A 57671-nucleotide genomic window follows, 5' to 3' on the forward strand; every position below is an offset into this window, starting at 1 on the left:
CCGCATGATCTCGTGGAACGGGATCGCCACTTACGGGGCCATCGCCGCCGGTGCTCCGCTCGGCGTGCTGGTGGCGGACAGGGGCGGCACCGCCATTCTCGCCGCGATCCCGTTGCTCATCGGGCTGGTCGGCTACGCGCTCGCAGTCGTGCAGCCAACCGTGCACACGCCCGCGGTGCTTCGCCTGCCCATGCGCAGCGTCTTCACGCGCGTCCTCCCCTTCGGTGCGGCGTTGGCCCTGGCGACTGTCGGCTTCGGCGTCGTGACGACCTACGTCACCCTCTTCTTCCAGGCGGCGGGCTGGCGCGACGGCTGGATGGCCTTCACCGCGTTCGGCTGCGCCTTTGTCGCGTCGCGCATGATCTTCGCCTCCAGCATCACCAGCGAGACGGGGCTGCGGCTCGCGATGCGCTTCCTCGCGATCGAGGTCGCGGGCCTGCTGGTGATCTTCCTGTCGGGGAGTCCCGCCGTCACCATCGGCGGCGCTGCCGTGGCGGGCTTCGGCTTCGCGTTGATCTTCCCGGCCCTCGGCGTCGGCGTCATCGATCGCGTGCCCCCGCAAAGCCGCGGCGCGGCGATCGGCACCTTCGCCGTGTTCGTCGACGTGGCGCTCGGCCTGGCGGGACCGCTCGCAGGCGGACTGGCCGAGCGCTCGACCCATGCGGCTCCTTTCGCTGCGGCGGCGGGATGCGCGCTCATTGCCCTTTGTCTCGTCGCCTATCTGCGACACACTGCGCACCGCCCGCGCTCCGTTTCAGAGGGCGCGCCCACCTCCTCGAGGAGAGTTTCCCCATGATGCTGGTTTCCCTCCTCCTCCTTCTCGCCGCCCCGCCCCAGGCGGCAAGCGTCGCCCCGGCGCGCGTGGAGCATGTCGCGATCCAGGCGGCCGACATCGATCGCAGCGCCGCCTTCTACCGCGAAGCCTTTGGCCTGAAGCTCGTGCCCACCCCGCTCAAGAACCGCCGCTGGCTGGACCTCGGCAATGGCGTGCTCCTTCACATCCTCGACGGACGCGTGGGGCCAAAGCCCTCCAACCGGATGGAGCACCTCGCCCTCCACGTGGAGCATCTGGAGACGCTGACCGCATGGCTCGACCGCCACGGAATGCCGTGGACGAACCTCGCCGGGGAACCGGGCACCATGCAGACCCGGTTTGACGGCGTGCGCCAGATCTATGTGCAGGACCCCGACGGCAACTGGCTGGAGGTCAGCGACAACGGCGGAAAGGTCGCGCCGTAAAGGCGCCGCCCCACGGCGTGACGATCAGCGCGGCAGCGTCAGCTTCGGCGAATAATCGGTCATGGTCATGAAGACGCTGTCGACCTTTGCCACGAGCTTGCCGTCCGCTTCCGACCTGGCCGCCACCGCACGCCATTCGGGATCGTCGACGAACGCCTTCCAGCTCGCCTCGCGCGCCGCCCTGCTCGGATAGGCCAGCACATAGATAATCCGCCCGTCCGGGTGTTCCTGGGTCGGCTGCTCGTTCCAATAGGCGACGTTGCGCATCCCGTGCTTGGCGAAAAGCTTCAGCGTGTGCTCCCGGAACCGCGCGTTGAGCGCGGCGAGCTTGCCCGGCGCCGCATAATAGGTGCGCAGCTCGTAGACGGCGGTGCGCGGGTCGAGATTGGCGTGCTGGGCGGACGCCGGGGTGACGATCGCCGCAAGGGCGAGGCAGGCGGACATGGCGATGTGCATGCGGGTTCCTAGAACTGCTTAAGCCGGATTGCGACGGGCGCGATGCTCATGCGCCGACCTGCACGCGCCTTCCCTCGCGCGCGGAGCGGTAAATCGCCTCGATCACGCGCAGGTCTGCCAGTCCTTCCTCACCCGGCACCAATGGCTGGGTGTCGTTGATGATGCATTCGGCGAAGTGATCGAGCTGTCCGGCGTGCTGCTTCTTGCCTGCCGGAACCGACTGCTGCTCGGTGCGACCGTCCCGGTGCACGAACATCTTGTGCCCGTCATAGCCGGTTGCCGGCTCCAGCCCGATCCATCCCTTGGTCCCGATGACCCGATAGGCATTGTGGTTGGAGCTGTAGCTCGAGACGCAGGTCGACTCGATGCCCGAGGGAAAGCGCATCAGGAACGAAATGCGATCCTCGACCGTGCCAAAGCGCGGGTCGGAACGGTCGGTCGATTCCATCGCGCTGACCTCGACCGGCTCCTCGCCCGTCAGATACCGCACCGCGTTCAGGCTGTAGATGCCGATATCCATCAGCGACCCGCCGCCCGCCAGCGCCCGGTCGAGCCGCCATTGATTGGGTTGCGCATTGAAACCGTGCTCGGACGTGATGATCCGCGTCGGCCCCACGAACCCGTTTCGCGCCATCTCGATCGCCAGCCGGTTGTGCGGCTCGAACCGCGAGCGATAACCGATCATCAGCTTGCGACCCGCCGCACGACAGGCGTCGATCATCGTCTGGCATTCCGCGGTGGAGACCGCCATCGGCTTCTCGCACATCACATGCTTGCCCGCCCGCGCCGCGCGCACCGTATATTCGGCATGCATGGAATTGGGCAGGATGACATAGACGACATCCACGTCCGGATTGTCGCGGATGCTGTCGAAGTTCGCGTAGCTGTAGCGGTGCGACGCCGGGATCTTGTACTGCGTGCCGAAGCGTTCCAGCTTTGCCGGCGTACCGCTGACGAGCGCCGTCAGCCGCGCATTGTCGCACTCGGCGAACTTCGACATGATCAGTTCGGCATATCCGCCGAGCCCGACGACTGCATAGCCGATCTTGCGATCCCGTGGCGCCGCGCAGGCGCCGTTCGCCGCAGCGGCGACCAGTCCTGCTCCAATACCGGCGATGATCGTCCGACGGTCTGTCTCGGCCATGCATCCTCCCAAAGTCATTGTCCGCACTTCGGTGCTGTCTTTCGGGAGGGTAACATCCTTGATCCTGCGGCGCCATCACGCGGGTTATTGGTCGAGGAGGCGAAGAAATCCATTTCGCCGGTTCGTCACCTCCCGCTCAACTGGCGGCCCCGCAACCGCTGAGCCGCGGGGTAAAGCCCGCGTGAGTCAGGTAAGCACACCGCCGTCCACGTTCAGGATGGCACCCGTGATCTGCCGGGCCGCTGGCGTCGCGAGGAAGGCGACGGCCGCCGCGACATCCTCTGGTGCGCCATAGCGTCCGAGCGGGGTGAGGCTGCGCTGATAGTCCGCGAATTCGCCGTCCTCCGGGTTCATCTCGGTATTGGTGGAACCCGGCTGCACGAGATTGGCGGTAATATCCCGGGGGCCGAGTTCGCGCGCGAGCCCACGCGTGAACGACTGAAGCGCGGACTTCGTCATGAAATAGACCGTGCCCGTGGTCCCGACGATGCGGTCCGCACCCGCCGAGCCGATCGTGATGATACGGCCCCCTTCCTTCAGATGCGGGATCGCAGCCTTCGCAGTAAGGACCGGGCCGCGCACGTTGACGGCGAGCAGCGCGTCGAGGTCCTCGACCGTGAAATCCGCGATGTTGTTGTAGCGGACGATGCCCGCATTGTTCACCAGGATGTTGAGACCGCCGAGGGCATGGACCGCCTCGTCGACAGCGCGCTGGATCGAGTCCGGGTCGCCGCTGTCGGCCTGGATCGCCACGGCCTTGCGGCCCTTGCCTTCCACTGCCGCCACCACCTCGGCGGCCCGCTCGGCAGACCGCTCATAGGTGATCGCGACGTCGGCCCCCTTGTCCGCAAGCGCGATCGCGATCGCCGCGCCAATGCCGCGCGAAGCGCCTGTCACCAGCGCGCGCTTGCCAGCCAGTTCCTGCATCGTCCGTTCCTTTCTGTGATGTTCGTTACAGAATAGCTGGCGTCGTTGCGTTCGGCTGTCAATGGATTATATAACGATCGATGCAGAAAGTGGCTGAACAGGGTGGCGCATGTGCGCAGGGCGAGCGGGTCCGGGGACGGCCCCGCGCGTTCGATCGCGATGCGGCGCTGACCGCGGCGATGCGGCTCTTCTGGAAGAAGGGGTTCTCGGCGACGTCGATCAGCGACCTGACGCGCGCCATGGGGATTGGCTCACCCAGCCTCTATGCCGCCTTCGGATCGAAGGAAGCGCTCTATGCCGAGGCGCTGGGCCAGTATCAGTCGACCCACGAAGGGATTGTCTGGGGGCGCTTCTTCGCGGCCGACACGGCGCGGGCTGCCGTCGCGGCATTCCTGCAGGATTCGGCGGCGGGCCTCAGCCAGACGCCCGACGGCTGCATGGTGACGCTCTCCGCCGTTGGCGCCGAAGGGCATGCGGACCTCGGGGCCCTCGTCGCCGCCGCGCGCAACCTCACCCTGAACCGGATCAAGACCCGGCTGCAGGAGGGTGTCGCCGCGGGCGAAATTGCCGAGACCGTCGACGTCCACGCCCTCGCCCGCTTCGTCCAGACTGTCCAGAACGGCATGTCCCTGCTCGCCCGCGATGGAGCGAGCCGCGCGGAGCTCGAAGCGGTAGCCGAAACGGCGATGCTGGGCTGGGACGCCCGCGTGAACCAGCCGCAAAGCTGAGGCTGCCGGCCTCCAGGTCACGGCCACCCCATGCTTTCGCGCGGGGAGAGCGACCTCCCCCCGCGCGAACAGCAGCCCCCTGGGTCTCGCCGATCGTGGCCGATCAGAACGAGAAGCGGACCCCGGCCCGGTAGATCCGGCCGACGATGTCATAGAGCGCCGGATTGGCGTTCACGGGCGAGTCCGCCGGGTCATGGTCGAACACGTTATCGACCTTGGCATAGGCGGTGATCTGCTTGGTCAGGTTATAGGTCGCGCCCAGGTCGAGATAGAAGGCGCCCGGCATGGAGTTGTTGTCGATGGTCGGCGCAATAGCCGTGGAGACGGGGCACGTACCCGGCGCGCAGACCACATATTGGTTCCCATAGCTCCCGTCGCTGAACCAACGCTCCTGCACCGTAAAGCTGAAGCGATCGTTGGAGTAGGTCTGCACGCCCAGCAGCTTCCAGTGCGGCGTCGAGCCCGTGTTGACGCCGGCGCTGTCGACCGGAGCGGTACCGGGCAGGCCGGTGTCGGTCACGAACTTGCGGATGTGCGTGGCCAGGCCGCGCAGCGTCAGGGTGCCGTCCAGCCCGAACGGGTTCGACCAGCGGTAGCTCGCTTCGATGTCGAAGCCGTCGGTCTTGATCGACGCCAGGTTGAACGCCTGCACGTTGATGAAGTTGGGGCCGTTCGGGTTGTTGAGGTTATAGGCGCTGCACGTCTCGGGCCGGATATTGCGGAAGCACAGGTCGACGATCTGGTTCGCGCCCAGGCTCGAGATGACGTCCGCCACCTTGATCTTGTAATAGTCCACCGACACGCTGAAGCCGGGCAGCCACGACGGGTTGGCATAGACCGCGCCGATCTCGGTATTCCGCGCGACTTCCGGCGTCAGGTTGGTGTTGCCGATCGCGTTCTGGATGGCGACGACGTTGACGTTGCGGGCCGGATCGAAAAAGTTCGGAAGCGTCGTGGTGACGGGTGCTGCGAACAACTCCGACAGGTTGGGCGCGCGCACGTCGCGGGACGTGACGCCACGCAGGCGCAATCCGTCGAGCGGCGTGTCCCAGGTTCCACCGACCTTCCACGTCCAGATCGTGCCGGAGGTGCTGTAGTCGGTCACGCGCGCCGCGCCGTTGATGTTGGCGCGGCCCATGGCATCCGACTTGAACAGCGGCAGGTCGACCTCGGCAAAGGCCTCCTTCACGCTATAGGCGCCCGTGCCGTTCTTGTAGTTGCCGGCGTACCAGTTGTTTCCGCCCGGAGAGAGCGTCGGATCCGCCGGGAACTCGGGGGTGTTGGGACTGAGCGGCGACACGCCGGCGCCATAGGCATCGGCACGCACGCGGTAATATTCGTGGCGATACTCGCCGCCGAACGCGACCGCGAGCGGCCCTGCCCAAAGCTCGAAGGGCGTGCCGGAAAAGCTGATGCTCGCGGCGTCCTGCGTCAGCCGCATCCGCTGGAACGGCCCGTTCTCTGGCTGGACATAGCGGCGCGCCGATTCCGACGGCGTCGCGCCGCCGATGATGTTGAGCGGCACGCAGCCGTTCGCCCGCGCCACCGGATCGGCGCACACGATCGCGCCGTTCAGCGCAATTGCCTGGATCGCCTGGTTGAAGTGCGGCGACAGGACGATGTTGTCGACGTCGATCGCCGTCCGGTTCATCCCATGCTCGTAATAGGCGTCATAGGTCCAGGGCGAACCCAGCAGGTCGAACTTGCCCTTCAGCCCGCCGACGAACCGCGCCTGGCGGCGATCGGTACGGACCTTGGTGTTGGGCAGGATCGCGACGCTGGTGCCGAACTGGAAACTGGTGATCCCTGCATTGGCGCACGCCGTCTGGACAGAGGCGGGCACGAACGGGTTCGCGCACTGGATCAGGAGGCCGGGGCGGTTGGCGCCATTGGTCGGCTGGTTATGGGTCTTCACCTGACCCACGTTGACGCTGAAATAGACCTCGTTCTCGGGCGCGAAGTCGAACCCGACGCGGGTATAGCCGACCAGGCGCTGGATGCCGGACTGGAGCGTGCGGCCGGTATCGATATTGCCGGACAGGTCACCCCCGACGCAAAAGCCCGGGAAGCAGCCGTCGACTCGTCCCGTGTTGTTGCGCGTGGGCGTCCCGTTCGACCCATATTGGAAGGGGAACGGGCTGCCGCTCTGGTCGAAGGCGATGCCCTGCAGTGGGCCCGCAGTAATCAGGCCGTATTTGGTGAAGTTGTACGGCTGCGCATAGTTGCGCATGACATATTGCGGCGATCCGTCATTCGTGACGTTGCGGTTGATCATGGTCGTCTGGCGAAACCAGTCGCGACGCCCCGCCAGGTCGAGGCCGAAGTCGCCCGGCCCGACGCCGGCTTCCTTTGCGAACTCGACGCTGGTCACGACGTGGAGCTGATCGTTCAGGTAGCTCTTGCCGCCGGCCAGCTGGATCAGGCCCTGCTCATTGTCGCCATAGGTGGTGATGCCGCCCTGGACGTTGCCCTTGAAGCCTTCGAAGCGCGTGTCGGTGATGAAGTTGACGACGCCGCCGACCGCGTCCGAGCCATAGGATGCAGAGGCACCGCCGTTGACCACGTCGACGCGGGAGATCAGCAGCTGCGGGAACAGGCTGACGTCGGTCACGCCGGTATAATAGGCGCCGACCACGCGCTGCCCGTCGATCAGCGTGAGCGTGCGGATCGTGCCGAGGCCGCGCAGCGAGAAAGAGCTCAGCCCCTGCTGGCCGCTCGACGTGCTGAAGGTGTTGGTGGCCGAGCCGCTCGACCCCTGCAGCGACGGCAGCTGCGCGATGGTCGTAAAGATGTTGGGCTGCGCGTTGTTCTGGATATCGGCCTGGCTGATCACCGTCGTCGGCGTCGGCGCGGTATAGCCGCTTGCCTGGATGCGCGATCCGGTAACGACGATGTCCTGCGGAGAGGTGGTGGTGGTGCTTTCTGGAGCCTGCGCCGGCTCTGGGTCGGCAGGCGGTGCCGGGGCATCGGCGGGGGCCGCTGTCGTCTGGGCCGCGGCGGGTGCCGCCGACAAGGCGATGAGAATTGCCGCAACACTGGTCGACCCGCAAATCGCGGCCACGCGCCCTGACTTCATTGAACCCTCCCCCATGTTCAGCGGCACCATTGATCTGGTGACGCCCAGTTGACCGAGCCGAAGCTTTTTGCTCCTGACTGGTAACGTTATCATCAAGGATGCATGTAGACGGGGTAGGTGTCAATACTCCGACTCTGCAAGAATCCGATCCACCAAGTCTTCCCTCATGTACGCTCGTCAAGAACGCCAAAGTAGTCTGACAACCTGATCGTCGCCGAGCCCAAGTCCTCGCAACATCAATGTTGACGTTACCATTCCGAACCGTGCTACGAAGCTGCACGCCGGGGGAGCACCAATCGTGGCCGATCGAGCCACATCGCCGCGCGAAAACAGGGAGAGAGATGTGATGAAACCGGTCGCTGCGGCGCTTGTCCTGTTCTCTATGCAAACCGCGACGGCGGTATCGGCCATCGCCGGGCCGGCACCCGTCGTTGTCCGAGTCGACGCCAACCGCCCGTCCGCGCCGGTGACGCCCTACGAATACGGGATGTTCATCGAGCCGATCGGCGATCTCGTCGGACGCACCTTGTGGGCAGAACTGCTCGCCGACCGGAAATTCTACTACCCCGTGGGGCCCGCCTCTGCCGACGTACCCCCGCCCCTGAATGCCGAGGGGCGTCCGGGCGTCACCTACCGCAAATGGCGGCCGATCGGCGGCGACGACGCCGTCACGATGGACCAGCGCATGCCCTATGTCGGGACGCAGTCGGCCAGCGTTGCCGTGGCCGGGAACCAGCCGCGCGGACTGGGACAGACCGGTTTCACGGTCGTTCGCGGCAAGCGCTACGTCGGGAACATCTGGCTGAACGGTGATCCCGGCGCGGCAGTATCGATCGCGCTCGTCTGGGGCGACCGCCCGCAGGATCGCCAGGTCATCGCCCTTCCGTCCCCCGCCGCCGATTGGCGCAATGCCAGCTTCGCGTTCACGCCAACGAGGGATTCGTCGGACGCGCGGCTGGAAATCACCGGCACCGGTTCCGGGCTGTTCCGGGTCGGCACCGTCTCGCTCATGCCATCAGGCAACATCAACGGCTGGCGCGCGGATACGACCGCGGTCGCGCGATCGCTGAACTCCGGGTTCTGGCGGTTGCCCGGCGGCAATTTCCTCTCCGGATGGGACTGGCACGAGGCGATCGGCCCACGCGACAAGCGCCCGCCGATGTTCGACCATGCCTGGAGCGCGATGCAGCCCAACGACATCGGCATGGACGAGTGGATGGAATTGACCCGCATCCTGGGGGTGGAGCCCTATGTTTCGGTCAATGCGGGTCTCGGCGACGCCAATTCGGCTGCCGAGGAGGTCGAGTATCTGAACGGCGCGGCGACCACCGAATGGGGCGCCAAGCGCGCGGCCAACGGCCACCCCGAACCCTATGGCGTCAAATGGTGGAACATCGGCAACGAGCCGTTCGGCTGGTGGCAGCTCGGCAAGACCTCGCTCGAATTCTACACCATCAAACACAATGATTTCGCCCGCGCGATGCGGGCGCGCGACCCGTCGATCACGCTGATTGCTTCCGGCGCCATGCCCGACCAGCTGCATCCCAAGGGCGTGAAGCAGAACTCGACGCTGGAAAGCATCCAGCCCAAGTTCGGCACCGAGGAGGATTGGACCGGCGGCCTGCTCGCCCGCTCCTGGGGCACGTTCGACGGCATTACCGAACATTGGTACGACCGTGCCGAGGAGCGCCCGCACGCGCCGCCCGCCGACGAACTGATGGAATATGTCCGCTCGCCCTCCAACCATGTCCGCATGGAAGCGGAGGAGTGGGCGATCTACGAAAAGCGGTTCCCGAAGATCCGGGAGGCAAAGACGTTCCTGTCGATCGACGAGTACGCCTATATGGCCGGACCACCGACGCTGAAGTCGTCGCTCGCCTATGCGATGGTGTTCCAGGAGATGCTTCGTCACAGCAACTTCCTGAAGATGTCGGGCTTCACGACCGGCGTCTCGACGATGGACATCACCCCGACCGCCGCAACCCTGAACGCGACCGGCACCGTCTTCAAGCTGTACGGCGAGCACTTCGGGGCGGGAACGACGCCGCTCCACGTCGACGGCGACGCGCCGCAGCCCGAACCGAAATATCCGGTCGGGCACGCGCATCCCAAGGTGCGCGCCGGCAGCCCGACCTATCCGCTCGACGTCGTCGCGGGGCTTTCCCCTGACGGCAAGAGCCTGCGCGTGGCGGTAGTCAACGCCACCTTCCAGCCGCAGCGGCTGGCGCTGGCCGTCGACGGTCTCAAGCTGCGCAGCGGCGGAACCCGGTGGCTGCTCGCCGGCAAGACGCTCGACGCCGCCAACACGGTCGCGAAGCCCGACGGCGTCACCATCCGGCAAAGCAAGGTCGGCGGCGATCCCCGGTCGCTGATGGTGCCGGCAACGTCGGCGGCAATCTACGAACTGCCGATCGCGTCCCGCTGAGCGCCAGGCACCGGCCTCCAGGGTGGAGGCCGGTGCCGGACCTTGCGCTGGGGATCAGTCCCGAAACAGCAGCGGCGCAAACTCCTTCAGGCTGCGGCGCCAGGTCTGGAACTCATGCGCGGTGTCGGGCGACACGTAGAAGACGCTGTTGATCCCGGCGGCCTTCAACCCCGCGGCGTTGGCGCGCGGGTCGACCTTCGGCCCGCCCGGGGGACCCGTGCGCCCGCCCTCCAGCTCGCGGCTGCCGAAGCTCACGAAGGTGAGCTTCACCTTGTCGCGATAGCCCGGCGTGTTGTTCACGTCGTCGACCGAAACGGTGCCCCCGCTGAACAGGCCGATGTAGCCGAATTTGTCGAGGTTCTTGGGCGCGATCAGCTTGGTCTCGAAACCGCCCATCGACAGCCCCGCCATGGCCCGGTGCTTCTGGTCGGTCAGCGTGCGGAAGTTGCCGTCGATGTACGGGATCAGCTCGTTGAGGAGCACCGTCTGGAACGGCTTGATATCAAAGCTCGCAAGCCCGCCCGGGGCACCCGGCTTCACATCGTTGGTCATGCCATAGGTCATGACGATGATGAACGGCCGCGTGGCACCGGCCGCGATCAGATTGTCCATGATCAGATTGGCACGGCCCTGGTTGGCCCATGCGGTCTCGTCCTCGCCCCAGCCGTGCTGCAGATACAGCACCGGATAGCGCTCGCGCTGGTTCCGGTCATAGCCCGGCGGCGTGTAGACAAAGGCGCGGCGCTGCGTTCCCGTGCTCGGCGACGGGAACAGGACCTGCGCGACATTGCCGTGCGGCACGTTCTTGAGCGCATAGAAGTCCGCGTCGTGCGCAGGGATCTCGACGCCGCTTTCCCAGCGCGTCGAGCCATAGAAGTTGAGTGCGCCGGGGTCGTTGAACGTGCCGCCGTCGATCGTCAGGTGATAATAATGAAAGCCCTCGTCGAGCGGCCCTTCTGACGTGCCGACCCAGCTGCCGTCCGCCGCCTTGGTCAGCACGGTGCCGCCACGTCCGCCTAGGCCGAGGCTGACCTTCACCGCCTTCGCGTCGGGCGCGACAATCCGAAACCGGGCATACCCTTGCGAGTTGACCTGCGGGAATTCCTGCCCGGGCTGGTTCAGGGACGACGGCTTGAAATCCTCGAGCACGGTCGCGGCAGTTGTCTGTGCCGGCGCCGCCGCCTGTGCGAATGCCGAGGCCGGCATCGCGACAGCCGCCAGCAACATTGCAATACGCATCTTCATAGTTTTTATCCCCTCCCAATTTCCAAAATGGAATTACGCTAATTTTCTTGTTGTTTCGGCAAAGCATCGCAGGAGTTCGACTTCGCAGCAAGTCGCAGGATCATACCTGTACTGGCCGTCTCCTGCCGGAGATCGGGGGCGCGGCCTGCCGCGTACGCCGAGGTTCGGCTTTGCAAAGCGCGCCACTTCGGCCATGTCATAAGGCGGTCCAACGATAGAGATCGAGTGAGAGGATTTCCTTGAGCAACAATGCGTGCTGCACCGGCCATTCGCGCCGTAGTTTCCTTGCCGGTGCCGCGGGCAGCGGCCTTGCCGTCGGCGCCGTCACCACGCTGACGCCGCCCGCCCTGGCAGCCACCGCCGCGGACCAGGTGTCGCCCGCGGTCGCTGCAAAGCTGCAGCCATTCGACATGGCGGACGTGACACTGGGCGAAGGGCCGTTCCTGCATGCGCAGCGCATGACCGAGAAATATCTGCTCTCGCTCAAGCCCGACCGCATGCTCCACAATTTCCGGGTGAACGCCGGGCTGAAGCCGAAGGCGCCGGTCTATGGCGGCTGGGAATCGGTCGCGACCTGGGACGAGATCAACTGCCACGGCCACACCCTGGGCCATTACCTCTCGGGTTGCGCGCTCGCCTACCGCTCCGGCGGGGACAAGCGGTTCAAGCAGCGCATCGACTATGTCGCGAACGAGCTTTCCGCCTGCCAGAAAGCCGCCGACACGGGGTTGGTCTGCGCGTTTCCTAAGGGCGCCTCGCTCGTCGCCGCGCACATTCGCGGGGAAAAGATCACCGGCGTCCCTTGGTACACGCTGCACAAGGTCTATGCGGGCCTGCGCGACGGGGCGCTGCTGGCGGACAGCGAGCCTGCGCGCGCCGCGCTGCTACGCCTCGCCGACTGGGGCGTGGTCGCCACGCGGCCGCTGTCGGACACCGAGTTCGAAACGATGCTCGACACCGAGCATGGCGGCATGAACGAGATCTACGCCGACCTCTATTTCATGACCGGCAAGGACGACTACCGCGTCCTGTCCGAGCGCTTCTCGCACAAGGCGCTGCTGGAGCCGCTGGCAAAGGGCCGCGACAACCTCGACGGGATGCACGCCAATACGCAGGTGCCCAAGGTTGTCGGCTTCCAGCGTGTCTATGAGGCGACCGGCGACGCCAAATACCAGGATGCGGCCGAGTTCTTCTGGCGGACGGTCGCGCTGACCCGTTCCTTCGCGACCGGCGGCCATGGCGACAATGAGCATTTCTTCCCGATGGCGGAGTTCGAGAAGCACGTCTTTTCGGCAAAGGGCTCCGAAACCTGCTGCCAGCACAACATGATGAAGCTGGCGCGCGCGCTGTTCCTGCACGATCCGCGCGCCGAATATGCCGATTACTATGAGCGGACGCTCTACAACGGCATCCTCGCGTCGCAGGATCCGGACAGCGGCATGACCACCTATTTCCAGGGTGCGCGGCCGGGGTACATGAAGCTGTACCACACGCCGGAGGACAGCTTCTGGTGCTGTACCGGCACGGGCATGGAAAACCACGTGAAATACCGGGATTCCATCTACTTCCATGACACCTCGGCGCTCTACGTGAACCTGTTCCTGCCCTCTTCCGTCCGCTGGAAGGACAAGGGCGCGGTGCTCACCCAGACGACCAGCTTCCCCGACGCCGCATCGACCATGCTGACGTGGAAGCTGCAGTCGCCGGCCGACATCACGCTGAAGCTGCGCCACCCGCGCTGGAGCCGCGCGGCGACGGTGCTGGTCAACGGCCAGGAGACGGCACGCTCGACAAACCCGGGCAGCTACATCGATGTGGCGCGTAACTGGCGCAGCGGCGACCGGGTCGAACTGCGTCTCCAGATGGAAGTCGCGGCCGAACGCGCGCCCGCGGCGCCGGACATCGTCGCCTTCACCTATGGCCCGCTGGTGCTCGCCGGCGCCTTTGGTCGCGAGGGGCTGGCACCCGGCGCCGACATCATCGTCAACGAGCGGGAGATCGGCAAGTACAACGACGCGCCGTTCACGCCGCCGTCGCTGGCCGGGGACCCCGCCACGATCGCGGAGACCGTCCGCCGGGGAAGCCAGCCGCTGGAATTCACGATCCAGTCGGCCGAGCAGACCCCCGTGCGGCTGATCCCCTATCACCGCATCGCGCACGAGCGCTATGCGACCTATTGGAAGGTGAGCCCGGCCTCAGCCTGAAGCCGCGCCACCTCGATCCCCCCGGACCCGGTCCGGGGGGATCGGATTGCCGTCCTCAGCGTACCCCCAGCGCCAGTGCGTCGGGGCGGCGGGTATCCGCAGCGCCCAGGAAGCGTTCGCCCTCGATCACGATCGACTGGGTGCTCCCCATGGTGTTCGAAGGCCGCACCTTGTGCCCCCGGGCCTCCAGCAGCGGCACGATGTCGGGCGAGAACCCTTCCTCCAGCTCCAGCGGCGCGTCCCCGCCCCCCTGGTTCAGCCGCGGTCGCTCCGCTGCCTCGGCGATGTTGAGGTCGAAATCGATCATGTTCACCAGCAGCTGCGCCATGGTGGCGATGATGTAGCCGCCCCCCGGGGTGCCGGTGACCAGCCAGGGCTTGTCGTCCCGGAACACGATCAGCGGCGTGATCGTCGAGCCGGCGCGCTTGCCCGGCCCCGGCCAGGTCGCCTCCCGCTTCGGGTCCTTGTTCCCCCAGGCGAAGTTGCCGAGCGAGTTGTTGAGCAGGAAGCCGGTGCCCGGCGCCACGACATGCGCGCCATAGGATGCGGAAAGCGTATAGGTGTTGCTCACCGCGTTGCCGAACTTGTCCGCCACCGAAAAGTGCGTCGTGTCCGCGCTTTCATAGGGGTACGGGTTGCCGTCCGGCAGGGTGGCTGCCCCCAGCGCCCTGGTCATGGAGATGAGCTTGGCGCGCTCCTGCGCATAGGCCTTGCTGGCGAGGCCGGTTGCGGGGGTCCGCCACTGCGGGCCGCCGCCCACCAGACGCCGGTCGGACGAAGCGATCTTCATCGCCTCCGCCACCAGGTGCAGGCTGTTCACGCTTCCCCAGCGATATTGGCGCAAGGGAAACTGCTCCAGGATGTTCATCGCCTGGGCCAGCGTCACGCCCGAGGCCGTCGGCGGCATATAGGCGATGCGCAACCCGCGATAGCTTCCCCACAGGGGCTGGGACACCTCAGCCTGATAGCTCGACAGATCCTCCGCATCCATGACGCCGCCGCCGGCACGCACACCCGCCACCAGCCGCCGCGCAATCTCCCCCTTGTAGAAGGCATCGCGCCCGCCGCGCGCGACCGCGCGCAGGCTCCAGGCGAGATCCGGCTGCCGGAACAGCTCGCCCGGGCGGTAGGCGGAACCGTCCGCCTTCAGGAAAGCGGCACGGGCACCCGGGTCCTTTTCCAGCATCGCCTTGCGGCCGGCCGTCGCCTCCGCCTCGCCGTCGGTCAGCCGGACGCCGCGCTCGGCCAGGCGTATCGCCGGCTCGACCAGCTTGCGCCACGACATGCTCCCATAGCGGCGGTGCGCTTCCCACATGCCGGCGACCGTCCCCGGCACGGTAATGCCCTTGAACGACATCGACGCGGCAGGATCATGCTTGCCGTCCGGGCCGACCAGCAGATCGGGCGTCGTCGCGCGCGGCGAGGTGCCATAATAGTTGATCGCCAGGTCGCTGGCCGGCTTGCCGTCCTTCGCCGCCATATGGATGACCATATAGCCGCCGCCGCCCAGGTTGCCGGCGCGCGGCAGCGTCACCGCTTCGGCAAAGGCGGTCGCGATCGCGGCATCGACCGCATTGCCGCCGGCCCGCAGGATCGCCACTCCGACTTCGGTGGCGGCATTGCTCTGGCTCACGACCATGCCATCGCGGCCGATCGTCGGCGCGTGGATCTGGCTATAGGCGACGATGTCGCCGCCGGATCCGCGCCGCGACGCCGCCTCTTCCTCCTGCGCGCGGGCTGCGCCGGGCACGAGGAGCAGCGCCGCCACCACGGTCCATGCCGGCGCGCGCAGGCCGTGGCGGATGGACGGACGTTCAGGATTCCGCATCTCAGTAGAACCGGACATTGTCGACCTGCAGCCACATGCGCTCGCCCGCGGGCCGCGATCCGCCGACCTCGACCTGGACGATGCCGTCGCCCGTGAACGCCGGCGCCGTCGCCGCGCCGCTGCGCTGGCGCACCGGCTTCAGGCTGGTGAAGGGCACTTCGACCACGGCCCAGCGCGACGCGCCGGTGACGGGTGCCTCCCAGCTGCCGTCCAGTCCGTTCAGCCGCACCACATAGGCGCCCTCGCCCTTCAGCTCGAAGCGCACGCCCTTGTAGTTGGACAGGCGAACCGGAGTGACGGAGCCACGCGTCAGCGGGATCGCGACCCCGGCATAGGGGTCCTTCTTCATCGCCATCCGCGCGGACAGCATCAGCGCCCGGCCGCCCTCGTCCCGCGGCACGATCTGGGTGATCTGCGCGCTCCGGTCGATGCCGCCGTCCGGCGTCTCCAGGCGCAGCGTATCGAGCGACGAACGCCGCCCCGCACGCTCGAAGTCGTCGACCAACGGCGCGACCGTTACCGAGGGGAGGCGATCCGTGCGGTTGGCTGCGGGCAGCGGCGGCGCGCCGGCGCCGCTCACCAGCCTGCCGTCGATATAGACCTGCGCGATCTTGCGGACGTCGCGGATGTCGCGCCAGGGGGTGCCCTCGATCACGACGAGATCGGCGCGCTTCCCCACCGCGATCGTCCCGCGGTCGGCATCCAGCCGAAGGATCCTGGCACTGGTCTGGGTAGCCGCGACCAGCGCCTGCGCCGGGGTCAGCCCGGCTTTCACCAGCAATTCCATCTCGCGCAGGGTCGAGCTTCCGTGCGGGGTCCCCGTCATCCCGGCGTCGGTGCCCAGCGCGATCGGCACGCCCGCGTCGAACAGCGCCTTCACATTGCCCAGCGCATAGCCGAACTTACGGACCGACTGCTGGTACCGCGCATCGTTGCGATCGGCGGGAGCGCCCGATTTCTCGGGATCATAGACCGCCAGCGTCGGCGCCATGCCCATCCCCGACTTCTTGATCTCGGCGACTTCCTTGGCGGTGATGGGCCGGTCCTGGAGACCATGGGCGAGCGAATCCACGCCGGCCCGCGCGGCGACTTCGCCACGCTCGACCGTCACCGTATGCGTCAGCACCGGCCAGTTCAGACGATGCGCCTCCTGCACCACCGCCTTCAGCGTCCACGCGTCCATGCTGGTGTTGTCGGGTGCGGTGCCATAGCGCCAGCCGTCGCTGAACACCTTCACCAGATCGGGCTTGTAGGGCGCCAGGCTGCGGATCGCCGCCTGCCCCGCCTCGGGCGTGTTGACCCACAAGGTCGTGGCCTGGTCGGCCCAGTCGGCGCCGTGGCCGCCCGGCGTGCTGACCCGGGCTGCAAAGCTGACGTGCGGCGCGGCAAGCGTCTTCAGCCATTGCCGGCGCGGCGCATAGCTTTCCGGCTGCTGGTGGAAGTCGGCGACGGTGGTGACGCCGGCGCGGACATATTGGGTGGCGATCTGCGGCGTCGTGGCGGGGGCGCCGGCCGGGGTCCAATGGGTATGCACGTCGAAGAAACCGGGCAGCAATGCCTTGCCCCTGGCATCGACGATCTTGGCACCCCTGGGCACCCGCACGTCGGCACCGACGGCGACGATGCGGCCGCCGCGGACCAGGACGGTCGCGGTCCGGGGCGCGGCCCCGGTTCCGTCGAACACGGTCGCCCCGACCAGCGCCAGCGTCTCCTCGGCAGCCTGTGCCGGGAACGGCACTGCGGAATGCACGAGCGCACCGGCCATGAGGATGGGAAGAACCCGCTTGTGCATTGCTGCCCCCTGAAATCGCTTCAACGAAATGGCTCCTGGCTGAAAAGTCCCGGCCCCTCGCAGAACCAGCAGTCGGTATCGCTGCCGATCGGCGCACCCGGCGGGATCGGCGGCGGCGGCGCGATCGGCTCGATCAGGCGCGCGCGATCCTCTGGCGAGGCGGCAATCACGGTTGCGAGCAAGGCGCAATGCTCCTGCTCCGCCCGATCACCCCGGCATTTTCCGACACGCGAACCGAACCGCCGCAAACTCGCCTGCACGCTCGCCAGCGCAGAGGGCGACAGCGCCTTTCCTTCCGAGAGGGACAAGAGGCGCGCGAGATAGCGTGCCCGCACCTGCCGGACGATTTCGGCTGCGCGAGGGCCGCCCGTGGCCGGGGCGAACAGCGTGGCTTCCAGCGCGTCGAACAGCGCCGAGGCAGACAGCTGGCCGGGGTCGGCGGCACCTTGCAGCACCAGCCGGTTGATCCGCTCGGGCGCGAGCAGCGCCGCCAGGCTGACGTCCGCAGCGACCTCGGCCGCCTGCGCCCAGTCAAATGCCGCGGCGGTGCGGCCTGGCAGCAGCTCGATGTCGAACTGGCGATCGGGCGTTCCCGACTGTTTCGAGGACAGCAGCGGGATCAGCGCGTCCGGCAAGTCGAGCACTTCCGGCCGCAGCGTGCCGAGCACAGCATCCAGCGCCGCGCGCTGGCGCCCGGCCGGGATCGGCGTCGCGGCTTCTCCTCCATCGCCGATCACCGCGTAGCGATAGTCGAGGCCGGCGATCAGCTTGGATGCCGCGACCACCTGATAGCGGTGGAACAGGTACAGCGGCACGAGCAGTCGCTGCAGGTCCGCCGCCGGCGCTCCGGGCCGCAGCGTCTCGATGCCGAACCGGTCGAGCGCGATGCGACGGACGCGCAGCGTCTCCGCCAGCGACGCGACCGCATCGGGCCCGTCGTCCCACATGTTCCCCCAGGGCTGGGCATCACCCTCCCCCCGGGTGTCGCCATCGGCCACGAAGCGATAGCCTTGCGACTGGGCTTCCCGCACGCGCGCGTCGAGCTGCGCGCGTTCGTCCGTGCCCACCGGAAACTCCCGATACAGCCAGTCGATCGCGAACCGATCCCAGGCGCCGACGCCGGTCGCATAGGCATCCGTGAAATCGAGTTCTTCTCCGCGAGCCCGGATGCGGGGTGCGGGATAGTCCATCACCGACGCGCGGTCTGCAAAGGTGCTGCCCGCAAAATTGTGCGACATCCCCAGGGCATGTCCGACTTCGTGCACGGCCAGCTGCCGCAGCCGCGCGCGCACCAGCACCAGCGGGTCGTCCGCGCGGCCGGTGCCTTCGCCGCTCGTGCCCGCCAGCGCCTGGAAAATCAGCTTGTCGTGCCATGCCCGAAGGGAGCCGAGCTGCACCACGCCGCGCACGATCTCGCCGGTGCGCGGATCGACGATGGTGGTGCCCGTTGACCAGCCACGGGTTTCGCTGTGGACCCAGGCGATGACATTGTAGCGCGCGTCCATCGGATTGACGCCCTCGGGCAGCACCTCGACCCGGAATGCGTCGGCAAAACCAGCGTCGTGGAATGCCGCCGACCACCATTGCGCCCCTTCCATGAGGGCGGTCCGGATCATCTCGGGGGCCGCGCGATCGACATGGAAAATGATCGGCTTCTTCACCGGCGACCTGGCAGCGGCAGGGTCGCGCTTTTCCAGCCGGAAGCGCCGCGCCAGCCGCGTGACCATCGGCTGGTCGAGCGGCGCCGCGAAGTCATAGCGGATCACCTGCACCGACGTACCCGCGCGCGGATCATGCGCGCGCGTGCGAAAACCGGCGCCGGGCAGGCGGATGAAACTGTGGTGCACCCGCACCGTCAGGGCGTGCCCGTCCGGCAGGACCCGGTCCATTACGCGGGCGGGCTCATCGCTGGTGAACGTCAGCGCCGCCTCGAACTCGACATTGTCGGGAAACGCCAGCGTCTGTTCGGGGTCGAGGTAGCTGAGCGCGGTCGAGAGCTTGAAACTGCCCGCCTTCGCCCGCTTCAACCGTCCCGCCACGTCGAGCGCGTCGCGCATCAACAGTCCGCTTAGGTCGACGACGACGCCGCGTGCGTCCTCTTGCAGGATCTCCCCCGACCAGATCGGCGAATTGGAGAAGGAACGGCGCACCGCCTCGCGCTCGCCAGGGCCCGCATCCATGGCCTGGAAGCGGGTATTCTCGAACTCGGCGATCACCCGCGACCCGATCTTGCGGAAGGCGAGGATCTGGGTCTCGCCAAGGCGCGCGCGGTCCATGCCGAGCTCGACCGAACCGAGCCCGCCCGCGATCGAAGGGGTATAGAGATAGCGCGCGATGGTGCCGTCGGCGGCCGCGGGCGGCAGCAGCACGCGCTGGCCGTCCTTGGCCGTGCCCATCGGCGCAAACAGCACCGGCGGGCCCGTCCGCACGGTTTCCACGCCCGGCGGCGCCGGCTGTGCCGATGCCGCAGAGGCGCAGGCGAGCGTGGAGACGGCAATTGCTGCAAACAGCCCGGCACGACGACGTTTGGACATCAGGAAACCTCGGGTGACGGGCAGCAAGGAGGGGGCACCGGCCGTGGCCGACGCCCCCTTGGCACGGCTTAGAAGCTGTGCCGCGCGTTGATGTACCAATAGCGCTGCATCGGCGAGTACAGCGTCCCGGCATAGCCTTCCGAGGAAAGCGGCGGCTTGCTGTCGAACAGGTTGCGCACGCCAATTCGCAGCGACGATCCTGCCAGGGCACCGTCCTCGAAGCGATACTGCGCGTAGAGGTTGGCAGTCGTGAGCGGCACGACCTCCCAGAACTCCTCCGGCGCCAGCGCGAGCGAGGTGTCATAGACCTTGCCGGTGTACTGGACGAAACCGCCGACGGTCACATTCTCCAGCGACCAGGTCAGCGATGCCGAGCCGCGCCACTTGGGCTTGCGGTTGCGCTCCAGCAGGCTGCCGCCGCCGGTGATGGTGGTGCCCGGGTTGATCTCCCCGGCCGCCTGCGCGTCCAGCAGTTCCTGGATCCCGGGCGATGCCTCCTGGTAGAATTCCAGGAAGTGCGACGCGTTCACACCCAGGCTGAAGCGGCCGATGCCGGTCTCAGGCGTCCGGTAGGTCAGGTTGAAGTCGAGCCCGCGGACGGTCTGCGGCTGCAGGTTGACGTACTGGTCGAGGACGTAGAGCACCTGCCCCGCCGGGGCGAGATTGGTGCCGGCGAACGCCTCCCGGTCGGACGCGGTCGGCTCGGCCCGGATGACGTTCGGGTTGGTCGAGCCCTGCTGGCGCAGCAGATAGTCGAGGATCAGCGCATTGCCCTCGCCATAGAGGCCGACGAGGCCCTTCTGGCGAACGCGCCAGTAATCGGCAGTCAGGGTCAGGTCACCCCAGCCCACCGGCAGCGGCGGCTCGAGGACCGTGCCGAACGAGATCGTCGTCGCGCGCTCGGGATCGAGATCCGGGTTGCCCGAGCGCCGTGCCTGGGTGGTCTGCGACCGCGAACAGCTGTTGAAGCTCGAAATCCGCCCGGTGCGCAGGTCGGCTTCGCAATAGACCCAGTCGGTGCGGGTGTTGGACCGCGTAACCACGGTCGCGTTCACCTGCTCGATGTTGGGCGCACGGAACGACTTTGCCCAGGAACCGCGCAGGCGCAGGCCGCGGACGATGTCCCACGATCCTGCAACCTTGGGCACCGCCACGTCGCCGAAATCGCTGTAGTGCTCGACACGTCCCGCCGCCTGCAGGTTCAGGCTGCGCACCAGCGGCACGTTCATTTCCGGCGAGATCACGGGAATCGCGAACTCGACATAGGCACCGGCGACGTTGCGTGACCCCTTGGTGTCCGGGTTCATCGCGGAATCGACGAAGTCGCTATAGACGACGCCGCTCAGCGGATCGGTATAGTTGATCGTCCCGTCCATGCGCGCGTCGCGATCGTCGAGCTGGGTTTCGCGCCGTGCTTCCACGCCCATCGCCATGCCCAGGTTGCCGCCCGGCAGCTGCAGCAGGTCGCCCTTCGAGACCCGCAGGTCATAGGTGGCGAGCGTCGACTTGGTATAGCGCGTCAGGTCCTGGCGGATCGCCGCGATCGTCGCCGCGCTGTTCACCGAGGTGCCGAAGACATTGTACGCATCGGGCGTGGTGAGGGCCATGCTCTCGTACAGCTTGGTGCGGCTCACATTGTCGCTGACGTCGCGTACCCAGGCTTCCGAATAGCTGACCGCGGACTCCCAGTTGAAGCCGGCGATCTCGCCGCGCAACCCGCCGAGCAGCCGGAACTGCTGGTTGGTGACGGTGACGCTGCGCAGGCCCAGGTCCTCGAACAGGTAGTTCGGCATCGTGAGCGCGACGCCCGCGGCCGGCGCGTTGATGCCGGGCAGGCGGTTGGGGTTGGCGCTGCCGTCCGCAAGCGTGGCCGGGCCGAACGGGTTCCAGTAGTTGCTCGACGGCACCGTCAGCGGCGATGCGGTCGTCGTCGCGATCGGGCTCTGCTGCGCCCGCGTCTTGCTGCGATAGAAGCCGGCCTCTGTAAAGAAGGTCAGCGTGTCCGACAGTTCGTATTTGCCGCTCAGGAACAGGTTGAGGCGATCCAGCCGGGGGATGACGGACACGCCGACAGCCGCCGCGTCGTACCGCAGGTTCCGGTCCGCGCCCGAGGTCGCCATCGCGCCGCTCTGGATACAGCGGTCATTGCCGATGACGGCACCGCAGCCCGAATTGGTGGTGGGCTGGACGTGGAACTGGCCCGAACCGTTGGTGAGCGCGCGGCCGTTCTGCGACACGACCAGGTTGCCGCGGGTGCGCAGGTTCGCGAACGGGTTGGTGGCAGCCCGGCCGTCGAGCGAGGTCGATCCTTCGAACGGCGTCCCCACGAACAGGTCCGTCTTGTCGGCGGATGCGGTGAAGTCCTGCTCCGTGCTCAGCAGGCCGGTGCCGCGATCATAGCTGCCGAACACCGTCACATTGCCGCGGCCCTCGGCGAAGTTGGTGCCGAGCACGCCGTTCGCGTTGAACTCGCGATAGCCCGTCCCCTCGGCGCCGCCGTACTGGAGCGAAATCTCGCCGCCGTCATAGTCGCTCTTGAGGATGGTGTTGACCACGCCGGCAACCGCGTCGGCGCCATAGATGGCGGCAGCGCCGTCGCGCAGGACTTCCAGCCGCTCGAGCCCGTTGACCGGCAGCGCGTTGCTGTTGAAGCTCAGCACCGGGACGAGCTGGTCGTTCGCCTGGCTGGTCGGATGGTTCACCACCCGGCGTCCGTTCAGCAGCACCAGCGTGTTGCCCACGCCCAGGCTGCGCAGGTCGAGCGACCCGACGTCGCCGCGCGCGGAATTGGAAGAGTTCGGCAGATACTGGCTGTTAAAGCGGACGTCGCCGAACTGCGGGATCGACCGGAACAGCTCGTCGCCGGAAACGGCGCCGGTGTTCTTGATCTCTTCGGTGGTCACGACCGTGACCGGCAGCGCCTCGGTCGTCTTCGCGCCGCGGATCTGCGATCCCACCACCAGGATGTCGCCGGACGGGTCGGCCGCGGCGTCATCCGCGCCTGCTGCGTCTTCTGTAGACAGGGCTTCCTGCGCCGACTGCGCAGAGGCCAGATTTCCGTGAGCCAAAGCAAACAACGAACTGGCCGTCACGGCCGCAAGCCGCAACGTAAAAGACTTCTTCAAAACGCCCCCCTTTTAGTCAGCGTGGCCCGGTTACCTCCGGTCCCCTCCCTCGCCCGACGCTCGTTTCATTCACGGCATCGCTAACAACGATAGTCCCGTGAACCGGCGCGCTGTCAATATATTTTATACAGGATGCCACCCTGGGAAGGATGTTGCGCCGCAGCCGGATTCCCTCTGACAGCGGGTGTGGAATGCAATAGCGTGCGACGATGCTCCTTGATCGCCTTGCTCCCCCCAGACCGGTCGCCGAGGTACCGGCGGTCGATGCCGCAACGTTCACTCGGGAAGTCCTTGAGAACTACCGTCCGGTGATCCTGCGGGGCCAGGTGCGTCACTGGGCGGCGGTCCAGGCCGGCGCGCGCGGCGACCGGGCAATGGCGGAATATCTCGCCGGCTTCGGTGGCGGGCGGCCGCTCGACGTGATGATCGGCGCGCCGGAGATTGCCGGGCGGTTTTTCTACAACGACGATCTTTCCGGCTTCAATTTCCAACGCCAGCAGGTGCCGCTCGGGCAGCTGCTGGGCGAGCTCCTCCGCTTCGCCGAGCAGGACGTGGCCGCGCCCCACGCCCTGTATGCCAATGCCGCGACCGCGCCCGAGCATCTACCCGGCTGGGACGTGGCCAACGCGCTGAACCTGCCGACCGGCGACGCCCCGGCGCGGCTTTGGATCGGCAATGCCACCCAGGTCGCCACCCATTACGATCAGTCCAACAACATCGCCTGCGTCGTCCACGGCCGCCGCCGCTTCACGCTGTTCCCGCCCGACCAGATCGCCAACCTCTATATCGGCCCGCTCGACAACACGCTGGCCGGGCCGCCGTCCAGCATGGTCGATCCGGATGCTCCGGATCTGGCGCGCTACCCCCGCTTTGCCGAAGCGATGGCCCATGCGCAGGTCGCCGTGCTGGAACCCGGCGATGCGATCTTCATCCCGGCGATCTGGTGGCATCACGTCCGCGCGCTCGACCGGTTGAACGTGCTGGTCAATTATTGGTGGAACACGGAGGCGACGGCCTCGCCCTTCGGCGCGCTCATCCACGCCCTGATGAGCATCCGCGACCTGCCGGCGCCCGAAAAAACAGCCTGGCGATCGTGGTTCGACCATTATGTCTTCGCGCCAAAGGCGAGCGAAGTCGCCGATCATCTTCCCGCTCAGGCCCGCGGGATCCTGTCCGCGAAAAGCCCGGCCCGGACCGAGCGATTGCGGGGCTTTCTGATCCGGATGCTGGGCGGGCGGGTCTGAGCTCTTTCCGGGGCCGCTCCCGAACCGCGCTTAGGAGCGCGAGAAGCTGTCCATCAGAGTCGCCCGCATTCGCGCGGCAGTGACGGCGTCCGCCTGACCGAGGACGCCCTGCACGCCTTCAGGAAGATGCGCGCCGGGCGCGCCGTTGCTGCGGAAGACCAGATGGTCGAACACGGCGCGATACACTTCCCGCTGCTCGCCGGGCAGCGATCCGATCGCCACCATGGCGTGGAGCAGCGCGTCATAGGGATTGCCCATGCCGGCGGGCGCCGGATTCCACCAATAGTTCACGAACGCATTGACGGGATCGATTGACTCCACGGCATGCCACCAGTGGAACGGGATGTAGATGGCGTCACCCGGCTCCAGGGTCGCGGACTGGCCGAAGCGGACGGCCTCCGCAAAGCGCGGGAAGCGTTCGAGGTCGGGTGCCTCGGGATCGACCAGGCTGATCGGCGTTCCCGCCGGGGTCAGTTCCAGCGGACCCATGTACAGGTTCGCGATCTGGTCGGGCGGGAACAGCGTAAAGCGCCGCCGCCCCATCACGACGACGCCGATATTTTCCATCAGGTCGTAGTGGGTCGCGACCCGGATGGCATTGCCCAGCCACATGCGCGGAATGACGGTGTCCGGCAGCAGGCTGGTCGCATTCTCGTCCGCGAACCCGGGAAGCAGTTGCGGCAGCGGCACCGACTGGACCGCCATGGCATAGGGCCGCGCATGATCGCGATCGCGCAGCAGGCGATCGAGAAACGGGTCGAGCGGGCTCTGCCCCCGCACGAAGTTCAGGCCCTTCAGGTCGGGCGTGTAGAAGAACCGGCCCTGGATCTCCGGCTCGCCCAGGATGGCGGACACGGGCTCGGCATGGCTGAACCGCTTGAGATAGGCGACGCCGCTGTCCGCGGACTCCCGCGCGGCCCGGACGGCCGGCCAGTCCTTGCCCAGCCCACGCAGCACGACCGGGCGCGCGGCCGGGCGCACCTCCTCCTCGAAGCGGCGACGATCGATGTCGTGGATCTCGGGCAGCGACGGATAGGTCATGCAACCGCCATGCGCGGTGTCGGATCGCAGCCGATCTGGCGAAGATGTTCGTCCTGGTGCGGCAGGATCGAGGCAGTGTCCGCCACGACCTTGCGGATGTGCTGCAGCCGCGTCAGGGTTTCGGCATCGGAAAGCAGGTCGGCAACCGGGTGATACCCGCCCGCCTCAACGCCCTGCCCCACCATCACCGACAGCCAGCTCGTCTCGGTGAACAGCTCGTTGCCCTCGCGGAAAATCCGGCCGTTCGCACCGAAGATGGCGAGCTTGTCCGCGAGCCCCGGCGGCGGCTCGAGCGTGCGGCAATAATCCCAGAACGGCGTGTCGGCGCGCTCGGTCGCCTTGTAGTGCAGCACCAGGAAGTCCCGGATCTCCAGGTAATCCGACACATGCGCGGCATTGAACCGGTCGATCTCCAGCTGGTCGAAACGGCGGGTCGGCCAATAGGTCAGCAGCCGCGCGATCGCGGATTGCACCAGGTGGATGCTGGTCGACTCCAGCGGTTCCAGAAAGCCGCCGGCAAGCCCCAGGGCGACGACGTTGCCGACCCAGGCCCGGCGGCGGTGCCCGGCGGTGAAGCGCAGCAGCCGCGGATCCGCAAGCGGTGCCCCGTCGAGGTTGCCGAGCAGCGTGGCGGTGGCCTCGTCGTCCGAGAGATGGGCCGACGAATAGACATAGCCGTTGCCGATCCGGTGCTGCAGCGGGATTCGCCACTGCCACCCGGCGCCCCGCGCCGTCGACCGCGTCAGCGGCTGGCGATCGCCCTCATTCTCGCACGGAACCGCAACCGCCCGGTCGCAGGGCAGCCACTGCGTCCAGTCCTCGAACCCCGCGGCCATCGCACCTTCGATCAGCAGCCCGCGAAAGCCGGAGCAATCCAGGAACAGGTCCCCTTCGACGCGCTTGCCCGATTGCAGTAGCACCGCCGCGACATGGCCGGTGTCCGCGTCGCGCTCCACATCGACGATGCGCCCCTCGGTACGGGTGGCGCCGTTCGCCTCGGCGAGCCGGCGCAGGAACCGCGCATAGAGGCCGGCGTCGAACTGAAAGGCATAGCCGAGCTTCGACAAGGGCGAGGAGGGCTGGTCCGGGCGCGGATGCGCGAAACGGCCCTGAAGGCCCGCCACGATGCTGAGCGAATAGGCGTCGAGCGGGGTGCGGTCCCCCAGTTCCCGGCCTTTCAGCCAGAAATGGTGAAACTCGATCCCCTTCATGTCGAGGCCGTAGAAGCCGAACGGGTGGACGTAGCGATGGCCCGGGCGCACCCAGTCGACGAACTCGATCCCCAGCTTGTAGGTCGCGCGCGTCTCGCGGACGAATTCCGCCTCGTCGATGCCCAGCATCTTGTTGAACAGGACGATCTGCGGGATCGTCGCCTCGCCGACGCCGACGGTGCCGATCTCTTCGGATTCGACCAGCTCGATCGACAGTCCGGGCATTTCGCCAAGCACCCGCGTGATCGCGGCCGCCGCCATCCACCCGGCCGTGCCGCCGCCGACGATCACGACACGACGGATCGCGTCCGGCCTCACAGCGGATTGGCCGAAAAGTTGAACGGCGTTTCCGAAGCGAAAGAAAAGTTCGGGGTCTCCGGCGCGTCGGGCGTGGCCACCGGCGCAGGCGCGTTCGCCAGCGCCGCGCCCGAGTAGCGCAGGAAGTCGCCATGCGTCGGCAGCTGCGCCGCCACCTGCAGATAGCCCTGCCGCATCTCCTCGATCGCGCCCGCGACCTTGTCCTCGTCCAGGGCGTCCACCGCCGGCTCATGCTCCTCCGGCACGATATGCTGACCCAGGCAGACCGCGACCCAGCTGGTGGTCCCGAACAGCTCTGCGCCCTCGCGGAACAGGCGACCCTTGGCGCGGAAGATGTCGATCTTGCGCTGCAGGCTCTCCGGCACATCCATGGTGCGGCAACGGTCCCAGAACGGCGTGTCGGATCGCCGGGTCGCCTTGTAGTGCAGGATCACGAAGTCGCGGACGTCTTCGTAGAGTTCGCGCATCTGGCGGTTGTACTCGTCGCGCTCGACCGGATTGAAGCGGCGGTCCGGGAACAGCGCGATCAGCTTGGCGATGCCCGACTGGACGAGATGGATCGACGTCGATTCCAGCGGTTCGACGAAGCCGGACGAAAGCCCCAGCGCAACGACGTTGCGGTTCCAGCCAAGCTTGCGGCGGCCGGTCACGAAGGACAGGTGGCGCGGCTCGGCCAGCGGCTCCCCTTCGAGGTTCGCGAGCAGCTCGCGCTCCGCATCTTCGGCGGTCATGAAGGCGCTGCAATACACCAGGCCATTGCCCATCCGCTGCTGCAGCGGGATGCGCCACTGCCAGCCCGCACCGCGCGCGGTGGCGCGGGTGAAGGGATCGGGATCGCCGGAATAGCGGCTGGGGACCGCGACCGCGCGATCGCACGGCAGCCACTGGCTCCAGTCCTCATAGCCGGTCTCGAGCGCCTCCTCGATCAGGAGCCCGCGAAACCCGGAGCAGTCGATGAACAGGTCGCCCTCGACGGCCTCTCCATTCTCCAGCCGGACCGCCGCGACATGGCCGTCCTCGGGCCTCAGCGCCACATCGACGATCTTGCCCTCGATCCGCTGCACGCCGCCGGCCTCGGCATAGCCCCGCAGGAACCGCGCATAGAGGCCGGCGTCGAAGTGGAATGCGTAGAGCAGGTCCTTCACCGCCGACTGCGCATTTTCCGCGGGCCGGGCGAACTTGCCGGCCTGCGCCGCGACCGCGCTCATCGACCAGGCGGAGATGTCCTGCATCACCCGGCGCTTGCGCTCACGCAGGTACAGCTGGTGGAAATGCACCCCGCCCAGATCATGTCCATGCGACCCGAACGGGTGAAAATAGCGCTCCCCGATGTCGCCCCAGCCGTCGAACTCGATGCCGAGCTTATAGGTGCCGCCGGTCTCGCGGATGAAGTCGTTCTCGTTGATCCCCAGCATCCGGTTGAAGGTGAGGAGCGGCGGGATGGTGGCCTCGCCCACGCCGACCGTGCCGATCTCCTCCGATTCCACCAGCGTGACGCGCGTCACGCCATTGTTGAGAAAGCGCGAGAATGCGGCTGCGGCCATCCAGCCGGCAGTGCCCCCACCGACGATGACGATGTTGCGGATCGTATGTTCGTTCATCGGGAAATCCGTGCGTGTTGCGCCGCGTGATGCTGTGCGGCGGTGGGGAAGTGAGGAAGCGCGCGCGCGATCGCATCACGATAGCCGGCCATGGCGGCATCGGACTGATGCGAGGGGGTCGCGCCGATCAGCGGATCGATCCGGCGCGGGACGATCCCCTGGCCGAGCAGGACGGCCAGCCAGCTGTCGCGCGCGAACGTCTCCTCTTCGAAGAAGGGAAGCCGCCCCCGTTCGGCAAACAGGCGAAGCGTGCGCGCGAGGCTGTCGGGAAGGGGCGCGCGTGGCTGCCAGAACGGCTCTGGTCGCCGCGCCGCCGCATAATGGCAGAGGACGAAATCGCGGACCCGTGTGACCTCGGCACCGGCCTGGCGGTTATAGTCGGCGATCTCCAACGGATGGCAGGCTCGGCCCGGCATGGCCGACACGATCCGGTCGATGGCGCTCTGGGCGAGGTGCAGGTTCGTCCATTCCAGTGGCTCGATCACTACCGCCGCATCGCCGATCGCGACGCAGTTGCGTGCCCAGGGCTCCGGCCGCGCGCCCTGCTCGAACCGGATGGCAGGCGCGGCGGGTTCCACACCGCTCTCCGTGGCAAGCACGCGGCCTGCATCCTCGTCGCCCCAGAAGCTGCTGGCGTAACACAGCCCGTGCAGGGTGGCCCCCGGGAGCGAGGTTTGCCAGCGCCAGCCGGCAGGAAGGGCCACCACCTGATCGAGCGGCGATGCGTCGGTCGCGACTGCCGATGCGTGCAGCAGGCGGTCACAGGCCAGCCACGGTCGCCAGTCCTCGAAATCGGCGTCGATCGCGCTGCGCAGGACACCCGCGGGCCCGGCGGCATCGACGAACAGGTCCGCCGCCACCGACCCGCCGTCCGCAAGCGCCACCCGCTCGATGAAGCCGTCCCCGCTGCGCAGGTGCACCCCCGCGACTTTGCCCTCGCGCACCACCACCCCCAGATGGCGTGCAAAGGCAGCAAGCATCGCGCGATAGCGCCCGACGTCGAGCACAAGCCCCGCCTGGACATCGGCGAACGGCGATCCCGGCGGCGGATTGGGCGGCAGCATGCGCCCCGCCCGGGCGAGCATCGCCGCCGGCGAATGGGCGTCATAGGGCGCGGCCGATCCGGCGTGGGCAGCGCGCGTCCAATGCTGGTGGAAGGAGGCGGTGCCGAACGGCTGCCCATAATTGCCATAGGCGTGGACATAGGCCGGCTGCCCCCCGGCCCACCCCTCGAACAGCGTGCCCAGCCGCCAGCCGCCGCCGGCGCGCAGCACCGCATCTTCCTCGCGCAGCCCGACGTCATCGTGGAAGCCGATCGCCGAAGGAAGCGTCTGCGGCATCCGGTCCGCCAGGGCGTCGTCGGGGGGCATTACCGGGACGATCGTCACCGAGATGCCGGGAACCCGCCGCTTCAACGCCACCGCGGCCGACCAGCCGACGATGCCGCCGCCGATCACCGCAACGCTGCGAACCGGTTCGTCGAGAATCGTCATGCCGCCGCCGCCATGGGGCAATAGCGCGCCAGATGGGAAAGATGCTCGGGCATGGCCGATACCGCCGCGCGGATCTCCGCCTGCATCTGGGTCATCCCCGCGACCAGGCTCTCCACCGTCGGTCCCGCCGCGCGCGGATCGAAGCCGGCGGGGATCACGCGCTGGCCCAGATAGACCGACACCCAGCTCGCATCGAGGAACGCTCCCTCGCGATACTTCACGACGCGGCCACGGCGCCGGAACAGCTCCATCTTCTCGGCAAGGCTGTCCGGGATGGTCATAGTCCGCACATAATTCCAGAACTCGGAATCATCCCGCTCCGTGGCGTGGTAATGGAGGATCAGGAAGTCGCGGACGCGATCATATTCCATGTCGACGACGCGGTTGAACTCGTCGCGATCGATTGCCGAGATCCGCCGTTCCGGGAACAGCTCCACCAGTGCCGTGATCGCCTGCTGCACCAGATAGATGCTGGTGGACTCCAGCGGCTCCAGGAAGCCGCCCGACAGGCCGATCGCAACGACATTGTGCGCCCAGCTGCGTTCGCGCCGCCCGGCGGTAAAGCGCAGGATGCGCGGGCTCGCCATCGGTGCGCCCTCCACCGCTGCGCTCAGCGCGTCGGCCGCATCCGCGTCGGAAAGAAACGCGCTGGAATAGACATATCCATTGCCCGTCCGGTGCTGGAGCGGGATGCGCCAGCGCCACCCCGCGGGCATCGCGATGGCACTGGTAAAGGGGGTGACATCCGTTGCCGTACGGCACGGAAGCGCGACCGCGCGATCGGCCGGCAACCAGCGCGACCAGTCCTGAAACGGCTCCTCCAGCGTCTTGCCGATGAGCAGCGACGCAAAGCCCGAACAATCGACGAACAGGTCGCCCTCGATCCGTCTGCCGCCCTCCAGCACCACCGCAGTCACATCGCCGCTCTCGCCGTTGCGCTCGACATGGACGATCCGCCCCTCGGTACGCTCTGCGCCCAGCCCCTCCGCCAACCGGCGAAGATAGGGCGCGAAGGCCACCGCATCGAACTGATAGGCATAGCCGAAGGTGGAGGCGATCTGGCGCGGATCGGCGGACGGCGGGCCGAACCGGTTAGCGCGTGCGAGCGTGCACGCCATCGAGAACGCCTCGATCGGGGGAAGCTGGACGCCTGCCCGCAGCAGCCGGGTGTAATAATGGTGGAACTGGACGTCGCCGGCGCCACGCCCGAACGTGCCGAACGGGTGGATATAGCTGTCGCCGACGCGGCCCCAGTTGCGGAACTCGATGCCCAGCTTGAACGTGGCGCGGGTGGTGGCCATGAACTCGGCCTCGACGATCCCCAGCCGCTCGTTGAAGGCACGGATGTGCGGCAAGGTAGCCTCGCCTACCCCGATGATCCCGATCGCCTCCGATTCGACGAGATGCACGTGACAGCGGTCCGGCAGCAGTTTCACAAGGGCAGCCGCCGTCATCCAGCCCGAAGTGCCGCCTCCCACCACTACGACGCGCTGCCGATCCGGGCCTGTCATGCCTCTCCCCGCCCCCAAAAACCGGGCCTCACTCTGCGGCGAAGCTTCCTTCTTTCTGTAGCAGTAGCCCGAGGATTGACCAGCGCCAGACGTGTCAAGAAAGCCACAACTATTCCGTATAATGTTAGCGCCAACATTTCACTTGCAGACCCCAATATGTCGGTCGTAACTCGGCCTATCAACGATGCGGCGCAGTACAGCTGCGACACGCCGTCGACATACATGGGAGGGGACTATGCTCATCGCTTCGACAGAGACTGCGTGCGGGAAGACCGTGGCGCGCAAGAAGGCATTCCGGCTCGGGGTTTCGGCAACGGCAATGTGCGTCTTTGCCCTGGTCGGGCCTGCCTATGCGCAGACTGGCGCAGCGAGCGGGCAGAACACGGCCGGGGCGACGACCGCCACCAGCGGGCCGGGCGCCGATCAGGCTGCACCGCAGGATTCCGTGGACAGCCTGCCCGATGACGCAGGCAGCGGGAACGAGGTCGTCGTAACCGGCATCCGCCAGAGCCTGGCCAACGCCCAGAACATCAAGCGCAATTCCGACACCGTGGTCGACGCGATCACGTCCCAGGACATCGGCGCGCTGCCGGACCGCTCGGTGACCGAGGCGCTGCAGCGCGTCCCCGGCGTGTCGATCAACCGTTTCGCCGGCAACAACGACCCCGATCATTTCTCGGTCGAGGGTTCGGGCGTCAACGTGCGCGGCCTCAACTTCGTGCGGTCCGAATTCAACGGTCGCGACACCTTCTCGGCCGGCATCGGCGGTCAGGCGATCAACTTCGCCGACGTGCCTTCCGAACTGCTCGGCTCGGTCGAGGTCTACAAGAACGCGACGGCCGACCTGATCGAGGGCGGCCTTGCCGGTACCGTCAACCTCAATACCCGCAAGCCGTTCGACAACCGCGGCTTCCACATCGGTGGCGGCGTCGAGGCGAACTATGGCGACTTCGCGAAGAAATGGTCGCCGACGGGCTCGCTGCTGATCAGCAACACTTGGGAAACGGGGATCGGCACCATCGGCATCCTCGCCAATGGCTCCTATTCGCGCATCAAGAGCCGCGCTGACGGCATCCAGGTCACCAACTTCCAGACCCGTGACGGCGTCCAGGCGGCGACCGGGACGGGCACCAACACCACCATCACGTGCCGCAACCAGCTTCCGGGCAATACCGACGCCTTCACGCTCCTGCCGGGCGACAGCCCGGCCAACATCTGCGGCAACACGGGCACCCCCGGCGCAGACGGTTTCGCCGACCCCATGGCGCTCGCCTATGCGCCGATCGGCGGGCAGTTCCGCAGCCAGGACTATGATCGCAAGCGCGACGGCCAGGCGCTCGCCTTCCAGTGGGAGAGCACCGACAAGCGCACGGTGCTGACCGCCCAGTTCATGCGGACGCACTCGAGCAATGCCTGGGGCGAGCACACGTTCGAGACCGCACCCGACCTGTCCGAATACAATACCTATCCCGCGGGCTGTCAGCAGAACGGCAACGGGCCGCTCAATGGCGCCGGCAGCACGACGACTCGGGCCGAGTGCCAGTTGAACGGTGCCGGGCAGTTCGAGTTCGGCGAGAACCAGCGCGGCAATGGCTACAGCCCGGGCGCCAACGCGTTTCCCAACTTCGTCTATGACAGCAACGGCCTGTTCCAGAGCGGCTTCATCACGCTGCCGGGCTCGGGCTGGCGGACGGCCAGCAGCGGCACTCCGGAAACCACGGTTCCCACCGGCGGCATCCAGCAGTCGCTTTCCCGCCGGCAGGTGCTCGACAAGAACGTCGTCAAGGACGCAGGCATCAACCTCAAGATCAACCCGGACGATCATTGGACGATCGGGCTGGACGTGGACTACACCTCGGCGCGGCACGACGTCACCGACCTGAGCGTTTTCGGTTCGACCTTTGCCGACCAGGAACTGGACCTCACGGGCAAGATCCCGGTCGTCATCCCGCACAAGCCGCTGACGCTGGCCGCCAACTGGGCAACGCCCAATCCGGCGATGGCTGCCGCGAGCAACTCCGAATATTTCCAGAACCGCGACTTCCAGTTCTGGCGCGCGGCGATGGACCACATCGAGCACAGCAAGGGCGACGAATACCAGATCAAGGGCGACTTCGCGTACAAGTTCGACGACGGCGGGTTCCTGCAGCGGATCAAGTTCGGTGCGCGCTATGCCGAGCGCTCGCAGGACGTGCGCTACACCGCCTATAACTGGGGCGCGATCAGCGAAGTCTGGTCGGGGGCGCCGGTCACGTTCAACCAGGGGGATACCAGCCGGTCGTCGCTGTACAGCTTCGACAACTTCTTCCGCGGCAAGACCTCCGCTCCGCCCAGCGCCTATTATTACAACGGAGACCTCATCAAGGGGTACTCCGACGCGGTGTCCTTCTTCCAGACGCAGAACGACATCTGGCGTGACCCGAACGGCGCGACGGCCGCCAACCGCTTCCTCGGTGCAGGACAGCGCGTGGGTGCCATCCCGGGCACGGACTTCCTGCCGTCGGAAGTCTCGAACGTCCGCCAGGAAGACTCCGCCGCCTACGCCATGGTGCAGTTCGGCAACGACAGCCCGATCTTCGGAAACGTGCGGATGTCGGGCAATGTCGGCCTGCGCTATGTCCACACCGACATCTATTCGCGTTCGTCCACCGCAGTGCCGAACCGCGCGGAGCTCGGCGTGGTGGATCCGTTCTCCACGCGCTGCGTGGAGACGATCCGCACCCTTCCGGACGGAACGACCGAGACAGTACAGCCGAGCGGCGTCTGCAATCTCGGCGCTGTCGAATATGAGCGGCTGCGCGAGTTCGCGGTCGACGGCTATGCCGCGGTGCCAGCCTCGTTCAAGAACAGCTACAGCTACTTCCTGCCCAGCGCGAACTTCAAGTTCGGCCTGACGAACGACCTGATCCTGCGTCTCGCCGGCTCGAAGGTGCTGACGCGTCCGGACTTCGCCAACATCCGGCCCTATGTCACCTACGCGCTTGAGCCGGGTTCGGGCACCGTCACGATCAACGCGGGCAACCCCTATCTGAAGCCGGCGACGGCATGGCAGTTCGACGTTACGCTGGAATGGTATTTCGGCCGGGTCGGGCAGCTCTCGTTCGACGCCTTCTACAAGACGGTCGACGGGTTCTTCTACCAGTCGCTGGTCAACCGCTCCGTCACCAACAACGGCATCACGCAGAACATCCAGGCGCGTGGTCCCGAAAACTATGACGGCAAGGGCAAGATCAAGGGCTTCGAGCTCGCCTATCAGCAGACCTTCGACTTCCTGCCGGGCGCGCTTGGCGGATTGGGCTTCAACGGCAACTACACCTTCATCGACAGCTCGGGCCTCCCGAACTCGTTCCTGAACGGGGGAACGCCCTCGTCGGACTCGACCGTCGCCAAGGGCAACCTGCCGCTCGAGGGTCTGTCCAAGCACAACTTCAACGCGACCCTGTTCTACGAGAGGGGGCCGGTCTCGCTTCGCGCCGCTTATAACTGGCGCTCGCGGTTCCTGCTTACCGCAGCGGACGTGATCTTCCCGTACACCTCGATCTTCAACGACAAGACCGGGCAGCTGGATGCGTCGGCGTTCATTAACGTCAACAAGTGGGTCAAGCTGGGTGTTCAGGGCGTGAACCTGACGAACACCACGACGAAGCTGTTGCAGGCCTACAAGTCGGGCTCGAACGATCTCGCGCCGCGGTCCTTCTTCACGAACGACCGGCGCTATTCGATCATCCTGCGCGCCAACTACTAAGGTCGCGCGGCGACCAGCGAGGGGAGGCGGCGCCGCGGCACCGCCTCCCCTTTTTCATGCGGCTCGTTCGGGCGCGGCGGCCAGTGCTGCCGCGATCGCATCGCGGAGCGGCTTTGCCCGAAACTGGTCGTCATAGGGGCAGGGCCGGCGCGGCGCCTTGTCGGGCCGAGGCTCGAAATCCTCGATCCAGCTGAAGCGATCCGTCATGCCCCAGGCGACCACGTCCCGCAGCCGCGGGTATGAGAGCGTGACGTCGAGATAGGCGCGGGCATAATCGGCAACGCCGCGATCCCGCGCGCCGGCCTCTACCGGCAAACCGTTGTCGCGCACGTCCAGCTCCGTAATGAGCAGGCGATAGCCCATCGCGGTCACCGCATCGAGAAAACGACGCCATTCCTCCTGGCTCGCCAGCAGCCCCTGCGACCCGTCGGGCCCGGACGTGACGAGGTGGGACTGGAGGCCCAGCGCGTCGACCGGCACGTCCCGCCGGCGGAATCCTTCCAGCAAGCGCAGCACACCCGCCCGATGCTTCGCGTTGCCCGGCTCCCAGCTCATATAGTCGTTGTAGACGAGCTCGGCGTGCGGTGCGGCCGCCCGCGCCGTCCGGAACGCGAGGTCGATCGTCGCCTCGGTGCCGCCCATCGCCTGGCTCAACGCCGTTTCCTCCAGCGCACCGGTGTCGGGCGTGACCGCTTCGTTGACCACGTCATAGCTCTGGACGCGGGTGCCATAGCGGCGCGTGACGCCCTCGACATGCCCGGTAAGGATCCGCGCCGCTTCGGTCGCGGGACGGCCGCCGAAATCATGCGCCTCCAGCCAGGCCGGCATCCACTTGCGCCGCTGCCACACCAGATTGTGCCCCCGCATCGCCATGCCATTCCGGTCGGACCAGTCGAGCATGCGATCGAACGCGGCGAAGTTGAGCCTCCCGGGGGCGGGTGCGACGTGCTGCCACTTCATCTCGTTCTCGGCGACCAACAGCCCGCAGTCGGCACGCAGAAGCGCGGCATAGGCGGGATTGTCGAAGGAACCCGTCCGCGGATTGGCGGACACCGCCGAGCCGAAGCGCATGCCCTTGGCGCGCGCGATGGCATCCAGGCCGCGCACGCCCGCTGCGGCGGCAACCCGCGGGCAGAACGCTGCGGCGGCGAGCAATGCGACCGCCTCTCGCCTCGTCGGCTTTAGAACCATGAATTCATTCCCCTGCACAGGACCGGTCCGGCACCCATCACGCACCACCATCCAGATACGCGGCGACCCACAGCAAGGGCGCGTTCCAGTTGATCGCGACTTCGTTCAACGCATAGGCGGTGGCATCGTCCTTCCAGCAGCGCTGGGGCGCGCATTTCCCCTTCATCGCAAGCGCGACCGGGTCGATCATCGCGGTCGAATTAGGTCCGCCGGAAACCACGCCAGGCGGCGGCCCGGGCAGCGACGCATCCAGCTGCTGCGCCCAGAACCGGTGGTGCGGGTTCTTCAGCGGGCGCGCGCCAAATCCGGAGACATAGCTCTGGTCGAGCGGGTTGCGCCCCAGCGTATAATCCATCGCATCCACCACCCCGGCGCGATAGCGCGCATCCCGCGTCAACCCGTGCGCGACACCCAGGATCATCGCCCGGTTCAGGATCGAGGAATTGGATCCCCAGGGATAATCGAGCGTCGCATAGGGGATGCGGTACCCGGACCGCCCGGTTTCGGTCAGGAAAGCGTCGGCTGCCGCGATCACCCCGCTCCGGGCCCGGGCCGCATCCGCCTCCGGCACGCCGGAAGCGGTCGCGAGCGTGATCGTGCCGAGTGCCGCGACGTTGGCCCAATTGGGCTCCCCCACCGGCGCCGTCGCGGCCGGCATCGCACGCAGCGCCGTCCCGTACTGCGCCTCACCGGTGGTCGCCCACAGTTCGGCCGTCGCCCAATAGAGTTCGTCCGACAGGTCCTTGTCGCCATAGCCGCCGCTGCCGGTGAAGCTGTTGGTCGCATAAACCTCCGGGTTGCGCACCGCCGCGCGATAGGCCCGCTTCGCAGCCTTCAGGCAGGTCGCCGAAAACGCCGGATCGATGCTGCGCCAGATCCGCGCGCACTGCGCGGCGGTCGCCGCCAGGTTGAGCGTCGCGCCGGTCGTCGGCGGATAGAGCAGCCGGTCTTCCTTGTCGGTGTGCGGCGGCGTCGGAAGCGGCGTCCAGTTTCGGTCGGCAACCTTCTGGTGCGCCATCCCCCCCGCATCGACGGCACGGAGCGTCAGGGGTGCATCGGACGGCAGGCGCCCGACCGGCACCTGTGCCCGAGTGCCATCGGGTATCTGCATCGCCAGCAGGAACCGCATTTCCCACCGCGCCTCGTCCAACAGATCATCGATGCCGTTGCCCGCTTCGGGCAAGCGGGCGCGGCCGTCTGCGAAGGGGAACCGTCCGGCGGCGGCTTGACGTTCGTACAGGTTCTGCAGCGTCCAGAGCGAAATGCCGCCGTTGACGACATATTTGCCGTGGTCGCCCGCGTCGTACCAGCCGCCGGTCACGTCGAGCGTGTAGCGGCATCCCGGCCATTGCGTTCCGCGCTCGTCCGCGCCCTGAAAACAACGGGCGACCTCGCGGGGGTGCCCGGCCGGGCGCGCCCATTGCGCTCCACCGGCATAGCGGGCCTCGATCGGGATGCCGGCACGGTTCTGGTAGAAGAAGTTCAGCGCCGCAGACGCGAGCGGAGCGTACAGCCCGGCGCCGACGGCGAAGGGGCGACTGGTCTGCCCGGATATCTTGATCCGATAGGTGCCGGGGGCGGTCACCCCATGGAAATCGACGAGATGGACATGGTCGCCGGATGCGCGGTCCGCGCCTGCCACCGTCGTCTTGCCGGTGGCGACCGTCTTGCCCCTGGCATCGACGATCCGCCACGCAAGCGGGGCGGTCGCGGCGCTGGCGATGACTGCGCGCTTCGGGGCGTCGGGGAGGAAGCCGACCTGGTTGAGCCGGATCGTGGGAGCAGGATCGCTCGCTGCGCCGATGGTCGCGGCGGCCGCAGCCGAAAAAAACAGGACACGCAGGCAAGCAGGGAACAGCTTCAAAGAAGGCCTCCTTCGATCCGGACGGTTTGGCAGCTTTCCGGCAGGTGCCGGCACCGTACCACGAAGCGCTCGCGACGAATGCCCTTAGTTGTTTGAAGAGGTTGGCACGGCCTGTCGACGCGTCTTCAACAAAAGGCAGGCAATCCAACGCAGCCATCACTTCCGAGATCGTGGAAAGGCGCTGGGGCACGCTCACTTCTACGAGGAACGCGGCATCCGAAAACGGATCAACTCCCCAGCCCCGCCGCCCGCAGCAACACCCCCACCAGATAGGCAAGCATTGCGGCCGCTCCCCCGATTGCAAAGGTGAGGAGGCCGGAACGCCACCAGCTCTGGCCTAGCGCCAGCCCTTTGCCTGCCCCCAGCACGAAGAAGCCGACCAGCGCCATCGTGGCACTCACCGTCAGCGGATCGCGCACACTTCCGATCAGATAGGGCAGCAGCGGGATCAGCCCGCACAGCACGAACGCGCCGAACGTTGCGGCCGCCCCGCGCAAGGGGCGAACGACCGTGTCGCTGAGCCTGAGTTCCTCGGCCATCATGGTCTCCACCCACACCGCAGGATCGGCCGTGACCTGCGCGACGACGCGGTCGAGCGTCTCCTCGTCGAGGCCCTTGCGGGCATAGATCTCGCGGATTTCGCGGCGCTCGCCCTCGGGATAACTCGCGATCTGCCGTGCCTCGTCCGCGCGCGCCCTGGCCACGGCCTGCTGCCGGCTCCGCGTGCCGAGGTAGTTGCTCGCAGCCATGCTGAAGCCGTCGGCGACGAGGTTGGCGATGCCCAGGATCAGGACGGCAACGGTCGGCAACTGCCCGCCGGCACTTCCCGCGACTACGGCAAAGGTGGTCACCAGGCCATCGACGCCGCCCAGCATGATATCCCCGACCAGGCTTTCGGCGGGCGGATCGGACAGCCGTGCGCGGATGCGCTCGGGCTCATGCTCCTCCCGGATATCGCGCGCGCCGGCCATGCCTAACCGCCAGTGGCGGCAGCGGCCCGGTCCCGACCGGATGCGGCAGTGTAGCCAGGCATGTCGATCGCCCCTCGCTTCAGTCGAAGGAAAGAATAGGCAGCATCCCCAGCACCGCCGTATACGTGAATCGCCTGAACGCTTCGCAGACGCGCACCAAGTTTCGGCGGTATCGCCGAGGTCGTAAGACGGGAGTTCTTGCTGCAACCCACTCCCCGCGCTTGCACATCGCAGCCGTGTTCCACATCATCCGCCAACACAGGGGGGATGATGCCACGATGATACGGTGGGTGATGATCGGTGTCGCAGCCCTTGCCATGCCTGCACTGGCGCGGGTTGCTCCGGAGCCTGCGGGCACGCCTTTCCCCGTCACCGTAGAGGTGGACGCCGGCCAGCCGGGACAGCCGGTCGAGCCTGTCTGGCGCTTCTTCGGCGCGGACGAGCCCAATTACGCGACGATGAAGGACGGGCGGACCACGCTGGCGACGCTGGGCGCACTGGCTCCCGATCGCGTCTATTTTCGCACCCACAACCTGCTCACGTCGGGCGACGGCACGCCCGCGCTGAAATGGGGCTCCACCGGCATCTATTCCGAGGATGCGGCCGGCCGCCCGGTCTACAACTGGACGATCGTCGACCGGATCTTCGACACCTATCGCGCGCGGGGCGTCAAACCCTATGTCGAACTAGGCTTCATGCCGGAGGCGATGTCGGTCCGACCCCAACCCTATCAGCATGACTGGCGGCCGGGCAGCGGCAGCTTGCGCACCGGCTGGGCCTATCCGCCCCGCGACTATGCGCGCTGGGAGGAGTTGATCCACCAATGGGTGCGGCACTGTGTCGAGCGCTATGGTCGCGAAGAGGTCGCCAGCTGGTATTTCCAGACATGGAACGAGGCGAACCTCCCGCAATATTATTGGGGCGGCACGCGCGAGGAGTTCTTCCGGCTGCACGACGCCGCCGTCCGCGGCGTCCGGCGCGCCCTGCCAGAGGCGCGGGTGGGAGGCCCGGACAACGCCGGCGCGGGCGACGATTTCCTGACGGCGTTCATGACCCATGTGGAGGCGGCGGGAACGCCGACCGACTTCCTCTCCTTCCATGCCAAGGGCCAGCCCGAGGTGATCGAGGACCAGAACGGCCGCCATGTCCGCATGGGACTGAACAAGCATCTGAAGGCCGCCGAGCACGAGTTCGCCGCGATCGCGGCAAAGCCGCAGTTTCGCAGCAAGCCCATCATCATTGGGGAGTCGGATCCGGAAGGTTGCGCGGCCTGCCAGGGCCCGGCCAATGCCTATCGCAACGGCACCATGTATTCGAGCTACACCGCGGCATCCTTCCCGCGCCTGCTCGCCCTTGCCGAGCGCCATCGCCTCAACCTCGAAGGCATCCTGTCCTGGGCGTTCGAGTTCGAGGATCAGGCCCCCTTCGCCGGCTTTCGCCAGCTGACCTCCAACGGCATCGATCTGCCGGTCATGAACATGTTCAAGATGTTCGCCCGGATGACCGGCCGCTCTCTCCCCGCCGTGTCCGATCACCAGGCCGCGTTGGACAAGGTGATGCGCGACGGCGTCCGCGATGCTCCGGATGTGGGCAGCGTTGCGAGCATCGACGGCAACCGGCTCGCAGTTCTCGTCTGGCACTATCATGACGACGACGTGGCAGGGCCGGACGCCGCGGTACGCCTGCAGTTGCGCCGGCTTCCGCGCGCATTTGCACCGGGCGCGGTGCTGACCCATTACCGGATCGACCGCGATCATTCGAACAGCTTTGCCGCCTGGCAGGCAATGGGGTCCCCCCTCGCGCCCACCGACGCGCAGCGCGCCACGCTGCTGAAGGCCGCAATGCTCGCGACCATCGACCCGGAGCCGATCCGCCTGCCGGTCCGCGCCGGGCGAGGGACGCTGGCGTTCGCCCTCCCGCGCCAGGGCGTGTCGCTCGTCATCCTGACACCCGCATCGCCCGAGGGTTAGGCGGAACCGCACTCCGCTCCCCCTACCCCAGCCCGCTTTGCCGCCACCTCAACCAGGGAAGTGCCATGATCACCCGACGCCACATCATCGGATCGTCCCTCGCACTGTGGGCGACAGCGGGGGTGTCCGCCCCGCCCCCTCCGGCCGGTCGTCTCAAGCAATCGGTGAGCCGCTGGTGCTACCAGGATATCCCGCTCGATCAGCTCTGCGCCGCGGCGGCCAGGATCGGGCTGCAGGGCATCGATCTGCTGGAGCCGGCTGAATACGAGACGCCCCGCCGCCACGGGCTGCGCTGCACCATGGGCTATGCCGCGAAGAACATGACCATCGCCGACGGCCTCAACCGGCGGGAGAACCATGCCGCGATCGAGCGCGCATTCCGGACAGGCATTCCTCAGGCCGCCAAAGCTGGCGTCCCCAACGTCATCGCCTTCTCCGGCAACCGCCGCGGCATGTCCGATGACGAGGGTGCGGCCAATACCATCGCGGGCCTGAACCGCCTCAAGCCCATCGCCGAGGACCATGGCGTGACGATCTGCGTGGAGCTGCTCAACAGCAAGGTCGACCACCCCGACTATATGGCCGACCACACCGACTGGGGCGTGCGCGTGGCCAAGGAGGTCAACTCGCCGCGGGTCAAGCTCCTCTACGACATCTACCACATGCAGATCATGGAGGGCGATCTGATCGCCACCATCCGAAAGAACATCGCCTGGATCGGTCACTTCCACACGGGCGGCGTCCCGGGCCGCCACAATCTCGACGCGACGCAGGAGGTCAACTGGCGGGCCGTCGCGGCCAGCGTCGCCGACCTCGGCTTCCAGGGCTATTTCGCGCACGAGTTCGTGCCGCAGGGCAATCCGCTGGCCGCACTGGAGCAAGCGGTACGGACCTGCACCGTCTGACCCACCTGCCCGGCGTTGCCGCTGCGCGCGAAAGCTGCCATCCGGGGGATGAGGGAGTGACGCACGCCGCCCGCGCTTGAACGACGCGCGTTGCCGGCAAGTTTAAGGTCGCAAGGTGAGCAACCACGATGAAAATGCCTAGGGTTGCGCTCGGCGTCCTCGTCCTGCTCGCCATTGCTGCCTGGCTGTTCTGGCCGCGCGCTGCCGCCGTGAGCATCCTTGAGGTCAAGAAGGCGCCGGCGGTCCGGATGCTCGCGGTCAACGGCACGATCCGCCCGCGCCTTTCGGTGGAGGTCCAGGCCCCCGTCGCGGGAACGCTCACCGCCCTTCCCTATGATGTCGGCGCGCGCGTGACCGAGGGCGTGCTGCTCGCCCGCGTCGACGATGCGCCGCAGCGTGCCGCCATCGCCGAGGCCCTCGCCGCCGTTTCCGCCCAGGAAGCGGCGCTGGCCCAGGCGCGGCGGGACCTGGCGAGATTCGAGGCCCTCGGCGAGTTCGTCACCCGCCAGCGCCGCGAAGAGGCACGGCTCGCGGTCGATCAGGGTACGCAGGAGTTGAAGCGCCGACGGGCGCTCGTCGCTCAGGCACGCGATGTGCAGCAGCGCTACGAGGTGCGCGCCCCGTTCGCAGGCGTCATCCTCGAGCGGCCGGTCGACCCCGGCCAGACCATCACCGTCAGCACCGTGCTCTACCGCCTCGCCAATCTCGCCGCGCCCGAGATCGCGGCAGAGGTGGACGAATTCTACGCAGCCGCGCTGCGCGTCGGCGGCGAGGCGTTGATCGAGCTGCCCGGCCGATCCCAGCCGATCGCCGCCGCGATCGTCCATGTCGAGCCGCGCGTCGATCCGGCGACCGGCGCGCGCGAAGTCCGGCTGCGCCCCTCCCGGCCGCTCGACGACGTCGCCTCTGGCGCCACCGTCGCGGTCAACCTGATCGTCGAGCGGGAGCAGGGGGTGATCAGCATCCCTCGCAGCGCGATCCTGCGGGCCGACAGCACCCCCACCGTACGCGTGGTGGATGACGAAGGCAGGGTGCAGGATCGGCGCATCCGCTTCGTCGACTGGCCCGCCGAAACGGTCACCGTCACCGAGGGACTGGCACCCGGCATGCGCATCCTGGCGGACCCCCAGGCCGCCGCCCCGGGCGCGCGCGTGCGCCCGCGCGCATAGGCATGCGCTACGCCGCCAAGATCGCGCTGCGTCACCTGCTGTCCAGCCCGGGGCAGACGGCGCTGCTGGTGACCGGCGTGGCGCTGGGCGTGACCGTGTTCATCTTCATGAGCGCGCTGATCGGGGGGCTTGCGACCCTGCTCACCCAGCGCACCGTCGGCAGCATCCCGCATGTCACGCTTGAGATGCGGGAGCGCGATCCCCGCCCCGTGCCCCTTGCGGGTACGGTTCAGGCGGTGGTGCAAAAGGACATCAGCCGCCGCGAGCAGATCCCGGTGTGGGAGCCGTTCGTGCCGGTCATCGAACGGACCCCGGGCGTTACCGGCATCTCGCCCCAGATCCGCGGCAGCGCCTTTGTGGAGCGGGGACAGGCGGTGGCACCGGTGGGGGTGATCGGCGTCAATCCCGGTAATCTGTCGGTGATCGCCGATATCGAAGGGGCGGTGGTGGACGGCAACGCCGGGCTTCCCGTGGACGGCATTCTGATCGGCCGGACGCTCGCGGAGGACCTGGGCGTGCGCGTGGGACAGGTCCTGCGGCTGGTGTCGGACCGGGGGCGCGAGCGCAGCTTCCGGATCGGCGGCATCTTCTCGCTCGGCATCGCCACCGCCGATCGCCAGGCCGTCTACATGAACTTCCGGGCGGCGCGCGCGCTGTTCGACCTGCCGACCGGGGTCTCGCGCATCGAGGTAAAGGTCGCGCCGGTCAACGACGCCCCGGCCATCGCCCAGACGCTGCGCCGCGCCACCGGCCTCAAGGTGACGCCCTGGACAGAGGACAATGCCCAGCTGTTCGACGCGCTGGACGCGCAAGGGCGGACGGGATCCATCATCAAGGCGTTCGCGCTCATCACCATCATCGTCGGCATCGCCAGCGCCATGCTGCTCTCGATCGTGCGGCGCCGGGCAGAGATCGGGATCATGCGCGCGATGGGCGCCAGCAAGCGGCTGGTGACGACGATCTTCGTGCTGGAAGGGACATTGATCGGCGCGACCGGCGCGATCGCGGGCGCGCTGCTGGCCTGGGGCGCGCTGGCACCGTTCCCGCCGGTCAGCGAGGTGGCGCAGGGCGGCTTGCCGGTCGATCGGGGACAAGGACAGTTCCTGCTCGCGATCGTGCTGACCACGCTCGCCGCAGCGGCGGCCTCGATCCTGCCTGCGCGCCGCGCCGCCAGCATCGATCCGGTCGAGGCGATCGGCCAATGAGCGGGGACGCGCTGCTATCGGTCCGCAAGCTCGTCAAAACCTTTGGCGAGGGCGAGGCGCAGGCGACCGTCCTCCACGGCATCGACCTCGACCTGCAGCGCGGGGAGCTCGCGGCCCTGCTGGGGCCGTCCGGGTCGGGCAAGAGCACGTTGCTGACGATCCTGGGCACGCTGCTCAAGCCAAGCTCCGGCACACACGTCATGCTGGGAGTGGACCTGGTCGCCGCAAGCGAGGCCGAGCGGACGCGCTTTCGCAACGAGAATATCGGCTTCGTCTTCCAGTTCCACCATCTGCTGCCCGACCTCACCGCCCTGGAAAACGTGATGATGCCCGCCGCCGCAAGCGCGGGGCGTGAGACGGCAGCGATGCGGGCGCGCGCGACGGAACTCCTCGATGCCGTCGGGCTCGCCGACCGCCGCGAATATCGCCCCGGCGCCATGTCCGGCGGGCAGCGCCAGCGGGTGGCCGTGGCCCGCGCCCTGATGAACCGCCCCGCCCTGGTGCTGGCCGATGAGCCCACCGGCAATCTCGACCGCCAGTCCGCCGATCAGGTGATGGCCCTGATCGGCCGGATCAACGAGGAATCGGGCTGCTGCTTCCTCATCTCCACGCACGACGAACACATCTCCGCCCGCTGCCGCCGCCGCATCGAACTCGTCGACGGCCAGCTGCTCCGCGACGACGCGATCGTGACGAGGGAAGCGGATTAGGTCGCACCAATCCCGGACGCCGTGCCTGCCGGACGGTTCGCCCACGCGAAGCCGTAGCGGATCACAATAGAGGCGGGATAATCAGCCCGGCTTTAGCCGCGTGTCCGCCACCTCGTGGGAACATGGCATCGGGCCAGCTCTACTGTGACTTGCCGCATCCATTAAGGTCCGGGCGACGTCCAATTCCAAAAGCCGACTGGTTGACGCTTGTACTGGTCTCGCACAAGCTGCGGGAAGGAGATGTTGCCGGTGCACCTGATACGCCTCGCCCTTTCGGTCGTGCAACACCGCCTGGCAGCATCTAAGCCGGATCAGCGATGGCTGAGATGCTTGGGCATCACATGACCTTCGTGGCTAGCGGGGATGGAAGGACAGTTGATGTGAGCAGCGTGGACTGGGCACGCCCACTTGCCGAACGCGACCGGGTAGACGCAGCGACCTTCGACGCCGAGATCCTCGCGTCCGGCGAGCCGGTTGTGCTGCGCGGGCAAGTATCGAACTGGCCCGCTGTCGTGGCAGCGTCCGCCGGGCGCGAAAGCATGGCGCGGTACATCGCACAATTCGATTGCGGTGCGCCGGTGCAGGTGATGGCGGGGAAACCCGAGATCGGCGGGCGGTTCTTTTACGACGCCAGCGTCCAGGGCTTCAACTTTCACCGGCGAATGGCCCCTTTGCGGATACTCCTGGCGGAGTTGCTCCGCTTTGCGAATGATCCCGCTGCGCCCGCCCTCTATGCCGGTTCAGCACCTACCGGCCAGCTCTTGCCAGGTTGGAGCGAGGCGAACTCGCTCGATCTGACGCTCCCGGGCGCCAAGGCGCGGGTGTGGATCGGCAATGCGACCCGCGTGTCCACACACTACGACGGGTCGGCAAATGTGGCCTGCGTGGTAGCAGGACGCCGCCGCTTCCTGCTGTTCCCGCCCGAGCAGCTGGAGAATCTTTATGTAGGGCCGCTCGAGCACACGTTGGCGGGGCAGCCGGTGAGCATGGTCGACCCGGATGCGCCGGACCTGAACCGCTACCCCCGCTTTGCCGAGGCTATGCGGCATGCGCTGGTTGCGGAGCTGGGTCCGGGCGACGCGATCTTCATACCGGCACTGTGGTGGCATAATGTGCACGCGTCCGAACCGTTCAACGTGCTGGTGAACTATTGGGGCGAAAACAGCGACGCGACCAGCCCGTTCACCGCCATGATCCATGCCTTGATGGCGGTGCGCGACCTGCCACCGCGTGAGCGTGCGATGTGGCGCAAATGGTTTGACCATTATGTGTTTGACGACGCAGCGGGCGGTGTTGCGGATCACCTGCCAGAAGCGGCTCGTGGCGTCCTGGGCCCGGCGGCGCCCTCCCGCACCGACCGGATACGGCAGTATCTGGTGCACTCCTTGGGTACCCGCTGAGCTGGCTCAGCCCGTCATCGCCGCGCAGTAGCGTGCAAGGAAATCTTGGTGCGTCGGCATGCGCCGCGCCGCGTCCGCCATCGCAGAGGCCATGGATCGCAGGCTGTGCGCCACGTCACCCGCCGGCAACGCCGCAACGATCGGATCGCAGCGTTCGGGGGTTATCCTCTGCCCCAGCATCACTGCGACCCAGCTTGGGCGGGCAAAGAGCTCGTCATCGTACCGGAACACCCGTCCGGTTTCCCGGAACAGCTCGATCTTGTGCCGAAGCGTGTCGGGTATCTCCATGTTGCGGCAGTAGCGCCAGAACGGCGTATCGTCCCGTTCGGTCGCGGCATAGTGCAGGACAATGAAGTCCCGCACTTGCTCGAACTCCTTACGCATGTGCCGGTTATATTCGGTCCGCAGGATGTCCGGAAAGTCGCCGTTCGGGAACAGCGAGATGAAGCGACTGATCCCCTCCTGGATCAAGTAGAGCGACGTGGATTCCAGCGGCTCCAGGAAACCGGCCGACAGGCCGATTGCGATGCAATTGCCCCGCCAGAACTGCTGACGATGCCCGGCTTTGAAACGGATCAAGCGCGGGTTGGCGAGGGGTTCGCCCTCCACCCCCTGATGGAGAATGGACTCCGCCTCATCGTCCGCCATGAAGCTCTGGCTGTATATGTGGCCGTTCCCCGTTCGGCGCTGTGTAGGGATGCGCCATTGCCAGCCGGCAGGCTGTGCCGTGGACCGGGTGTAGGGCGCAAGCGGCCCGACATGCGCGCTAGGCATCGCCAGGGCACTGTCGCAGGGTAGCCAGGCGCTCCAGTCGACAAAGCCGATGCCCAGCGTCTCCGCCGTCAACAGCGCGCGAAATCCGGTGCAGTCGAAGAAGAACTCGCCTTCCACCTGGACGCCGGAGGCCATGACCACGGCGGCGATGCCGTCGCCGCTTTCGGTCCGGCGCACCTCCCCGACGACCCCTTCGATACGTTTGACGCCCCGCGCTTCCGCGTAGCGACGCAGAAATCGCGCATAGAGCGTGGCATCGAAATGATAGGCATAGCGTAGCTGCGAGAACACCGACCGCGGGTTTGGGTCGGGCAAGGCAAAGCGGTTGGCGCGGGCGGTGACCGCCGAAAGGCTGTACGCCTCGATCGGATCGGTGCCGCCGTCGGCGCGCAGGCGCAGCCAATATTGGTGAAAGTCGATCCCCTGCATGTCGACGCCATGCTGACCAAAGGGGTGGATGTAGCGATCGCCCCTGCGGCCCCAGTCGACGAATTCGATACCCAGCTTGAATGTGGCGTCCGTCGCCCGCATGAACTCGGCTTCGTCGACGCCAAGCATCTGGTTGAAGGCGATAATATCCGGGATGGTTGCTTCGCCCACGCCCACGGTGCCGATCGCGTCGGACTCCACGAGCGTGATGGTGACGTCCTTTTCGTCCACCAGGCTGGAAAGGGCTGCGGCGGTCATCCAGCCCGCCGATCCGCCACCGACGATGACGATCGATCGGATCGGAGGCGCCGTCATCGCCGATCCTTCCGCAGGTAGCGTTCGAACTGCGTCATATAGTCGTGGTGGAGCGGCAAGGTTGCAGCGGCCTTCGAAACCTGTTGCGCCGCATCGTCGAGGTACCGGCGGACCCGGGCAGCATCGGCGCGGTCCGCCAGACGATCATGTCGTCGGGGGTACCGCCCCATACCGAAGTGGAGAATGGTCCAGTCCTCGGGATGAAAAGGCTCGAGATCGTAGGAGACCAGCAGCCCCCGCTCGGCGAACATAACGAGCTTGCGTTCCAGCTTCTCGCCGATCGCCTCGCGCGCTGCTCGCCAGAAACCGCTGTCGGGAAGCGCGGACGTCTCGAACATCGCGCGCGTGAACAGCATCGCATGGTCGTAATCCTCGGCATGGCGGCGGTCATACTCCCGCCGTTCCACGGCCATGGACGCGGTCGAAACGGGGATCAGCGCGACGAGGCGTTCGATGTCGCGCTCCAGCAGCATGATCGGCGCAGGATTAATGGGTTCCGCGATACCAACCGCGTGCCCGACACCGACGCAATTCCCCACCCAGGCCCGCCGACGGCGCCCCAGCGGTGCGATTGCGCTTTGTTGGTCGCCCTGGCTCGCCCCGCTTCCCACCATATCCGGTTCCGATGCGGTCAGCGTCAGCGCGCAACCGCGCAACGGCGTCTCTGCCCGCCAACCAGATTCGCTGTGCGTCACTGTACGAATAGGAGGGCCAAGCCGCGCCTGGGGCGCGGTCCTGGCGGATATCGCGAGGCTGCGGCTTTCCAGCCATCCGGGCTCCAACCGGGACAGGAGTTCGGCCGCTGCCCCGGTGCAATCAATATACAGGTCGGCGGTGAGCAACGCGGCTCCGTCGAGAGCGATGCCCGCAATCGCGCCGTCCCGCACCTCGACGCGGGTCAGCGCGCCTGTCCGGTGCTGCACCCGGCCCGCCGGCACCGCGGCGGAGAAGCATCGCGCCAGGCTGGCCGGGTCGAAATGATAGCCATATTCCGCGCGCGCCAGCGGCTGCTGCGCGACGGGGCCAGACGAGCGCGGCGGATGCGCGAAGACGCCCCTCGTTCCGGCAACCGCGCCCATGAGGAACCGGTCAAGCCGGGTGACGCCTTGCTGGACCAGATACTGGTGCAGGAGAACTCCGTCGATGACCGGTAGGGGCAGGCTGAAGCACTGGATCCAGGACCCCCCGCTTTCGGACCAACGCTCGTATTTGCTGCCCCACGAAAATGCGGCATTGCTGCCGAGCACAAGGGCGGGCTCGGTAACTCCCGCAGCCAGGTTGAACGAATAGCTGCCCGGCCCAGACGCGTTGCCATAGAAGAGGTCGCCGCAACCGGGATCCGTACCGGTCTCAGCAAAGGTGATCCGCACCGTTTCGGGCAGTTGGCGGGCGAGCGTCGCGACGGTCATCCACGCGGCAAGGCCGCCACCGCAGACGATGATGTGTTCAACGGTGCCGCCATCCGGCCTCGCCGCAGAGGTCTCCACCATTCTCAGCAGCCCTCGGCAGCGGCAAGGCTCGCCGCGGCTCCTATCTGGCGGATAAACGCGGCGTGATCGGGTGTCTGCCGGACTGCCGAGAGGACCTTCTCCCGCACAGCTGCGGCCTTCGCGGAAACGGCACCATGGCTCATCGCCTCGGCGCGAATGTCATAGCGTTCGGGGATCAGGTTTTGCCCCAGCATCACTGCAATCCAGCTGGGCGGAAGGAACAGGCCGAACTCGTACCGGATCAGGTGACCGCGGGTTACCCAGGCCTCGATCCGTTCGGACAGGCTATCGGGAAGCCGAAGATCCGTGAAATGACGCCACATCTCGCTATCGGTCCGTTGCGTCGCGACATAGTGAAGGAGAAGAAAGTCGCGGATACGCTCATAATGGAGCCCCATGCGGCGGTTGTATTCCGCGATGTCACAAGACGCGAACGCGCGGTCCGGGAAGAGGGCGAGCAGTTCGGTGATACCGTCCTGAATCAAGTGGATCGACGTCGACTCCAGCGGTTCGAGAAACCCTCCGGCAAGCCCGATCGCCACGACATTCTTGTTCCAGAACAGACGCCTGCGGCCGGTCGTGAACGAGAGCCGGCGGGGTTCCGCCCGCATCGGGGCGTCAAGATTGGTGACGAGTTGGTCGTGTGCTTCATCGTCCGAAATGAAGCTGCTGCAGTACACATGGCCGTTGCCTACCCGGTGCTGCAGCGGGATCCGCCACTGCCAGCCCGCCGTGCGCGCCGTCGCGCGGGTAAACGGGCGCAGGACACCGCAGCTTTCCGTCGGGACGGCAATCGCGCGGTTGCACGGCAGCCACTCGCTCCAGTCGCTATAGCCCGTCTCAAGCGCCCCCTCGATCAGCAGTCCGCGAAACCCCGAACAGTCGATGAACAAGTCGGCGGCGATAGTTCCCCTTTCGGCGACTTCGACGCTGCGCACATGCCCGGTTTCGCCGTCGCGATCGACACGCACGACCTTGCCCTCGGTTCGGGTAACGCCCTTCTTCTCGGCATAGCGACGCAGGAATGCGGCATAGAGGCCTGCGTCGAACTGATACGCATATCCAAAGGTCGACTCGACTGCCGCGAGATCGCTGGACGGGCGCCGAAATCGCCCATTTTCTGCGGCAACAATGGGATAGCTGTGCGCATCAAGGCGGCTTTGATCGCCGGCACGGCGCAGCCTTAGCCAATACTGGTAAAAGGGCACGTCGTTGATCGCCGGCCCATAGTCGCCGAACGGATGGATGTAGCGGTCGCCAAGGCGACCCCAATCGCAAAATTCGATACCAAGCTTGAAGGTGGCCTCCGTCGCCCGCATCATCTCGGCCTCTTCAATGCCAAGTGCGTCATTGAAGGCGCGTATATGCGGCAATGTCGCCTCGCCGACGCCCACGGTGCCGATTTCGGCCGATTCAATCAGCGAGATGGTGACCGGAAGCCCGGCCAATTTGTTGGACAGCGCAGCCGCGGCCATCCAGCCGGCAGTGCCCCCGCCGACGATGCAAACACTGCTGATCGGCACCGTGTCAGCCATGAATGACTGGCCAGTTCGTCAGGACCACGCCCTGGTATGGCATGTGCCGCACCCCTCCTTTTATCTCGGCAAGAACCGGACCCGACTGATTAAGGGGTGAACCAAGTAAGGCAAGAACCTCCGCGACCCGTTCCGAAAAAAGTTGGACATACCTCAGGAAATGCCACATCCATGGCCTTGTGTGTCGAGTATAGCAGTCATAGCATTACTCGGACATACGATGACCGGCGGTATACGGAAGCTTTCATAGCTTCGGAATAACCAAAAAAAGCCGGCATCACGGGAGAACAGATCCGGGTAACCGGTACATGGAGGGGGTGTATCTATGAGAGGTTTTGCAATTCCGGCGCTGTCGGGCTCAACCAAGTCTATTTTGCTTGCAACTTCAGCACTTTCGGTAGCATTGACGGGCACGTCGGCAATAGCGCAGACGGCGCCGTCACCGGCAAGCGAGCAATCATCGCCTCCCACATCTGGTGCGCCCTATACGGATCCAGCAGCCGTGCTGCAGGACGCAGACGACACGCCCGCCGCAGCCGGCGATGTTGTTGTCACCGGCATCCGCCGCGCGCTCGAGAGCGCAAAGGAAATCAAGCGCAATGCAGACACGGTCGTGGACTCGATCACCGCCTCTGACATCGCGACGCTACCGGATCTGTCGGTGGCAGAGGCACTCGGACGTGTCCCGGGCGTAACGATCTCGCGCTTTGCGGTGGGCGGCTCGTCCCCCGACTTCCCGTCGCCGGAAGGTCAGGGCAACCTGATCCGCGGCCTCGGCTTCGTCCGCTCCGAATTCAATGGTCGCGACGCCTTCAGCGCCAATGGCGGACGGGCGTTGGACTTCTCCAGCATTCCTCCCGAGCTCATCGGCGCAGTCGACGTATACAAGAACCAGACTGCCGATCTCATCGAGGGCGGCATCAGCGGCACCATCAACTTGCGTACCCTGGAGCCGTTCGACCGGCAGAAGCCGTTCCTCGCGATCTCGCTGGACAACACCTATACGGATCTTCGCCGTAAATCCTCGCCATCCGGGAGCATTACGGGTGGCAGCCGCTGGAAGACCGGCATCGGCGAATTCGGCGTGATCGCTTCCTACTCCCGGTCAAAGCTCGATTCCCGCATCAACGGCTGGCAGCAGAACTCTCCCTTCCCGCGTGTGGTCGACGCCGCAGGCAATGTTCCGCAAACGACCTTGACCGGTGAGGCCAAGCTCTCCGAGTTCGACGGGGTCGATCCGTCCCGTATCCTTGGCACGATGCCCGGATTCCAGCTGCGGACCAACGACGTCGATCGCGATCGTCGCAGCTACTACGGCGCGGTCCAGTGGAAAAATGACAGGCTGCAAATCACCGCCAAATATATCCGCGTAGAAGAGGACACGGAAAGTCTCGAGCGGACCTTTGAGTGGTTTCCGGAGCATGATACGGGCACGACCGCCGGGATCACTAACCTGGGCGTCAACCGTGACTTTTCGTCCGATGGCGTCGCGATGTGCAGCGGCGCAGGTGGTTTTCCTTCGAATCCCGGCGATTGCGAAACTCTTATTCCGATCCGCGGCGGCGTGATGGAATCCGGCTTTGTTACGAACCGCATCGATGCCTGGACGGGTGCGGTCGGATCCCCGGTCGGCTCCCTGGGCATTGGCACGATCGACGAAAGCAAGAACGAAGATTTCAGCCTGAACCTTAAGTGGCAGGCTTCTGATCGCCTCGTCGTGGTGTTGGACGGTCAATATACCAAGGCGAGCGCGCGTCGGCGGCAGATTTGGGCTGGTTTCAACACGTATCTCAACTGGCAGATTTCGCCGGACCTGGACCGTCCGCGGATCGCTTTCTCCATCGATCCGGAGCATGGCTTTAACCCAGGGAACACACGCTTTCTTGGGGACAGCGATGCCAATCCGCTCGCCGCACCGACGTCGAGCGCCGACCTCAACGGTGCCACGTGGCAATTCGCAGCGGACCAGTTTCAGGTCGGCAAGGGCGATCTCTATGCCCTTCGGGCCGACACCGCCTATGATCTTTCGGGAGGCGACGGGCTTTCCAGTTGGTTCGACGGCATCAAATTTGGTGCCCGCTATTCTGAGCGAAGCCAGACGAACTCGGAAATGGCGCTCAACTGGGGCTCGATTTCTCCTGCGTGGGACGGTCGCGGCGGATATGGCGTGGTCGGCACGTTCCAGAACCCGGATCAGGCAGCCGAGGCGGTCAGTTTCCGGAATTTCTATCGCGGCGGTGTCGTTGAGGGCCCGAATCAGAGTTTCGTCTTCGCCAACGGCGCATTGCTCCGCGATTACTCCGCATACCGCCAGTATCTGGATACGGAGCCGCAGCTTGCCAATGGCAACTATGGCTGGGTGCCAAGGGGTACGGACGATGGCAGTCGCTTCGGCTCGGCGATTTTCCGGCCGGAAGATACGTCCGACATCACGGAGAAGACGACGAGCGCCTACGCCCGGATTGATCTGAAGCAGGACTTCAGCAACGGGATGTCGTTCGCCGCGAACATTGGCGTCCGGTATGTCCGCACCAGGCTCAATTCGGCCGGCTTCCAGGCATTCCGTCCTTTCGTGGAAGATCTTCAGTCGCCGGCTTTTGCCGATAATGACGGAGATGGCGTGCCAGAGCGCGTGCGCACGGACGATGCAGAAAGTCGGGACGATCCCGCCGACTTCCTCCCCGAATCAGTTGCGTACGCCGCCCAGCCGGCGATTCCGATCAACTTCAAGCAGACCAATGAGAATTGGCTGCCGTCCGTCAACTTGCGCCTAAACATCGACGACCAGCAACTCGTCCGTTTTGCATACAGCAAGGGGCTGAGCCGGCCCAACGTGCAGGATCTGCGGGCTTCGCAGGAGTATGTCGTCACCACCAACCGGGTTAACTTCACCCCGATCACGGATCCCAACGATCCGCTGTTTGGCATTGATCGCGGCGCCCAGAACATCACTGCCGGTGATATCCGCGTCAACCGAGGCAACCCGCGGTTGCGGCCGACGACTGCCGACAATTTCGATCTCTCGATCGAGCGGTATTTCCGCGGCGGCTACTTCTCGGTTGCCGGCTTCTACAAAAGCCTGTCGAATATCGTTTCGAATGGCGACTTGCGACTGGGAACGACCAGGCTCGACGGGCAAGAGGTCAACATCATCTACAATGGCCAGGTCAATCAGGCCAAGGCCAAGATCAAGGGTGTAGAGGTCAGCTATCAGCAGTTCTTTGACAAGCTGCCCGGGCTGCTGAGCCACTTGGGCTTCCAGGGCAACTACACGTACGTCGATTCATCGACGACCCCGCCGGCGAACGGTGTGGACAGCGATGGCGACGGCAACCCGGATGACCAGACGACGGTCTTCAGGTTCGGCGTCGATGACCTGCTGGGCCAATCGGACCACATCTTCAACGTGGTTGGCATCTATCAGGACAAGTCCCTGGAAATGCGTCTCGCCTACAACTGGCGCTCGAAGTATCTCACCTCCTATCGGGACTATGTAACGGGGAACCCGGTCTATAACTCGGCCGCCGGCTTCCTCGATGCGTCCATCCGGTACAGGGTCGGTGCGCTGACGCTACGCTCGTCGATTGCCAACATCCTCGACACCAAGAGCAAGTCCCGCGTCCAGATCGATCAGAGCGGGCAAATGTATGATCGCTTCAGCTTCCTGAACGACCGCCGCATCGTCCTCGGCGCGCTGTTGCAATTCTGATATGTACGGCATCACGGGCACAATCAGCCCGTGATGCCCCTTTTCAGTGGAGGTGGTTATGCGCTCTGTCTTCCTGATCTCCGCGGCAGTGGCGTTGGCGTTTGCGTGCACTCCGGCTGCCGCCCAGCGGGGCTACAAGGCCGCGAAGACGCCGGACGGGGTTGGCTACGCCTCTTCGCCTGAGCCCGACGGCCGCGTCCGGGTCGTTTATACCGGCGCCAAGGGAACCAAGCCCGACGACGTCGCCAAGTTCGCCATGCTGCGCGCGGCGGAGCTCACGCTCGCCGCAGACAAGGAATGGTTTGCCGTCATCAAGGCGGAAACACGCGATCTCGCCACGGACGGTGCGTCTGACCTGCGCGACAGGACCGGCCCGAGCCTGGCGACAGGCTCGGCATCCGGCTCAACCGGATCCGTGGGCCCAGGGGGCACACCGCCTGGAGTCAGCGACCCAGCGGTGCCCGGCGGCCCTACGACGGGGGGCTTCGGCGGCGGTGACGTGCCCTACCAATTACTGGAGCGTTGGCGGCCGAGCCAGTCGGCCCAGACGACTGTGGTGATCCAGATGGGATCTGGCGACGAGGCCCAATTCCCCGGCCTCACCCAACAGCCAACCATCTATTCCGCGAACGACGTGATCGAGCAGATTCGCGGTAAACGCAACTGACACCACCCGCGGCATTCGGGCTGTGAGCGGCTGACGGCTTGTTCTGACTGACCCCTGCGGGCGGCGGCGGCAAGCCGCCCCTTTTCTGTGTACTGAAATCCCGCCCCTGCCTTGCAGCATCCGTAGAACTTCAGACGAACATCAACGAACAGAGCACCTAACGACTATCTCTATGCCCACGGAAGCTCGCCTTCCGGCGGTTCTCTATGAACGTCAATAATCAGGTAAATGGCGGAGCGGGAGGGATTCGAACCCTCGATACGGTTTTGCCGTATACTCACTTTCCAGGCGAGCGCCTTCGACCACTCGGCCACCGCTCCGCATGCTCTGGAAGGGGGCCCGTACCGTGCGGCGGGCCCGCGCGCAAGCGCGTTGCGCACCGGTGGTTGCCAGCAGCGATGCGCGCGTGGCACGCTGCCAGGCGATGCTGACCACTCTCCTCCCGCTCGCGCTGCTTGGCCTTGCCGCAGCCCAGGCTCCCGCCCCCTCTCCATCCACCCCTGTCGCGGCAGACTGGCGGCCGATTCCCGACGACGAATTGCTGGTGATGACGCTTGCGGGCAATCGCCAGGTGGTGATCCGCCTCGCGCCCGCGGCGGCCCCGGTCCATGTCGCCAACATCCGCGCGCTCGCCCGTGCGCGCTGGTGGGACGGCACCAGCGTCTACCGCGTCCACGACAATTACGTCACCCAATGGGGCGACGCCGACGGGGAGAAGCCCCTGCCCCGCGGGGTCGTTGCCAATCCGCCGCCGGAATATGGCATGCGCCAGCCGCCGCTGGCCGCCAGCCTGACCCATCCCGATCCCTATGCGCGACGCGCAGGCTTCACCGCCGACGGCTGGCCGGTCGCGAGCGGCGGCTGGCGCAACGAGGGGACAGAGGCGTGGCTGCCGCATTGCTATGGGATGGTAGGCGTCGGCCGCGACCTAGCGCCCAGCACCGGCAGCGGGGCGGAGCTCTACACCGTCATCGGCCATGCCCCGCGACATCTCGACCGCAACATCGCGCTGGTCGGGCGGGTCGTTGAGGGGATGGAGTTCCTGTCCGCCTTGCCGCGCGGGACCGGCAACCTCGGCTTCTACGGGACGGAAGCGGAGCGGACGCCGATCCTGTCGGTGCGGCTGGCGAGGGACCTGCCCGCCGCCGAACGCCCGCGCTTCCAATATCGCGCTGCCGATAACCCGCGCTTTGCTGCCTATGTGCAGGAGCGGGAGAACCGGCAGCCGCCGTTCTTCACCATTCCCGCGGGCGGAGCCGACATCTGCAATGTCGCACCCCAGGTTCGCCGTCAGCCCTAGCGGCGCTTGCCAGGGCGCGGAGCGCTAGCCAGTCGCGATCAGCGGCCGACCCAGTCCGCGACTTCGCTCGCGACCTGGTTGGCGGCCTGGCTGATCGCTGGCGCGACCGTATCGGCGTTGATCGCGGTCACCGGCACGCGTGCCTCGAACCGACGCTTTTCGATCGTGTCGGGGCGGTTGACCCGGATCAGCGCCGCTTCGAACGACACCACCGCCTCGTTGGTGGTCGCGTCCATGCCGAACGCGCGCAACTCTCCGGAGAGCTGGGCGCTCGGGTCGACGCTCGCCTGGCGCATCGTGAGGACGATGCGGCCCGTCCGGGCGCTGACGGTATCGCTGAGCAGACGGGCGAACAGCCGGTTGGGCTGATCCGCCCATTGCGCGTCCTTCACATAGGCGATCGAGGTGTTGGTCGCCTGCACCGGCACCCGCGCCACGGCGAGCTCCTGCGGCACCGTGGGGGTCATGATCAGGATCGACTTGGTCTGGCCCGAATTCTGCACCTGCCCGACCGGCACCGTCTGTGCCGGCGTCAGGGTGAGCAAGGACGGGGGCGGCGGCGCGCCGATGCGGATGCACGCCGCCAGCGGAAGCAGTGCGAGAATGACGAGCTTCTTCATGATTCCCTCACTTGCCTTGATAGTCGGGCAGCTTCTGGCCGCCGATGATCGAGCTGGCGCCGCCCTGGTCGACCCGTTCGGCAACCGCCGCGAGCGCGGTCGTCATCTGGCGCAGGTCGGCGACAAGCTGGCCGACCTCGGGCACCGTCCGCTTGGAGAATGTCTGCAGTCCCGGCCGCGCATCGCCGATCGCGGCGTTCAGCGTCTCGGCGCTGCGCTGGGCCGACTCGATCGTGCGGTTGAGGTTCTGAAGCGTCGGGCGGACGTCGTTGGCGAGCACGCCGTTGCTCGTCTCTGCGAGCTGGCCGATCTGCTCGGCGGCGATGCCGGCGCGCTGGATCGCGATCCGGGTCTCGGCCAGCGTCGCGGCGATCTCTGGCCCACGATCGGCCAGCGCGTCGGTCAGCCGGTTGGTATTGTCGAGGATCGCGGCGATCGAATTCTGATTGCGGTCCGACAGCAGCTCGGTCAGCCGCTCGGTCAGCGACGTCAGCCGCTCAAGCAGCCGCGGGGCGGAGCTCAGGATCGCGCCCAGGCCACCGGGGCGGGTCGGGATCACC

The 57671-nt window shown here is 66.6% G+C and carries 38 protein-coding genes and 1 tRNA gene (2 of these 39 cut by a window edge); 16 read left to right on the forward strand and 23 right to left on the reverse strand.

The window, feature by feature from the left end; translation table 11 throughout:
- Window positions 1–796, forward strand: the 3' portion of a protein-coding gene (locus QP045_RS05820; protein ID WP_422514022.1) for an MFS transporter. Its footprint begins 479 nt before the window's first position; only the last 796 of its 1275 coding nucleotides appear in the window; its start codon lies beyond the left edge, outside the window; the stop codon is at window positions 794–796.
- Complete coding sequence (locus QP045_RS05825; protein WP_422514023.1) at window positions 793–1239, forward strand: VOC family protein; 447 nt, start codon at window positions 793–795, stop codon at window positions 1237–1239. The genes QP045_RS05820 and QP045_RS05825 overlap by 4 nt, the downstream gene beginning before the upstream one ends.
- A 24-nt stretch (window positions 1240–1263) precedes the next feature.
- On the opposite strand, the gene QP045_RS05830 is transcribed toward QP045_RS05825, so the two are convergent.
- The 3 genes from QP045_RS05830 to QP045_RS05840 all read right to left on the reverse strand — a co-directional run bounded on the left by QP045_RS05830 (window position 1264) and on the right by QP045_RS05840 (window position 3766).
- Window positions 1264–1695 carry an NIPSNAP family protein gene (locus QP045_RS05830; protein ID WP_422514024.1) on the reverse strand — a complete coding sequence of 144 codons (432 nt, stop codon included), beginning with the start codon at window positions 1693–1695 and terminating at the stop codon, window positions 1264–1266.
- 46 nt (window positions 1696–1741) lie between these two features.
- The gene (locus tag QP045_RS05835; RefSeq protein WP_422514025.1) at window positions 1742–2839 is read right to left on the reverse strand and encodes a Gfo/Idh/MocA family protein; all 1098 of its coding nucleotides are present in this window, start codon (window positions 2837–2839) and stop codon (window positions 1742–1744) included.
- A gap of 186 nt (window positions 2840–3025) precedes the next feature.
- Window positions 3026–3766, reverse strand: coding sequence for an SDR family NAD(P)-dependent oxidoreductase (locus tag QP045_RS05840; protein WP_422514026.1), 741 nt, complete (start codon window positions 3764–3766; stop codon window positions 3026–3028).
- Window positions 3767–3846: 80 nt separating this feature from the next.
- On the opposite strand from QP045_RS05840, the gene QP045_RS05845 reads away from it, so the two are divergent.
- Window positions 3847–4494 (forward strand): TetR/AcrR family transcriptional regulator, encoded by a 648-nt coding sequence (locus tag QP045_RS05845; RefSeq protein WP_422514027.1) that lies wholly within the window; start codon window positions 3847–3849, stop codon window positions 4492–4494.
- Between the two features lie 103 nt (window positions 4495–4597).
- Here the strand turns inward: QP045_RS05845 and QP045_RS05850 are convergent, their stop codons facing one another.
- Window positions 4598–7570, reverse strand: a complete 2973-nt coding sequence (locus QP045_RS05850) for a TonB-dependent receptor domain-containing protein (protein ID WP_422514028.1) — start codon at window positions 7568–7570, stop codon at window positions 4598–4600.
- Between the two features lie 346 nt (window positions 7571–7916).
- Here QP045_RS05850 and QP045_RS05855 point away from each other — a divergent pair, with 346 nt between their 5' ends.
- Window positions 7917–9995: an alpha-N-arabinofuranosidase gene (locus tag QP045_RS05855; RefSeq protein ID WP_422514029.1), complete on the forward strand. Its 2079-nt coding sequence runs from the start codon at window positions 7917–7919 to the stop codon at window positions 9993–9995.
- Window positions 9996–10049: 54 nt separating this feature from the next.
- Here QP045_RS05855 and QP045_RS05860 read toward each other — a convergent pair whose 3' ends face one another.
- Window positions 10050–11240 carry an alpha/beta hydrolase-fold protein gene (locus tag QP045_RS05860; RefSeq protein ID WP_422514030.1) on the reverse strand — a complete coding sequence of 397 codons (1191 nt, stop codon included), beginning with the start codon at window positions 11238–11240 and terminating at the stop codon, window positions 10050–10052.
- 239 nt (window positions 11241–11479) lie between these two features.
- Here QP045_RS05860 and QP045_RS05865 point away from each other — a divergent pair, with 239 nt between their 5' ends.
- Complete coding sequence (locus QP045_RS05865) at window positions 11480–13444, forward strand: beta-L-arabinofuranosidase domain-containing protein (RefSeq protein WP_422514031.1); 1965 nt, start codon at window positions 11480–11482, stop codon at window positions 13442–13444.
- A gap of 55 nt (window positions 13445–13499) precedes the next feature.
- Here the strand turns inward: QP045_RS05865 and ggt are convergent, their stop codons facing one another.
- From ggt to QP045_RS05885, 4 genes are all read right to left on the reverse strand, one after another.
- Window positions 13500–15272 (reverse strand): gamma-glutamyltransferase, encoded by a 1773-nt coding sequence (ggt, locus tag QP045_RS05870; RefSeq protein WP_422514032.1) that lies wholly within the window; start codon window positions 15270–15272, stop codon window positions 13500–13502.
- Between the two features lies 1 nt (window position 15273).
- Window positions 15274–17088, reverse strand: coding sequence for an amidohydrolase family protein (locus tag QP045_RS05875; RefSeq protein WP_422514033.1), 1815 nt, complete (start codon window positions 17086–17088; stop codon window positions 15274–15276).
- Window positions 17085–19598: a zinc-dependent metalloprotease gene (locus tag QP045_RS05880; protein WP_422514034.1), complete on the reverse strand. Its 2514-nt coding sequence runs from the start codon at window positions 19596–19598 to the stop codon at window positions 17085–17087. Before QP045_RS05880 ends, QP045_RS05875 begins: the two co-directional genes overlap by 4 nt.
- Before the next feature lie 68 nt (window positions 19599–19666).
- The gene (locus QP045_RS05885) at window positions 19667–22666 is read right to left on the reverse strand and encodes a TonB-dependent receptor plug domain-containing protein (protein ID WP_422514035.1); all 3000 of its coding nucleotides are present in this window, start codon (window positions 22664–22666) and stop codon (window positions 19667–19669) included.
- A gap of 266 nt (window positions 22667–22932) precedes the next feature.
- On the opposite strand from QP045_RS05885, the gene QP045_RS05890 reads away from it, so the two are divergent.
- Window positions 22933–23967 (forward strand): cupin-like domain-containing protein, encoded by a 1035-nt coding sequence (locus QP045_RS05890; RefSeq protein ID WP_422514036.1) that lies wholly within the window; start codon window positions 22933–22935, stop codon window positions 23965–23967.
- A gap of 30 nt (window positions 23968–23997) precedes the next feature.
- Here the strand turns inward: QP045_RS05890 and QP045_RS05895 are convergent, their stop codons facing one another.
- From QP045_RS05895 to QP045_RS05915, 5 genes are read right to left on the reverse strand one after another with little or no spacing between them, the layout of a single operon-like run.
- Window positions 23998–25008, reverse strand: a complete 1011-nt coding sequence (locus tag QP045_RS05895; RefSeq protein ID WP_422514037.1) for a cupin-like domain-containing protein — start codon at window positions 25006–25008, stop codon at window positions 23998–24000.
- The gene (locus tag QP045_RS05900; RefSeq protein ID WP_422514038.1) at window positions 25005–26537 is read right to left on the reverse strand and encodes a tryptophan halogenase family protein; all 1533 of its coding nucleotides are present in this window, start codon (window positions 26535–26537) and stop codon (window positions 25005–25007) included. The genes QP045_RS05895 and QP045_RS05900 overlap by 4 nt, the downstream gene beginning before the upstream one ends.
- Complete coding sequence (locus QP045_RS05905; protein WP_422514039.1) at window positions 26534–28138, reverse strand: tryptophan halogenase family protein; 1605 nt, start codon at window positions 28136–28138, stop codon at window positions 26534–26536. Before QP045_RS05905 ends, QP045_RS05900 begins: the two co-directional genes overlap by 4 nt.
- On the reverse strand, window positions 28135–29631 hold the full coding sequence (locus tag QP045_RS05910; RefSeq protein WP_422514040.1) for a tryptophan 7-halogenase: 1497 nt from the start codon (window positions 29629–29631) through the stop codon (window positions 28135–28137). Before QP045_RS05910 ends, QP045_RS05905 begins: the two co-directional genes overlap by 4 nt.
- Window positions 29628–31142, reverse strand: a complete 1515-nt coding sequence (locus QP045_RS05915; protein WP_422514041.1) for a tryptophan halogenase family protein — start codon at window positions 31140–31142, stop codon at window positions 29628–29630. The genes QP045_RS05910 and QP045_RS05915 overlap by 4 nt, the downstream gene beginning before the upstream one ends.
- 235 nt (window positions 31143–31377) lie before the next feature.
- On the opposite strand from QP045_RS05915, the gene QP045_RS05920 reads away from it, so the two are divergent.
- The gene (locus QP045_RS05920) at window positions 31378–34887 is read left to right on the forward strand and encodes a TonB-dependent receptor (RefSeq protein ID WP_422514042.1); all 3510 of its coding nucleotides are present in this window, start codon (window positions 31378–31380) and stop codon (window positions 34885–34887) included.
- A 54-nt stretch (window positions 34888–34941) separates the two neighbouring features.
- Here the strand turns inward: QP045_RS05920 and QP045_RS05925 are convergent, their stop codons facing one another.
- The 3 genes from QP045_RS05925 to QP045_RS05935 all read right to left on the reverse strand — a co-directional run bounded on the left by QP045_RS05925 (window position 34942) and on the right by QP045_RS05935 (window position 38913).
- Complete coding sequence (locus QP045_RS05925; RefSeq protein WP_422514043.1) at window positions 34942–36078, reverse strand: endo-1,4-beta-xylanase; 1137 nt, start codon at window positions 36076–36078, stop codon at window positions 34942–34944.
- A 37-nt stretch (window positions 36079–36115) separates the two neighbouring features.
- Window positions 36116–37942 (reverse strand): glycoside hydrolase family 9 protein, encoded by a 1827-nt coding sequence (locus QP045_RS05930; RefSeq protein ID WP_422514044.1) that lies wholly within the window; start codon window positions 37940–37942, stop codon window positions 36116–36118.
- Between the two features lie 227 nt (window positions 37943–38169).
- Window positions 38170–38913, reverse strand: coding sequence for a VIT1/CCC1 transporter family protein (locus QP045_RS05935; protein WP_422514045.1), 744 nt, complete (start codon window positions 38911–38913; stop codon window positions 38170–38172).
- Window positions 38914–39134: 221 nt separating this feature from the next.
- Here QP045_RS05935 and QP045_RS05940 point away from each other — a divergent pair, with 221 nt between their 5' ends.
- The 6 genes from QP045_RS05940 (at window position 39135) to QP045_RS05965 (ending at window position 46272) form a co-directional block, all read left to right on the forward strand.
- Complete coding sequence (locus QP045_RS05940; RefSeq protein ID WP_422514046.1) at window positions 39135–40883, forward strand: GH39 family glycosyl hydrolase; 1749 nt, start codon at window positions 39135–39137, stop codon at window positions 40881–40883.
- 65 nt (window positions 40884–40948) lie between these two features.
- Window positions 40949–41788 carry a hydroxypyruvate isomerase family protein gene (locus QP045_RS05945; protein WP_422514047.1) on the forward strand — a complete coding sequence of 280 codons (840 nt, stop codon included), beginning with the start codon at window positions 40949–40951 and terminating at the stop codon, window positions 41786–41788.
- A 128-nt stretch (window positions 41789–41916) separates the two neighbouring features.
- A complete protein-coding gene (locus QP045_RS05950) occupies window positions 41917–42957 on the forward strand; it encodes an efflux RND transporter periplasmic adaptor subunit (protein WP_422514048.1) in 1041 nt (346 codons plus the stop codon).
- A 2-nt stretch (window positions 42958–42959) separates the two neighbouring features.
- Complete coding sequence (locus QP045_RS05955; protein WP_422514049.1) at window positions 42960–44162, forward strand: ABC transporter permease; 1203 nt, start codon at window positions 42960–42962, stop codon at window positions 44160–44162.
- Window positions 44159–44872 carry an ABC transporter ATP-binding protein gene (locus QP045_RS05960; protein ID WP_422514050.1) on the forward strand — a complete coding sequence of 238 codons (714 nt, stop codon included), beginning with the start codon at window positions 44159–44161 and terminating at the stop codon, window positions 44870–44872. Before QP045_RS05955 ends, QP045_RS05960 begins: the two co-directional genes overlap by 4 nt.
- 380 nt (window positions 44873–45252) lie before the next feature.
- Entirely contained in the window at window positions 45253–46272 is a 1020-nt protein-coding gene (locus QP045_RS05965; RefSeq protein WP_422514051.1) for a cupin-like domain-containing protein, read from the forward strand.
- 6 nt (window positions 46273–46278) lie between these two features.
- Here QP045_RS05965 and QP045_RS05970 read toward each other — a convergent pair whose 3' ends face one another.
- From QP045_RS05970 to QP045_RS05980, 3 genes are read right to left on the reverse strand one after another with little or no spacing between them, the layout of a single operon-like run.
- Window positions 46279–47790, reverse strand: a complete 1512-nt coding sequence (locus tag QP045_RS05970; protein WP_422514052.1) for a tryptophan halogenase family protein — start codon at window positions 47788–47790, stop codon at window positions 46279–46281.
- Entirely contained in the window at window positions 47787–49280 is a 1494-nt protein-coding gene (locus QP045_RS05975; protein WP_422514053.1) for a tryptophan 7-halogenase, read from the reverse strand. The genes QP045_RS05970 and QP045_RS05975 overlap by 4 nt, the downstream gene beginning before the upstream one ends.
- Window positions 49281–49282: 2 nt before the next feature.
- Window positions 49283–50815, reverse strand: a complete 1533-nt coding sequence (locus QP045_RS05980; RefSeq protein WP_422514054.1) for a tryptophan halogenase family protein — start codon at window positions 50813–50815, stop codon at window positions 49283–49285.
- A 325-nt stretch (window positions 50816–51140) separates the two neighbouring features.
- Here QP045_RS05980 and QP045_RS05985 point away from each other — a divergent pair, with 325 nt between their 5' ends.
- Both QP045_RS05985 and QP045_RS05990 read left to right on the forward strand, forming a co-directional pair.
- A complete protein-coding gene (locus tag QP045_RS05985) occupies window positions 51141–54524 on the forward strand; it encodes a TonB-dependent receptor (RefSeq protein ID WP_422514055.1) in 3384 nt (1127 codons plus the stop codon).
- A gap of 58 nt (window positions 54525–54582) precedes the next feature.
- Window positions 54583–55191 carry a CC0125/CC1285 family lipoprotein gene (locus tag QP045_RS05990; RefSeq protein ID WP_422514056.1) on the forward strand — a complete coding sequence of 203 codons (609 nt, stop codon included), beginning with the start codon at window positions 54583–54585 and terminating at the stop codon, window positions 55189–55191.
- Window positions 55192–55420: 229 nt separating this feature from the next.
- On the opposite strand, the gene QP045_RS05995 is transcribed toward QP045_RS05990, so the two are convergent.
- Window positions 55421–55511: transfer RNA gene (locus tag QP045_RS05995), tRNA-Ser, on the reverse strand.
- 104 nt (window positions 55512–55615) lie between these two features.
- Between QP045_RS05995 and QP045_RS06000 the strand changes: the two genes are divergently transcribed.
- A complete protein-coding gene (locus QP045_RS06000; RefSeq protein ID WP_422514057.1) occupies window positions 55616–56491 on the forward strand; it encodes a peptidylprolyl isomerase in 876 nt (291 codons plus the stop codon).
- 38 nt (window positions 56492–56529) lie between these two features.
- On the opposite strand, the gene QP045_RS06005 is transcribed toward QP045_RS06000, so the two are convergent.
- Both QP045_RS06005 and QP045_RS06010 read right to left on the reverse strand, forming a co-directional pair.
- A complete protein-coding gene (locus QP045_RS06005) occupies window positions 56530–57111 on the reverse strand; it encodes an ABC-type transport auxiliary lipoprotein family protein (RefSeq protein ID WP_422514058.1) in 582 nt (193 codons plus the stop codon).
- Window positions 57112–57118: 7 nt separating this feature from the next.
- On the reverse strand, window positions 57119–57671 hold the 3' portion of the coding sequence (locus tag QP045_RS06010; RefSeq protein ID WP_422514059.1) for an MlaD family protein. It continues 413 nt past the right edge of the window; 553 of the gene's 966 nt are visible here — the last part of the coding sequence; its start codon lies beyond the right edge, outside the window; its stop codon occupies window positions 57119–57121.

Source organism: Sphingomonas sp. 3-13AW (genome assembly GCF_049311085.1).
Lineage (GTDB): Bacteria > Pseudomonadota > Alphaproteobacteria > Sphingomonadales > Sphingomonadaceae > Sphingomonas.

What these genes read in the sequence shown, in the direction of transcription:
- QP045_RS05825 (WP_422514023.1), top strand. Translation starts at nt 793, where the DNA reads ATGATGCTGGTTTCCCTCCTCCTCCTTCTCGCCGCCCCGCCCCAGGCG.
- QP045_RS05830 (WP_422514024.1), bottom strand. Translation starts at nt 1,695, where the DNA reads ATGCACATCGCCATGTCCGCCTGCCTCGCCCTTGCGGCGATCGTCACC.
- QP045_RS05835 (WP_422514025.1), bottom strand. Translation starts at nt 2,839, where the DNA reads ATGGCCGAGACAGACCGTCGGACGATCATCGCCGGTATTGGAGCAGGA.
- QP045_RS05840 (WP_422514026.1), bottom strand. Translation starts at nt 3,766, where the DNA reads ATGCAGGAACTGGCTGGCAAGCGCGCGCTGGTGACAGGCGCTTCGCGC.
- QP045_RS05845 (WP_422514027.1), top strand. Translation starts at nt 3,847, where the DNA reads ATGCAGAAAGTGGCTGAACAGGGTGGCGCATGTGCGCAGGGCGAGCGG.
- QP045_RS05850 (WP_422514028.1), bottom strand. Translation starts at nt 7,570, where the DNA reads ATGAAGTCAGGGCGCGTGGCCGCGATTTGCGGGTCGACCAGTGTTGCG.
- QP045_RS05855 (WP_422514029.1), top strand. Translation starts at nt 7,917, where the DNA reads ATGAAACCGGTCGCTGCGGCGCTTGTCCTGTTCTCTATGCAAACCGCG.
- QP045_RS05860 (WP_422514030.1), bottom strand. Translation starts at nt 11,240, where the DNA reads ATGAAGATGCGTATTGCAATGTTGCTGGCGGCTGTCGCGATGCCGGCC.
- ggt (WP_422514032.1), bottom strand. Translation starts at nt 15,272, where the DNA reads ATGCGGAATCCTGAACGTCCGTCCATCCGCCACGGCCTGCGCGCGCCG.
- QP045_RS05880 (WP_422514034.1), bottom strand. Translation starts at nt 19,598, where the DNA reads ATGTCCAAACGTCGTCGTGCCGGGCTGTTTGCAGCAATTGCCGTCTCC.
- QP045_RS05890 (WP_422514036.1), top strand. Translation starts at nt 22,933, where the DNA reads ATGCTCCTTGATCGCCTTGCTCCCCCCAGACCGGTCGCCGAGGTACCG.
- QP045_RS05895 (WP_422514037.1), bottom strand. Translation starts at nt 25,008, where the DNA reads ATGACCTATCCGTCGCTGCCCGAGATCCACGACATCGATCGTCGCCGC.
- QP045_RS05905 (WP_422514039.1), bottom strand. Translation starts at nt 28,138, where the DNA reads ATGAACGAACATACGATCCGCAACATCGTCATCGTCGGTGGGGGCACT.
- QP045_RS05910 (WP_422514040.1), bottom strand. Translation starts at nt 29,631, where the DNA reads ATGACGATTCTCGACGAACCGGTTCGCAGCGTTGCGGTGATCGGCGGC.
- QP045_RS05915 (WP_422514041.1), bottom strand. Translation starts at nt 31,142, where the DNA reads ATGACAGGCCCGGATCGGCAGCGCGTCGTAGTGGTGGGAGGCGGCACT.
- QP045_RS05920 (WP_422514042.1), top strand. Translation starts at nt 31,378, where the DNA reads ATGCTCATCGCTTCGACAGAGACTGCGTGCGGGAAGACCGTGGCGCGC.
- QP045_RS05925 (WP_422514043.1), bottom strand. Translation starts at nt 36,078, where the DNA reads ATGGTTCTAAAGCCGACGAGGCGAGAGGCGGTCGCATTGCTCGCCGCC.
- QP045_RS05935 (WP_422514045.1), bottom strand. Translation starts at nt 38,913, where the DNA reads ATGGCCGGCGCGCGCGATATCCGGGAGGAGCATGAGCCCGAGCGCATC.
- QP045_RS05945 (WP_422514047.1), top strand. Translation starts at nt 40,949, where the DNA reads ATGATCACCCGACGCCACATCATCGGATCGTCCCTCGCACTGTGGGCG.
- QP045_RS05950 (WP_422514048.1), top strand. Translation starts at nt 41,917, where the DNA reads ATGAAAATGCCTAGGGTTGCGCTCGGCGTCCTCGTCCTGCTCGCCATT.
- QP045_RS05955 (WP_422514049.1), top strand. Translation starts at nt 42,960, where the DNA reads ATGCGCTACGCCGCCAAGATCGCGCTGCGTCACCTGCTGTCCAGCCCG.
- QP045_RS05960 (WP_422514050.1), top strand. Translation starts at nt 44,159, where the DNA reads ATGAGCGGGGACGCGCTGCTATCGGTCCGCAAGCTCGTCAAAACCTTT.
- QP045_RS05970 (WP_422514052.1), bottom strand. Translation starts at nt 47,790, where the DNA reads ATGACGGCGCCTCCGATCCGATCGATCGTCATCGTCGGTGGCGGATCG.
- QP045_RS05975 (WP_422514053.1), bottom strand. Translation starts at nt 49,280, where the DNA reads ATGGTGGAGACCTCTGCGGCGAGGCCGGATGGCGGCACCGTTGAACAC.
- QP045_RS05980 (WP_422514054.1), bottom strand. Translation starts at nt 50,815, where the DNA reads ATGGCTGACACGGTGCCGATCAGCAGTGTTTGCATCGTCGGCGGGGGC.
- QP045_RS05985 (WP_422514055.1), top strand. Translation starts at nt 51,141, where the DNA reads ATGAGAGGTTTTGCAATTCCGGCGCTGTCGGGCTCAACCAAGTCTATT.
- QP045_RS05990 (WP_422514056.1), top strand. Translation starts at nt 54,583, where the DNA reads ATGCGCTCTGTCTTCCTGATCTCCGCGGCAGTGGCGTTGGCGTTTGCG.
- QP045_RS06000 (WP_422514057.1), top strand. Translation starts at nt 55,616, where the DNA reads ATGCTGACCACTCTCCTCCCGCTCGCGCTGCTTGGCCTTGCCGCAGCC.
- QP045_RS06005 (WP_422514058.1), bottom strand. Translation starts at nt 57,111, where the DNA reads ATGAAGAAGCTCGTCATTCTCGCACTGCTTCCGCTGGCGGCGTGCATC.